Origin of the sequence: Novosphingobium percolationis (assembly GCF_020179425.1) — a bacterium.
Lineage (GTDB): Bacteria > Pseudomonadota > Alphaproteobacteria > Sphingomonadales > Sphingomonadaceae > Novosphingobium > Novosphingobium percolationis.
The window spans coordinates 115,344-171,212 of sequence record NZ_JAILYM010000005.1; the positions used below are offsets into that span (position 1 = coordinate 115,344).

At 67.5% G+C, this 55,869-nt stretch carries 57 protein-coding genes (2 of these 57 running past the window's edge); 18 read left to right on the plus strand and 39 right to left on the minus strand.

Annotation, left to right across the window (positions count from 1 at the left end; genetic code table 11):
* Positions 1-387, plus strand: partial view of an ATP-binding protein gene (locus tag K3A84_RS13985; RefSeq protein WP_225009969.1) — the end only. The gene continues 1,287 nt to the left of window position 1, outside the view; the window shows 387 of its 1,674 coding nt (coding positions 1,288-1,674); its start codon lies beyond the left edge, outside the window; its stop codon occupies positions 385-387.
* A gap of 19 nt (positions 388-406) precedes the next feature.
* Here K3A84_RS13985 and K3A84_RS13990 read toward each other — a convergent pair whose 3' ends face one another.
* From K3A84_RS13990 to K3A84_RS14020, 7 genes are all read right to left on the minus strand, one after another.
* On the minus strand, positions 407-931 hold the full coding sequence (locus K3A84_RS13990; RefSeq protein ID WP_225009970.1) for a GNAT family N-acetyltransferase: 525 nt from the start codon (positions 929-931) through the stop codon (positions 407-409).
* On the minus strand, positions 928-2,133 hold the full coding sequence (locus K3A84_RS13995; protein WP_225010173.1) for a DUF445 domain-containing protein: 1,206 nt from the start codon (positions 2,131-2,133) through the stop codon (positions 928-930). The genes K3A84_RS13990 and K3A84_RS13995 overlap by 4 nt, the downstream gene beginning before the upstream one ends.
* Before the next feature lie 77 nt (positions 2,134-2,210).
* Positions 2,211-5,411 (minus strand): efflux RND transporter permease subunit, encoded by a 3,201-nt coding sequence (locus K3A84_RS14000; protein ID WP_225009971.1) that lies wholly within the window; start codon positions 5,409-5,411, stop codon positions 2,211-2,213.
* A 17-nt stretch (positions 5,412-5,428) separates the two neighbouring features.
* Positions 5,429-6,616 carry an efflux RND transporter periplasmic adaptor subunit gene (locus K3A84_RS14005; RefSeq protein ID WP_225010174.1) on the minus strand — a complete coding sequence of 396 codons (1,188 nt, stop codon included), beginning with the start codon at positions 6,614-6,616 and terminating at the stop codon, positions 5,429-5,431.
* Between the two features lie 66 nt (positions 6,617-6,682).
* Positions 6,683-6,910 (minus strand): hypothetical protein, encoded by a 228-nt coding sequence (locus K3A84_RS14010; RefSeq protein WP_225009972.1) that lies wholly within the window; start codon positions 6,908-6,910, stop codon positions 6,683-6,685.
* 30 nt (positions 6,911-6,940) lie between these two features.
* Positions 6,941-7,240, minus strand: coding sequence for a CtrA inhibitor SciP (gene sciP, locus K3A84_RS14015; protein WP_225009973.1), 300 nt, complete (start codon positions 7,238-7,240; stop codon positions 6,941-6,943).
* The gene (locus K3A84_RS14020; protein WP_225009974.1) at positions 7,237-7,596 is read right to left on the minus strand and encodes a hypothetical protein; all 360 of its coding nucleotides are present in this window, start codon (positions 7,594-7,596) and stop codon (positions 7,237-7,239) included. The genes sciP and K3A84_RS14020 overlap by 4 nt, the downstream gene beginning before the upstream one ends.
* Positions 7,597-7,762: 166 nt before the next feature.
* Here K3A84_RS14020 and mnmA point away from each other — a divergent pair, with 166 nt between their 5' ends.
* Complete coding sequence (gene mnmA / locus K3A84_RS14025) at positions 7,763-8,911, plus strand: tRNA 2-thiouridine(34) synthase MnmA (protein ID WP_225009975.1); 1,149 nt, start codon at positions 7,763-7,765, stop codon at positions 8,909-8,911.
* A gap of 1 nt (position 8,912) precedes the next feature.
* Here the strand turns inward: mnmA and K3A84_RS14030 are convergent, their stop codons facing one another.
* Positions 8,913-9,305, minus strand: coding sequence for a hypothetical protein (locus tag K3A84_RS14030; protein ID WP_225009976.1), 393 nt, complete (start codon positions 9,303-9,305; stop codon positions 8,913-8,915).
* A gap of 38 nt (positions 9,306-9,343) precedes the next feature.
* Between K3A84_RS14030 and K3A84_RS14035 the strand changes: the two genes are divergently transcribed.
* Positions 9,344-10,468, plus strand: a complete 1,125-nt coding sequence (locus K3A84_RS14035; RefSeq protein ID WP_225009977.1) for a serine hydrolase domain-containing protein — start codon at positions 9,344-9,346, stop codon at positions 10,466-10,468.
* Positions 10,469-10,517: 49 nt separating this feature from the next.
* On the opposite strand, the gene K3A84_RS14040 is transcribed toward K3A84_RS14035, so the two are convergent.
* Both K3A84_RS14040 and pdxH read right to left on the minus strand, forming a co-directional pair.
* Positions 10,518-11,498, minus strand: coding sequence for a cation diffusion facilitator family transporter (locus tag K3A84_RS14040; RefSeq protein ID WP_225009978.1), 981 nt, complete (start codon positions 11,496-11,498; stop codon positions 10,518-10,520).
* An 11-nt stretch (positions 11,499-11,509) separates the two neighbouring features.
* Positions 11,510-12,127 carry a pyridoxamine 5'-phosphate oxidase gene (pdxH, locus tag K3A84_RS14045; protein WP_404823170.1) on the minus strand — a complete coding sequence of 206 codons (618 nt, stop codon included), beginning with the start codon at positions 12,125-12,127 and terminating at the stop codon, positions 11,510-11,512.
* 181 nt (positions 12,128-12,308) lie between these two features.
* On the opposite strand from pdxH, the gene K3A84_RS14050 reads away from it, so the two are divergent.
* Genes K3A84_RS14050 through fabI form a run of 3 tightly spaced genes read left to right on the plus strand, consistent with a single transcriptional unit; the run spans position 12,309 to position 15,184 of the window.
* Complete coding sequence (locus K3A84_RS14050) at positions 12,309-13,277, plus strand: DnaJ C-terminal domain-containing protein (RefSeq protein WP_225009980.1); 969 nt, start codon at positions 12,309-12,311, stop codon at positions 13,275-13,277.
* An 18-nt stretch (positions 13,278-13,295) separates the two neighbouring features.
* Positions 13,296-14,384 (plus strand): YihY/virulence factor BrkB family protein, encoded by a 1,089-nt coding sequence (locus K3A84_RS14055; RefSeq protein WP_404823165.1) that lies wholly within the window; start codon positions 13,296-13,298, stop codon positions 14,382-14,384.
* On the plus strand, positions 14,381-15,184 hold the full coding sequence (gene fabI, locus K3A84_RS14060) for an enoyl-ACP reductase FabI (RefSeq protein WP_225009981.1): 804 nt from the start codon (positions 14,381-14,383) through the stop codon (positions 15,182-15,184). Before K3A84_RS14055 ends, fabI begins: the two co-directional genes overlap by 4 nt.
* A 108-nt stretch (positions 15,185-15,292) precedes the next feature.
* Here the strand turns inward: fabI and K3A84_RS14065 are convergent, their stop codons facing one another.
* The 3 genes from K3A84_RS14065 to K3A84_RS14075 form a co-directional block, all read right to left on the minus strand.
* Positions 15,293-16,000, minus strand: coding sequence for a DUF1013 domain-containing protein (locus K3A84_RS14065; RefSeq protein ID WP_225009982.1), 708 nt, complete (start codon positions 15,998-16,000; stop codon positions 15,293-15,295).
* 141 nt (positions 16,001-16,141) lie between these two features.
* Positions 16,142-17,524 carry a polysaccharide pyruvyl transferase family protein gene (locus K3A84_RS14070; RefSeq protein WP_225009983.1) on the minus strand — a complete coding sequence of 461 codons (1,383 nt, stop codon included), beginning with the start codon at positions 17,522-17,524 and terminating at the stop codon, positions 16,142-16,144.
* 285 nt (positions 17,525-17,809) lie between these two features.
* A complete protein-coding gene (locus K3A84_RS14075) occupies positions 17,810-18,787 on the minus strand; it encodes an NAD(P)H-quinone oxidoreductase (protein ID WP_225009984.1) in 978 nt (325 codons plus the stop codon).
* 125 nt (positions 18,788-18,912) lie between these two features.
* Here K3A84_RS14075 and K3A84_RS14080 point away from each other — a divergent pair, with 125 nt between their 5' ends.
* From K3A84_RS14080 to K3A84_RS14105, 6 genes are all read left to right on the plus strand, one after another.
* Positions 18,913-19,128, plus strand: a complete 216-nt coding sequence (locus K3A84_RS14080) for a DUF1192 family protein (protein WP_225009985.1) — start codon at positions 18,913-18,915, stop codon at positions 19,126-19,128.
* A 213-nt stretch (positions 19,129-19,341) separates the two neighbouring features.
* A complete protein-coding gene (clpA, locus tag K3A84_RS14085; protein WP_225009986.1) occupies positions 19,342-21,705 on the plus strand; it encodes an ATP-dependent Clp protease ATP-binding subunit ClpA in 2,364 nt (787 codons plus the stop codon).
* Between the two features lie 164 nt (positions 21,706-21,869).
* On the plus strand, positions 21,870-22,874 hold the full coding sequence (locus tag K3A84_RS14090; protein WP_225009987.1) for a ligase-associated DNA damage response exonuclease: 1,005 nt from the start codon (positions 21,870-21,872) through the stop codon (positions 22,872-22,874).
* Positions 22,874-24,496 carry a cisplatin damage response ATP-dependent DNA ligase gene (locus K3A84_RS14095; RefSeq protein WP_225009988.1) on the plus strand — a complete coding sequence of 541 codons (1,623 nt, stop codon included), beginning with the start codon at positions 22,874-22,876 and terminating at the stop codon, positions 24,494-24,496. Before K3A84_RS14090 ends, K3A84_RS14095 begins: the two co-directional genes overlap by 1 nt.
* A gap of 69 nt (positions 24,497-24,565) precedes the next feature.
* Positions 24,566-24,988, plus strand: a complete 423-nt coding sequence (locus K3A84_RS14100; RefSeq protein ID WP_225009989.1) for a group II truncated hemoglobin — start codon at positions 24,566-24,568, stop codon at positions 24,986-24,988.
* A gap of 51 nt (positions 24,989-25,039) precedes the next feature.
* Complete coding sequence (locus K3A84_RS14105; protein ID WP_225009990.1) at positions 25,040-25,681, plus strand: YoaK family protein; 642 nt, start codon at positions 25,040-25,042, stop codon at positions 25,679-25,681.
* A gap of 262 nt (positions 25,682-25,943) precedes the next feature.
* Here K3A84_RS14105 and K3A84_RS14110 read toward each other — a convergent pair whose 3' ends face one another.
* From K3A84_RS14110 to K3A84_RS14135, 6 genes are all read right to left on the minus strand, one after another.
* On the minus strand, positions 25,944-26,693 hold the full coding sequence (locus K3A84_RS14110; RefSeq protein ID WP_225009991.1) for an SDR family oxidoreductase: 750 nt from the start codon (positions 26,691-26,693) through the stop codon (positions 25,944-25,946).
* Positions 26,694-26,754: 61 nt separating this feature from the next.
* A complete protein-coding gene (locus K3A84_RS14115) occupies positions 26,755-27,045 on the minus strand; it encodes a DUF167 domain-containing protein (protein WP_225009992.1) in 291 nt (96 codons plus the stop codon).
* Complete coding sequence (locus K3A84_RS14120; protein ID WP_225009993.1) at positions 27,026-27,568, minus strand: GNAT family N-acetyltransferase; 543 nt, start codon at positions 27,566-27,568, stop codon at positions 27,026-27,028. Before K3A84_RS14120 ends, K3A84_RS14115 begins: the two co-directional genes overlap by 20 nt.
* Entirely contained in the window at positions 27,565-28,560 is a 996-nt protein-coding gene (gene hemB, locus K3A84_RS14125) for a porphobilinogen synthase (protein WP_225009994.1), read from the minus strand. The genes K3A84_RS14120 and hemB overlap by 4 nt, the downstream gene beginning before the upstream one ends.
* Positions 28,561-28,649: 89 nt before the next feature.
* The gene (locus K3A84_RS20545) at positions 28,650-30,206 is read right to left on the minus strand and encodes a M23 family metallopeptidase (protein ID WP_225009995.1); all 1,557 of its coding nucleotides are present in this window, start codon (positions 30,204-30,206) and stop codon (positions 28,650-28,652) included.
* A gap of 80 nt (positions 30,207-30,286) precedes the next feature.
* Positions 30,287-30,694: a hypothetical protein gene (locus K3A84_RS14135; RefSeq protein WP_225009996.1), complete on the minus strand. Its 408-nt coding sequence runs from the start codon at positions 30,692-30,694 to the stop codon at positions 30,287-30,289.
* 86 nt (positions 30,695-30,780) lie between these two features.
* On the opposite strand from K3A84_RS14135, the gene K3A84_RS14140 reads away from it, so the two are divergent.
* Positions 30,781-31,812, plus strand: coding sequence for a DUF3667 domain-containing protein (locus K3A84_RS14140; RefSeq protein ID WP_225009997.1), 1,032 nt, complete (start codon positions 30,781-30,783; stop codon positions 31,810-31,812).
* Between the two features lie 63 nt (positions 31,813-31,875).
* Here the strand turns inward: K3A84_RS14140 and K3A84_RS14145 are convergent, their stop codons facing one another.
* Together K3A84_RS14145 and ftsH are read right to left on the minus strand one after the other, a co-directional pair.
* Positions 31,876-32,886, minus strand: a complete 1,011-nt coding sequence (locus tag K3A84_RS14145) for a quinone oxidoreductase family protein (RefSeq protein WP_225009998.1) — start codon at positions 32,884-32,886, stop codon at positions 31,876-31,878.
* A complete protein-coding gene (gene ftsH, locus K3A84_RS14150) occupies positions 32,879-34,822 on the minus strand; it encodes an ATP-dependent zinc metalloprotease FtsH (protein ID WP_225009999.1) in 1,944 nt (647 codons plus the stop codon). Before ftsH ends, K3A84_RS14145 begins: the two co-directional genes overlap by 8 nt.
* 201 nt (positions 34,823-35,023) lie before the next feature.
* Between ftsH and K3A84_RS14155 the strand changes: the two genes are divergently transcribed.
* A complete protein-coding gene (locus K3A84_RS14155) occupies positions 35,024-36,610 on the plus strand; it encodes an alpha-N-arabinofuranosidase (protein WP_225010000.1) in 1,587 nt (528 codons plus the stop codon).
* A gap of 7 nt (positions 36,611-36,617) precedes the next feature.
* Here K3A84_RS14155 and K3A84_RS14160 read toward each other — a convergent pair whose 3' ends face one another.
* From K3A84_RS14160 to K3A84_RS14185, 6 genes are all read right to left on the minus strand, one after another.
* Positions 36,618-37,577 carry a CsgG/HfaB family protein gene (locus K3A84_RS14160; RefSeq protein ID WP_225010001.1) on the minus strand — a complete coding sequence of 320 codons (960 nt, stop codon included), beginning with the start codon at positions 37,575-37,577 and terminating at the stop codon, positions 36,618-36,620.
* Positions 37,578-37,689: 112 nt separating this feature from the next.
* Positions 37,690-38,736, minus strand: a complete 1,047-nt coding sequence (tilS, locus tag K3A84_RS14165) for a tRNA lysidine(34) synthetase TilS (protein WP_404823166.1) — start codon at positions 38,734-38,736, stop codon at positions 37,690-37,692.
* Positions 38,645-39,646: a tetratricopeptide repeat protein gene (locus K3A84_RS14170; protein ID WP_225010002.1), complete on the minus strand. Its 1,002-nt coding sequence runs from the start codon at positions 39,644-39,646 to the stop codon at positions 38,645-38,647. Before K3A84_RS14170 ends, tilS begins: the two co-directional genes overlap by 92 nt.
* Before the next feature lie 99 nt (positions 39,647-39,745).
* Complete coding sequence (locus K3A84_RS14175; protein ID WP_225010003.1) at positions 39,746-40,660, minus strand: helix-turn-helix domain-containing protein; 915 nt, start codon at positions 40,658-40,660, stop codon at positions 39,746-39,748.
* Positions 40,661-40,814: 154 nt separating this feature from the next.
* Positions 40,815-43,094 (minus strand): phosphoenolpyruvate--protein phosphotransferase, encoded by a 2,280-nt coding sequence (ptsP, locus tag K3A84_RS14180; RefSeq protein ID WP_404823167.1) that lies wholly within the window; start codon positions 43,092-43,094, stop codon positions 40,815-40,817.
* A 181-nt stretch (positions 43,095-43,275) separates the two neighbouring features.
* Positions 43,276-43,434 carry a YdcH family protein gene (locus tag K3A84_RS14185; RefSeq protein ID WP_225010004.1) on the minus strand — a complete coding sequence of 53 codons (159 nt, stop codon included), beginning with the start codon at positions 43,432-43,434 and terminating at the stop codon, positions 43,276-43,278.
* 272 nt (positions 43,435-43,706) lie between these two features.
* Here K3A84_RS14185 and K3A84_RS14190 point away from each other — a divergent pair, with 272 nt between their 5' ends.
* The 3 genes from K3A84_RS14190 to K3A84_RS14200 all read left to right on the plus strand — a co-directional run bounded on the left by K3A84_RS14190 (position 43,707) and on the right by K3A84_RS14200 (position 46,035).
* Positions 43,707-43,904 (plus strand): YdcH family protein, encoded by a 198-nt coding sequence (locus tag K3A84_RS14190; protein ID WP_225010005.1) that lies wholly within the window; start codon positions 43,707-43,709, stop codon positions 43,902-43,904.
* 127 nt (positions 43,905-44,031) lie between these two features.
* Positions 44,032-44,523 (plus strand): DUF1465 family protein, encoded by a 492-nt coding sequence (locus K3A84_RS14195; protein WP_225010006.1) that lies wholly within the window; start codon positions 44,032-44,034, stop codon positions 44,521-44,523.
* 93 nt (positions 44,524-44,616) lie between these two features.
* Positions 44,617-46,035 carry a hypothetical protein gene (locus K3A84_RS14200; RefSeq protein ID WP_225010007.1) on the plus strand — a complete coding sequence of 473 codons (1,419 nt, stop codon included), beginning with the start codon at positions 44,617-44,619 and terminating at the stop codon, positions 46,033-46,035.
* 46 nt (positions 46,036-46,081) lie between these two features.
* On the opposite strand, the gene K3A84_RS14205 is transcribed toward K3A84_RS14200, so the two are convergent.
* The 10 genes from K3A84_RS14205 to K3A84_RS14250 all read right to left on the minus strand — a co-directional run bounded on the left by K3A84_RS14205 (position 46,082) and on the right by K3A84_RS14250 (position 52,677).
* The gene (locus K3A84_RS14205) at positions 46,082-46,759 is read right to left on the minus strand and encodes a cell wall hydrolase (RefSeq protein ID WP_225010008.1); all 678 of its coding nucleotides are present in this window, start codon (positions 46,757-46,759) and stop codon (positions 46,082-46,084) included.
* 222 nt (positions 46,760-46,981) lie between these two features.
* Entirely contained in the window at positions 46,982-47,317 is a 336-nt protein-coding gene (locus K3A84_RS14210) for a DUF1491 family protein (protein ID WP_225010009.1), read from the minus strand.
* Positions 47,318-47,328: 11 nt separating this feature from the next.
* Positions 47,329-47,826 (minus strand): PaaI family thioesterase, encoded by a 498-nt coding sequence (locus K3A84_RS14215; RefSeq protein ID WP_225010010.1) that lies wholly within the window; start codon positions 47,824-47,826, stop codon positions 47,329-47,331.
* Entirely contained in the window at positions 47,801-48,262 is a 462-nt protein-coding gene (locus K3A84_RS14220; protein ID WP_225010011.1) for a PTS sugar transporter subunit IIA, read from the minus strand. The genes K3A84_RS14215 and K3A84_RS14220 overlap by 26 nt, the downstream gene beginning before the upstream one ends.
* 153 nt (positions 48,263-48,415) lie before the next feature.
* Positions 48,416-49,000: a ribosome hibernation-promoting factor, HPF/YfiA family gene (hpf, locus tag K3A84_RS14225; RefSeq protein WP_225010012.1), complete on the minus strand. Its 585-nt coding sequence runs from the start codon at positions 48,998-49,000 to the stop codon at positions 48,416-48,418.
* A 41-nt stretch (positions 49,001-49,041) separates the two neighbouring features.
* Positions 49,042-49,743 (minus strand): DNA polymerase III subunit epsilon, encoded by a 702-nt coding sequence (gene dnaQ, locus K3A84_RS14230; RefSeq protein WP_225010013.1) that lies wholly within the window; start codon positions 49,741-49,743, stop codon positions 49,042-49,044.
* Between the two features lie 48 nt (positions 49,744-49,791).
* A complete protein-coding gene (coaE, locus tag K3A84_RS14235; protein ID WP_225010014.1) occupies positions 49,792-50,397 on the minus strand; it encodes a dephospho-CoA kinase in 606 nt (201 codons plus the stop codon).
* Positions 50,394-51,251: a shikimate dehydrogenase family protein gene (locus tag K3A84_RS14240; protein ID WP_225010015.1), complete on the minus strand. Its 858-nt coding sequence runs from the start codon at positions 51,249-51,251 to the stop codon at positions 50,394-50,396. The genes coaE and K3A84_RS14240 overlap by 4 nt, the downstream gene beginning before the upstream one ends.
* On the minus strand, positions 51,248-51,835 hold the full coding sequence (locus K3A84_RS14245; RefSeq protein ID WP_225010016.1) for a Maf family protein: 588 nt from the start codon (positions 51,833-51,835) through the stop codon (positions 51,248-51,250). The genes K3A84_RS14240 and K3A84_RS14245 overlap by 4 nt, the downstream gene beginning before the upstream one ends.
* Positions 51,832-52,677 carry a pyruvate, water dikinase regulatory protein gene (locus tag K3A84_RS14250; protein ID WP_225010017.1) on the minus strand — a complete coding sequence of 282 codons (846 nt, stop codon included), beginning with the start codon at positions 52,675-52,677 and terminating at the stop codon, positions 51,832-51,834. Before K3A84_RS14250 ends, K3A84_RS14245 begins: the two co-directional genes overlap by 4 nt.
* 333 nt (positions 52,678-53,010) lie before the next feature.
* Between K3A84_RS14250 and hemE the strand changes: the two genes are divergently transcribed.
* Positions 53,011-54,039 carry a uroporphyrinogen decarboxylase gene (gene hemE, locus K3A84_RS14255; protein ID WP_225010018.1) on the plus strand — a complete coding sequence of 343 codons (1,029 nt, stop codon included), beginning with the start codon at positions 53,011-53,013 and terminating at the stop codon, positions 54,037-54,039.
* A 4-nt stretch (positions 54,040-54,043) separates the two neighbouring features.
* Here hemE and K3A84_RS14260 read toward each other — a convergent pair whose 3' ends face one another.
* Complete coding sequence (locus tag K3A84_RS14260; RefSeq protein WP_225010019.1) at positions 54,044-55,783, minus strand: chloride channel protein; 1,740 nt, start codon at positions 55,781-55,783, stop codon at positions 54,044-54,046.
* A 59-nt stretch (positions 55,784-55,842) separates the two neighbouring features.
* A protein-coding gene (locus tag K3A84_RS14265; protein WP_225010020.1) for a 2-hydroxyacid dehydrogenase crosses the window boundary here: on the minus strand, positions 55,843-55,869 show its final stretch. The gene runs 936 nt beyond the window's last position; only the last 27 of its 963 coding nucleotides appear in the window; its start codon lies off the right edge, out of view — the gene reads right to left on this strand; the stop codon is at positions 55,843-55,845.

The following is a 55,869-nucleotide window of genomic DNA, read 5'->3' on the forward strand; positions in this document are numbered from 1 at the left end:
GCGCCGCCTTCGCCCACCATGCAGGGCACGGTGCTGGTGGTGGACGACGAGCCGACCGTGCGCCTGTTGCTGGTTGAGGCGCTCGAAGCGCTGGGCTACGCCTGCCTCGAAGCCGCCGATGGTCCCGAAGCGCTGGCCGTGCTGGAGACCGCCCCCACGCTCGACCTGCTGGTGACCGACGTCGGGCTGCCGGGCGGGCTCAACGGCCGCCAGGTGGCCGACGCCGCGCGGCGCACCCGGCCGGGGCTCAAGGTGTTGTTCGTCACCGGCTATGCCGAGGGCAACGTGGTCGATGGCGCCGTGATCGAGGAGGGGATGGACGTGCTGACCAAGCCCTTCACCGTCGATGACCTCACCCGCCGCGTGGCCGCGCTGACCACGCCCTGAGTCCGGCACTCGCGGCCCGTCAGCCGCCGCGTTCGAGCAGGATCAGTCGCGCGTCGCCATCGTCGTCGTGCTCGCCATAGCGGACGAAGCCCAGGCGCACGGCCACGGCCATCGAGGCAAGGTTGGTGTCGTTGATCATGCAGGCCACGCGGCGCGGGCCATGCGCTGCGTCGAACCATGCCAGCACCGCGCGCGCGGCTTCGGTGGCCAGCCCCTTGCCCCATGCGCGTTCGGCGAAGATCCAGCCCACTTCGGGTGTGTCATCGAGCCCCGTGCCGAAGCCGCGCCACGAATGGAACACGCCGCAGATGCCGATCACCTCGTCCTCGCCCTTGAGGCGGCAGGTCAGGATGCCGTAGCCATAGAGCGCCCAGCTGCCGGCATTGCGCAGCAGGCGGTTGAACTCTTCCGCGGCGCTGGTCGGGCGCGCGCCGAGATGTTGGCGCACGGCCTCGGGTGCCAGCAGCGCAACCAGCCCGGCATGATCGCGGACGTGCGGCTGCCATAGTTCCAGCCGCTCGGTGACAAGAAAGGGCGCACTCACAGCAGGGTATCCACCGCATGGATTCCCACGCCCACCAGACCGCCCACCAGCGTGCCGTTGATGCGGATGAACTGCAGGTCGCGGCCCACCGCGCCTTCGATGCGGTCGGTCACGGTGCGCGCATCCCAGCGGCGCACCGTCTCGGACACCAGCCGCACGATCTGCCCGCCATAGCGCGTGGCCACGCCCACCAGCGTACGCCGGGCAAAGCGGTTGACGAGCAATTGCAGGCGCGCATCGCGTTGCAGCGCGCGGCCCAGTTCGCCCACGCTTTCGCTCAGGCTTCCGGCCATCGCGCCGCCCGGTTCGCGCACAGCTTTGAGCAGGCGCGCGCGCGTGCGTTCCCAGAAGGCATCGAGCCAGGCGGTGAAGGCCGGGTTGGCCAGCACTTCTTCCTTCATCCGCTCGACCCGCGCGCGCATCTCGGGATCGTGCACCAGATCGTGGGCGAGCTGCTGCAGCCCTTCCTCGATCTTCACCCGCAAGGGATGATCGGGGATCACCACCGTCTCGGCGAGCAGCTTGTAGAGGCCATCGAGAATGGTGTTGGCCAGCCGCTCGTCGAGCCGGGCGAAGCGCACCAGCGCATTGGCGCGATCGTGGATCATCGCGCGGATCATGTCCTCGTTGGCTTCAAGGACGTGCGCCGCCTTGCGGATGCCGCTTTCGATCAACGGCATGTGCCGCCCGTCCGCAATCATCGCGCCAAGCAACTGGCCCAGCAATGGCGCCAGGTCGAGCCGCGCGATCTGCGTCCGCAGGGCGCCTTTCGCCAGACCGCCCAGCTTTTCCTGGTCGAGCGATTCGAGCACGTCGGCCAGCAGGCTGGTCGCCCCGTCGCGCAACCGGCTTTCCGGCCCACGGGGATTGGCGAGGAACTGCCCGGCAAGCCCCGCCGCATCCAGCCCCTGCATCCGCCGCGCGACAACCTGCGACGTGAGGAAATTGTCGCGCAGGAAGGTCGCCATCGTATCGGCGATGCGGTCCTTGTTCTCGGGGATGATCGCGGTGTGCGGGATCGGCAAGCCCAGCGGATGGCGGAACAGCGCGGTCACGGCGAACCAGTCGGCCAGACCGCCGACCATCGCCGCTTCGGAAAAGGCGCGCAGGTAGCCCCAGCCCGGATGCAGCGGCACCAGCTGGCGCGAAAGCAGGAACAGACCCGCCATCGCCACCAGCAACCCCGTCGCGATCAGCCGCATCCGCGCTGCAGGATCGGCAACGAAAACCCGCACCGGAATGCGCCGGGCCTTGGGAGCTGAAACGGAAGCGCGCTGGTTCACTCCGCCGGGAATGCCTCGCCGTGCGCCGGGTTCCCGGCGGCCGGATTCCCTGCGGCATGGTTGCGCGGATCGTTGGGGTCGTAGCTCAGCACCTTGCGGCCCAGCCAGGGCCCGACGCGCTTTTCAAAGCCGTCGGCCAGGCTGAAGCCTGCCGGCACGATCAGTAGCGTCAGCAACGTCGACATCGTCAACCCGCCGATCACCGTCGTGCCCATCGGCGCGCGCCAGCCCGCGTCACCGCCCAGCGAAATGGCGGTGGGCACCATCCCTGCGACCATCGCCACGGTGGTCATCACGATCGGCTGCGCGCGCTTGTGCCCGGCCTCGATGATCGCCTCCAGCTTGGTCTTGCCGGTCGCCATCTCCTCGATCGCGAAGTCGATCAGCAGGATCGAGTTCTTCGCGACGATGCCGAACAGCATCAGGATGCCGATGAACACCGGCATCGACAGCGGCTGCCCGACAAGGCCCAGCAGCAGCATCCCGCCCAGCGGCGCGAGGAACAGCGAGCCCATGTTGACCAGCGGCGACACGAAGCGGTGGTAGAGCAGCACCAGCACCGAAAACACCAGCAGCACGCCCGCGCAGACCGCGACGATGAAGTTGGTGATCATCTCTTCCTGCCAGCGGTCCTCGCCCGCAGGGGCATTGGACACGCCTTGCGGCAGATCCTTCATAACCGGCAGTCGGGCGATTTCCGCCATCGCGGTGCCCTTGGCAACGCCGGCGGGCAGGTCCGCGCCAACGAAGACGCGGCGGTTCTGGTTGTAGCGCTGGATCGTCGTGGGGCCGGAGCCGAACCCGATCGAGGCCACGCGCGACAGCGGCACCGTGGTGCCCGCCGTGGTCGGCACCGGCAGGTTCTCGATCGTCGACAGATCGCGCCGCGACGACGGCGGCAGCTTGACGCGGATCGGCACCTGGCGGTCGGACAGCGAGAACTTGGCGCTGTTCTGGTCGATCTCGCCCTGCGTCGCGATGCGGATGACCTGGCTCAACGCCTGGGTGGTGACGCCGAGGTTGGCGGCAAGGTCGAGGTGCGGGGTGATGACGATTTCAGGGCGGCGCATGTCGGCGCTGACGCGCGGGGCGACCACGGTCTTAAGGCCGTTCATCTGTTCGACCAGCGTCTGCGCGGTGCGCTGCAACAGGTCGGGATCGGAACCCGACAGCATGATGCTGATCGGTCGGCCCGAACCGCCGCCGGGGCCGCCGCCGTTCATGCTCATGAACGAGACGCGCGCATCGGCGATGGTCTGCAGGCGCGGGGTCAGCGCGCGCTCGAACTCGACGCTGGAGCGCAGGCCCGAGCCCTTCTTGAGCACGAGGAACACGCGCCCCTTGCCCTCCTCGATGCGTTCGAGGCCGGCGGCGACTTCGGGCTCCTGCCGCACCAGCGCATAGATCTCGTCGATCTTGGCCTGAGTCTGCTCGATCGTGGTGCCGGGCACCATCTCGACGACGATGCGGCTGAAATCCTCGTCGGTGTCGGGGAAGAACTGGCTCGGCACGATGAAGAACAGCGCGCAGGTCAGCAGCAGCGCGCCCAGGCCCACGCCCATCATCCACAGGCGATGATCGCGCAGCCGCGCGCGGAAGTGGCGCCTGGGATGCAGGACGCGATAGGCCTGCGCCTTGGTCGTATCGAGCGACCAGCGCAGCACCTTCATGTAGCGGTCCATCCACGGCCCGCCGCCATGTTCGGCATGGCCGTGCGCTTTCAGGAAATAGGCCGCGACCATCGGCGTGATCATGCGCGCGACGAGCAGCGAGAACAGCACCGCGACCACCACGGTCAGGCCGAAGTTCTTGAAGAACTGGCCCGAAACGCCTGGCATCAGGCCCACCGGGAAGAACACGGCAACGATCGAGAATGTCGTGGCGACCACCGCCAGCCCGATCTCGTCCGCCGCGTCGATCGAGGCCTGGTAGGGCGACTTGCCCATGCGCATGTGGCGCACGATGTTCTCGATCTCGACGATGGCGTCGTCGACCAGCACCCCCGCGACGAGGCCCAGCGCCAGCAGCGACATCTGGTTGAGCGTAAACCCCATCAGGTTCATCACCCAGAACGTCGGGATCGCCGAGAGCGGGATAGCGATGGCCGAGACGATCGTCGCGCGCCAGTCGCGCAGGAAGAAGAACACCACGATCACCGCCAGCACCGCGCCTTCGACCATCGAGGACATCGAGCTGCGGTACTGGTCCTTGGTGTACTGCACCGAATTGAACAGCTGGCGGAACTTCACCCGCCCGCCCTGCTCGGCGCTGATCTTGTCCATCTCCTTCACCGCCGCGTCGAACACGCTGACGTCGGATTCGCCGCGCGCGCGGGCGATCGAGAAGGTGACCACCGGCTTGCCGTTGAACTTGGCGATCGAGGTGATCTCGCTGTAGCTGTCGCGCACGTCGGCGACGTCGGACAGGCGGATCGTGCGGCCGTTGGCGAGCGAGACCTGCGTCTGCGACAGGTCGAACGCGCTCTGCGCATTGCCCAGCACGCGCACGGCCTGGCGCGATCCGGCGACTTCGGCACGCCCACCCGCGGCATTGAGGTTGACCTGGCGCAGCGCGGCGTTGACCTGCACCGCGGTCACCCCTTGCGCCTTCATCCGCATGGGATCGAGCGTCACCGCGATCTCGCGGTCGACGCCGCCCGAGCGCACCACTTCGGCCATGCCGGGCACGCTCAACAGGCGCTTGGCGATGGTGTCGTCGATGAACCACGACAGCTGTTCGAGCGTCATGTCGTCGGCTTCGACCGCGAAGTAGGCGATCGGGTCGGACGAGGTCTGGGCCTTGATCACCTGCGGTTCGAGAATGCCGTCGGGCAGGTTGCCGCGCGTCTGGTCGATCGCGTTCTTGACCTCGTTCACCGCCGAATTGATGTCGGTGCCGATCTTGAACTGGATCATCGTCTGGCTGTTGCCTTCCGACGCGGTCGAACTCATCGAATCGATGCCCTGGATCGTGCGCACGGCGGATTCGACGCGCTGCGTGATCTGGTTCTCGATCTCCACCGGAGCGGCGCCCGGCTGGGTGATGGTGACGATCACCATCGGGAATTCGATGTCGGGCTGCTCCTGGACCTTCATGCCCATGAACGAGACCAGCCCCGCGAGCGTCAGCCCGAGGAACAGGACGATCGGCACCACCGGGTTGCGGATCGACCAGGCCGAGATGTTCTTGAAGTTCATGGGATCGCCTGCAAGCCTTACTTGCCGCCGGCCCGGGCGAGCACCGGATGGACGGCATCACCCGGGTTAAGGAAGCCGCCCGCGCGCAGCACTACGCGCTCGTTGCCCGAAAGGCCGGTGCGCACGACGATGCCCTGCGGCGTCACGTCGCCCGTGGTCACCGCCCTACGCTCCACCTTGTTGTTGCCGCCCACGACATAGACATAGGGTCCGCGCTGGTCCGAAAGGATCGCGGATTCGGGCAGGACCGGCGCGGTCACCGTGCCGCTGCGGATCTGCGCGCTGGCAAAGCCGCCGGGGCGCAGCGCAACGTCATAGGGCAGCGCAATACGCGCCACGCCTTCGCGCGTGGTGGTGTCGATGGTGGGCGAGATCTGCCAGACCCGCCCCGCGAAGCTGCGCGCGGTGCCGACCGGCGTCACGTCCGCGGCGATGCCCACCGACAGGCGGGCAAGGTCGTTTTCGGCAAGGCGCGCCTGCATTTCGAGTTCGCCATCCTTGGCGATGCGGAACAACGTGCCCGAGGCAGGACCGACGATCTGGCCCGGCTCCACGGCGCGCGTCAGCACCAGCCCGGATTCGGGCGCGACCACGTTCAGCCGCGCGGTGCTCGCCTGCAGCTGTCCGAGCGAGGCGCGCGCCACGCTCACTTGCGCAACGGCCGCATCGCGCGTGGCGGTCAGGCGGTCGATATCTGCCTTCGAGATGAAGCCCTTGGCCACGAGCTTGAGCGCGCGATCGAGGTTGGCCTGCGCCAGCCGCGCGTTGGCGACCTGCACCGCGATGTTCGCCGACTGGCCCGCGATCTGCTGCGATTGCACCGAACGATCGACCACCGCCAGCACCTGGCCCTTGCGCACCCAGGCGCCCGCATCGACGGCCACGCTGACCACCCGCCCGCCTTCGCCCGCGATGCCCACCGGCATGTCGCGGCGCGCCGCGATCGTGCCGCTGGCGTTGATCAGGCCTTCGACGGTAGTGCGGCCGGGGGCGACGACAGTGACGGTCTGCGCCTGCGCGGCAGACTTGTCCGCATCGGCGGGGGCGCCACGATGCATCAGCCACCAGGCAAGTCCCAGCACCACTGCGATCAGCAGACCCGCGATCAGGTTGCGCCGACCGTTGCCGCGCGCCACCTCGTCGTCCCCTTCGAGGGGCGCGAGCGGCTCCGCCTCGGCGGACTTGATGCTGGTCTCGTAATTCATGTCGTTCACGTGCCTTCGCCCCACGCGGGCCACCTTGCGATCTGGACCCGGCGCATCGGGACGCCATCATGCGTCGATTTGTCGGGGTTTCGGTCGCAAGCGCCGCAGCGCCTCTTCCTTGGCGCAATTGGCAGAAGCAATAGACTTCGATCCGACCAGTTGCAATTCCGCCTCGACGAAGGACTTGCACCGTCTTGGCAAGTGTTGCCCGGTTGCATCTGAAATTTGTGAAACAAGTGCCCGAAACGGAAAACGGCCGCTGCCCCAAGGGGAAGCGGCCGTCGAAATATCCATCGCGCGGGTGCCAGCCCCGCGCCCGAGCGCTCAATACTTGAGCTGACGCTCGTAGAGGTCGCGGTAGTGCTGGATGCGCGTCACGCGCAGGCCCTGCATCCCCGAGCGATCGACCGCGCGCTGCCACGAGGCAAACTCCTCAAGCGTAAGGCCATAGCGCTCGCAGACCTCGTCGATGGTCAGCAGGCCGCCGTTAACCGCCGCGACGACCTCGGCCTTGCGACGTACGACCCAGCGGGTGGTGGTGGGCGGCGGCAGACTATCGAGCGTCAGCGGCTCCCCGAGCGGACCGATAACCTGCGCTGGCCTGATTTTCTGGTTTTCGATCATGGCTTTTCTCGTCGGGTCGGGCAATCGGAGGGGATCATGCGGTGGGGTTCTCTGACGGGCTCTGGTTTGCCTGAATCGGCTTTGCCAATCTCTGAACTGAAATAGTTAACATGGCGTTCACTTCTCGCCTCGACCGCCACCGGCGCGACATCCAGAAGCATCTGTGCGGCAGACCGATGAAAGCTCGCGATGCCCGTGCCCGGTCCCGGCAGCGGGGCGGCCCCCTGCGTGCGCACGGCCCGGCGCAAGTCCTGCGCGGCGGCGAGTCGCGCGCACAGCTCGCCCCAGCCGAGCGGGCGCAAACCGCGCCTCTCCTCGGTCTCGCCACCCCAAACATCGGTAAATCCAAGGTCCATGCCCAGCCGCATAGCGCCAAGAGGGATAAGACCGGGTAAATCCGGCTTTTACCGACGATTAGGATTTTCACATCGCGTTCATTTACCGAGCAGCGGCGCGCGCGTGGCAACAGCCGCACCACGAATCCCCTGCCGCTCGGCCACAAATGCGCCTATGAGCCGGGCCATGTCCGCGCTCTCCGGTCTTTCCGATCCCGCCGCCCTGTTCGATCTGCCCAAGCCTGCATCGGCCAGCCGCATCGTCGTCGCCATGTCGGGCGGCGTCGACAGCTCCGTCGTGGCAGGGCTTGCCGCCGCCAGCGGGGCCGAAGTGATCGGCGTGACGCTGCAACTCTACGATTATGGCGCGGCCACCGGGCGCAAGGGCGCGTGCTGCGCGGGCGACGACATCCGCGATGCGCGCGCCGTGGCCGACCGCCTCGGCATCGCGCACTACGTATTCGACCACGAATCGAGCTTCCGCGAAGAGGTGGTCGAACGCTTCGCCGACGATTACCTCGCCGGGCGCACCCCCATTCCCTGCATCCGCTGCAACATGGGGCCAAAGTTCACCGACCTCTTGGCGATGGCGCGCGATCTCGGCGCCGATTGCCTCGCGACCGGCCACTACGTGCGCCGCGTGATGGGGCCTGCGGGGCCGGAACTGCACCGCGCGTTCGATCCCGCGCGCGACCAGTCCTACTTCCTTTACGGCACCACCGACGAACAGCTGGCCTTCCTGCGCTATCCGCTGGGCGGCCTGCCCAAGCCCGAAGTGCGCCGCCTCGCCGCCGACCTCGGGCTTGCCGTCGCCGCCAAGCCCGACAGCCAGGACATCTGCTTCGTGCCCGATGGCGATTATGCCAAGATCGTGGCCAAAGTCCGGCCCGAAGGCATCGACGGGGGCGAGATCGTTCACGCCGCGACCGGCGAGGTGCTGGGCCGCCACGCGGGCGTGATCCACTACACGGTCGGGCAGCGCCGGGGTCTGGAGATCGGCGGCCAGCCCGAACCGCTTTACGTCATCGCGCTCGATGCGCCCGCGCGCCGCGTTCTGGTCGGCCCGCGCGCCATGCTGGCGGTGGGTCGCGCCACCGTCATCGAAACCAACCGCATCGGACCGTTGCCGCAGGGCCCGCTGACCGCCAAGGTGCGCTCGCTCGCCAAGCCCGTGCCGGTGGAACTGGAAGGCCCCTTCGGCGAAGGCGCGACGACCACCTTGCGCTTCCTCCAGCCCGAATACGGCGTCGCGCCCGGGCAGGCCGCCGTGCTCTATGCGGGCGAGCGCGTGGTCGGCGGTGGCTGGATCGATTCGACCGCGCCGTGGCAGCAATAGGCTACTTCCACGGCTCCAGCACGCAGCCCCATCCTTCGCGATAGGCCGCGGTCTGCCTTGCCAGCAGGGGCACGCGCGCGGTCACGCTCTTGGCCGCCGCATCCTCCGACAGGGTGACAAGGCCCATGCCCGGCTCGAAATCCCGTGTGCAATCGCCGATCGGCCGTCCCCCCACGAAGCGGCACGAACAGGCGACGCGCGCGCCATAGGCCGCGGCCGTGATGGCGGTACCGTGGACCGGCCTCCAGAACAGCGCCAGCGGCGCGGCGATCAGCGCCACCACCAGCAGCGCTAGCCGCCAGCGCCAGCGGCGGGCAGGCGGCGGGGCATAAGGGCCGCCCGGCTGGTCGGGTGCACCAATCGGCGCAGTTGTGGGTGAAGCGGTTTCGACCATTGCCTTGGGCTTGCGGACGGGGAAGAAGGGCGGCGCTCATGCCCCGCCTGCCGCTCTCCCTTATCGCCCCGCTTGCGCTGGTGCCAGCCCTTGCCGCCTGCTCGGCTGCGGACAAAGGGCCGGCTCCGCTCGCGCCCGAGGCGCTGGCGGCCGTGGCCGAGAACCCCGACGCCCCGCGCGAAAAGCTGGCGCGCGCGGTGGATGCGCTGTTTTCGGACGAGGCTGCGGGCGAAACGCGGGCGGTGATCGTGATGCACGAAGGCCGCATCGTCGCCGAACGCTATGCGCCCGGCTATCACGAGAACACCCGCTTCGTGTCGTGGTCGATGGCCAAGACCGTGACCGGCGTGATGATCGGGATGCTCGTGTCCGACGGGCGGCTGCGCCTCAACGAATCCGCGCCCGTGCCGCAATGGCAGCGCCCCGGCGATCCGCGTGGCGAGATCACGCTCAAGCAGTTGCTCCAGATGCGTTCGGGCCTGCGCCATGTCGAAGCGGGCGATCCGCCTTACGAATCCGACGAAGTACGGATGCTGTTTCTCGACGGGCGCGATGATATGGCGCGCTACGCCGAAGACCAGCCGCTGGCGCATGAACCGGGCTCCACCTTCCAGTATTCGACCGCGACCAGCGTGATTCTCGCCGATCTGGCCGCGCGCGTGCTGTCCCCGCAGCAGGACCCGGAAGGCCGCCGTCATGCGGTGGCGGACTATTTGCGCACCCGCCTGTTCGAGCCGGTGGGGCTGCGCTCGATGCTGCCCGAATTCGATGCCGCGGGCACGCTCGTCGGCGGCAGCCTGATCCACGCAACCGCGCGGGACTGGGCGACGTTTGGCGAATTCCTGCGCAACAAGGGCGCGGTCAGGGGGGCGCAGATCATTCCGCGCCAGTGGATCGAGTTCATGGCGCGGCCTTCCCCGCGCGAGGCCGAATATGGCGCGCAGTTGTGGCTCAACCGCACGCCGACGCAGGGCAGGCCTTCGCTGTTCCCGACACGCGGCCCGCGCGACCTGTTCGCGGCGGAAGGCCACCTCGGGCAGTACGTGCTGGTCAGCCCCAGCCGCCGCCTGGTGGTGGTAAGGCTCGGAAAAACCGAAGATTCGAAGCTACGCCCGGTGGTCGACCGGCTCGCCGACGTGGTCGCGCTCTACGGCGCGCGCTGAACGGCACCCAAAGCGACCTGAACGACACCTAGACCGGTCTGCAGGCCCCTCAGGCCACGCCGGGCGAGCCTTGCGCCAGCGTGGCCGGGCTTTCGCCGTTGGGACCGGGCGCGAGCAGGTCCTGCGCGCCCATCGGCTGTTCGTCGACCAGCCCTTCCGGATCGGGATGGATCAGCACCTCGACGCCGGGAAACTCGCGCATCAGCTTGTCCTCGATCTCGTCCATCACGCGGTGCGCCTCGGTCACGGTCATGCGGCCATCGACCCAGACGTGGAACTGCACGAAATCGCGGTTGCCGCTGGTGCGCGTGCGCAAGTCGTGCAGGCCCTTCAATTCCGGATGCTGCGCGACCACCGCGAGGAAGCGCTCGCGCATTTCGAGCGGCCATTCGTGGTCCATCAGCTGCTCGATCGCCTGCTGCGAGGCGCCCCACGCGCCCCACGCCAGCCACAGCGCGATGGCGAAGGCGAAAGCCGCGTCGGCCCCGGGAATGCCGAAGGTCTTGTCGAGCAGCAGCGCGGCGATGACCGCAAGGTTGAGGAACAGGTCCGACTTGTAATGGACGTTGTCGGTGCTGATCGCGAGGCTGCCGGTCTGGCGAATGACGTGGCGCTGATACAGCAGCAGCGCCACCGTCGCCGCCATGGCAATGGCCGAGACGATCACGCCGCTTTCCGCTTCGGCCACACGCTCCCCGGCGATGAACTGGTTGACCGCCCGGAACGCGAGGCCGATCGCCGAGATCGAGATCAGCACCACCTGGAACATCGCCGCCAGCGCCTCGGCCTTGCCATGTCCGAAGCGGTGGTTGTGATCGTCGGGCTGCGAGGCGACCCACACGCCGAGCAGCGTGGCGAGACTGGCGACGAGATCGAGGCCGGTATCGGCAAGGCTGCCCAGCATGGCCGACGAACCGGTCGAGACCACCGCCCAGACCTTCATCCCCGCCAGCAGCGCCGCGACCGTGATCGAGGCAAGCGCTGCCTTGCGGTTGAGGTCGCCGTGGGTGTCGCTGCGGGTCATGTCCATGGGATGCATCCTTACGGGTAAAGCAGGCTCGACGTCCAGCCGCCCGCGCCGTCGGTGACGAAGCGGCGACGTTCGTGCAGGCGGAAATCGCGGTCCTGCCAGAACTCGATGGCGGCAGGCGTCACGCGATAGCCCGACCAGTGCGCCGGGCGCGGCACGTCTCCATCGGGGTATTGCGCACGGATCGCCTCGACCCGGTCGAGATAGGCCTGCCGGTCGGGCAGAGGACGCGACTGGTCCGAGGCCGCCGAGCCAAGCCGCGATTCGGGATGCCGGCTGGCGAAATAGGCGTCGGCCTCTGCCGGGGTGACTTCGCGAATCGGGCCTTCGATGCGGATCTGGCGGCGCAGCGACTTCCAGTGGAACAGCAGCGCCACGTGCGGGTTGGCGGCCAGTTCCCCGCCCTTGCGGCTGTGGAAGTTGGTGTAGAACACGAAACCGTCCGGACCGTGCCCTTTCAGCAGCACCATGCGGACCGAGGGATGCCCATCGGGCGTGGCGGTAGCCAGCGCCATGGCGTTCGGATCGTTGGGCTCGCTCTGCCTGGCCTGGGCGAACCAGTCTTCGAAGATCGCGAAGGGATCGGCGTGCGGGATGGCGTCTGCGGCGGGTTCGGTCACGGTTGGGATATCCTGCGATTCTGGCGGCCTGAAAGCCTTGGGATGGCCAAGGCGTTCCCGCCATGACCTCGATCAATGGCAGGCTCTGCCCGTCTAGGCCACAAGGCCGCAGGTGCAAACCGCACGCCGTCGTGCGGGCAACCGCAGGGAAGCCTTGCGGGGTTCCCGCTGCAATCCTAGCTAGGTGCCCATGGCAGACCCTTATTCCATCCTTGGCGTGGCGCGCAGCGCAACCGAAAAGGACATCAAGTCCGCGTACCGCAAGCTCGCCAAGGAGCTTCACCCCGATCGCAACCAGGACAACCCCAAAGCGTCCGAACGCTTCGCCGAGGTGACGAACGCCTATGACCTGCTGTCCGACAAGGACAAGCGCGCCCGGTTCGACCGCGGCGAGATCGATGCCGAGGGCAATCCCACCGCGCCGTTCGGCTTCGGCGGCGCAGGCGGCGGCGGCGGCGGCGGTTTCGGCGGACGCGGTTTCGGCCAGCAGGGCGGCTTCCGCCACGATGGCGGGTTCGAGGGCGCAGGCCCCGAAGGCATCGACCTGGGCGACATCTTCGAAGGCCTGTTCGGCGGCGGGCGCGGTGGCAGTCCGGGCGGCGGCGGCGGCTTTGCCGGGGGGCGGCGCGGGCCAGCACCCAAGGGCGCGAACGTCACCTATCGCCTGCAAGTGCCATTCGTGGATGCCGCCACGCGCGCGCCGCAGCGAATCACGCTGTCGGGCGGCAAGACCATCGACCTCAAGCTACCCGCGGGTGTCGAGGACGGCCAGCAGGTGCGGCTGGGCGGCAAGGGCGAACAGGGGCCGGGCGGCTTCGGCGATGCGATCATCACCATCGAGATCCAGCGCCACGCCTTCTTCGAGCGCGACGGTGACAACATCCGCATCGACCTGCCGATCACGCTCGACGAAGCGGTGAACGGCGCCAAGGTGCGCGTGCCCACGGTGGACGGCGCGGTGATGCTTACCGTGGCGCCGGGCAGTTCGAGCGGGAAGACGCTGCGCCTGAAAGGCAAGGGCTTCACCCGCAAGGACGGCGAGCGCGGCGACCAGCTCGTCACGCTGCAGATCGACATTCCCGCAGACGATACGGATCTGAAAGCCCGTCTCGCGGGTTGGACCGACACGCGCAATCCGCGCGGCAAACTGGGGATGTGACTTTTGCGTGAGGCTCCCGTGATCGAACCGGGGGCCATCCCTCCACCCGAAGCGGCCGATGACCTTCCCCCCGGCGCGCATCCGCTGGTCGACCTGCCTGACCGCTCGCCCGAGGCACGGCGCCGCGAGGCCTTGCAGTGGAAGCGCGGATTGGGTGAAGCGCGGCAGCGGCTGGGGCCGGGCAGCCGCGCGTTCGAGGTGGTCAAGCGCGTTTCGGCGGGCGTCATCAACGACGGGTTCATCCATGCCGGCAACTTCGCCTACATGGTGCTGATCTCGCTGTTTCCGTTCTTCATCACAGGCGCTGCGCTGTTTTCGCTGCTGGGCGAGGCGAGCCAGCGCGCCGCCGCGATCAACACCGTGCTGATCGCGCTGCCCCCGGTGGTCGCCAACGTGCTCGATCCGGTCGCCCGCAGCGTGGTCGATGCGCGCACCGGCGGGTTGTTGTGGATCGGCGGGCTGGTCGGCCTGTGGACCGTGGGTAGCCTGATGGAAACGGTCCGCGACATCCTGCGCCGCGCCTATGGCACGCGTTGGACCCACGCCTTCTGGCGCTACCGCCTGATGTCCACGGGCCTGATCATCGCCTCGGTCGTGCTGATCCTGGTGTCGATCACTGCGCAAGTGCTGATCGGCGCCGCGCAGGAAGCGATCGCGGTGTGGCTGCCGCAGTTCGGCAGCATGGTGGACAGCCTCGCGCTGTCGCGCTTCGCCCCGGCGGTCGTTCTCTACGGCGCGCTGTGGCTGCTGTTCATCTCGCTGACGCCGGGGGCCTATCGCGGGCGGCTCTATCCCAAGTGGCCGGGTGCGCTGTTCGTGACGACATGGTGGCTGGCGGTGACGACCATGCTGCCCAAGCTGCTGCGCCACCTGTTCACCTACGATCTCACCTACGGAAGCCTTGCGGGCGTGATGATCGCGCTTTTCTTTTTCTGGCTTGTCGGCTTAGGGATGGTGGTAGGTGCCGAACTCAATGCCGCTCTTGCCGAAACACCGGAAGAGCAGGATATGCTGGGCCAGGCCGATGACCGCTTGAGAGCTGCACGCGTGCTAGGGGACCGGGCGCATGCAGAAGATACTGAACAAGGAGCGCAAGAGAGCGCATGACCGGATTGATGCAAGGGAAGCGCGGCCTGATCATGGGGCTCGCCAACGACAAGTCGCTGGCCTGGGGGATCGCCAAGCAACTGCACGAGCATGGCGCTGAACTCGCCTTCTCCTATCAGGGTGAAGCGCTGGAAAAGCGCGTACGCCCGCTGGCGGCAAGCCTGGGCAGCGATTTCCTGATCGATTGCGACGTGTCCGACATGGCCGCGCTCGACTTGGCGTTCGATACGCTGAAGGCACGCTGGCCGACGATCGACTTCGTCGTCCACGCGATCGGCTATTCGGACAAGAACCAGCTGCGCGGGCGCTTCTACGACACCACGCTCGACAACTTCCTGATGACGATGAACATCAGCGCTTATTCGCTGGTGGCCGTCACGCAGCGCGCGATGCCGATGATGAGCGCGGGCGGATCGATCCTGACGCTGACTTATTACGGCGCGGAAAAGGTCGTGCCGCACTACAACGTCATGGGCGTGGCCAAGGCGGCGCTGGAAACCAGCGTCAAATACCTCGCCAACGACTGCGGGCCGCAAGGTATTCGCGTCAACGCGATCTCGGCCGGACCGATCAAGACGCTGGCCGCCAGCGGCATCGGCGATTTCCGCTACATCCTGAAGTGGAACGAGCTGAACAGCCCGCTGCGCCGCAACGTGACCATCGAGGACGTCGGAGGCGCGGGTCTGTACTTCCTGTCGGACCTGTCCTCGGGCGTGACCGGCGAGGTCCACCATGTCGACGCGGGCTACCACACCGTCGGCATGAAGCAGGAAGACGCGCCCGACATCGCGCTGGGGTAATTCTGCGCAAGGGAGGCTGGCGCCAGGGCGCGGCCTCTCCCGCTGCCGCCAACAAAAAAGGCCGCCCCGAAAGGCGGCCTTTTTCGTATCCGGCAAAGCCGACGGCGATCAGCTGTCCGACAGGCCTTCGGCGCGGCGGGCTTCGAGCCAGGCCTGCGCTTCGGCTTCCTGCGCGGCTTCCGAGGCGGCGCGGGTCTGGGCCTGGCGCTCGGCGCGCAGTTCCTCGATCAGCGCGTCGCGGTCGGTGCCGAGGCGCAGGTCGGCAACGCCTTCGTCTTCCTCGATCCCGGCGCGCTTGGCGGCCTTGGCCACCAGCCCGTCAAGCTCGCGCTGCGAGCACAGGCCCAGCGTCACCGGGTCCTTCGGGTTGATGTTGCCGATGTTCCAGTGGCTGCGATCGCGGATCGCGGCAATGGTGTTGCGGGTGGTGCCGATCAGCTTGCCGATCTGCGCGTCCGAGATCTCGGGGTGGTTGCGCAGGATCCAGGCGATGCCGTCGGGCTTGTCCTGGCGCTTGGACACCGGGGTATAGCGCGGGCCCTTGGTGCGGCTGACCGACAGCGGCGCCTTCTGCATGCGCAGGCGGTAGTTCGGATTCGCCTGACCGCGATCGATCTCGGCCTGGGTCAGTTCGCCCGAGTGGACGGGATCGCGTCCGGTGTACTTCTGGCCGGCCAGATCATCGGCCATGGCCTGCACTTCAAGGATGTGCAGGCCGCAGAATTCCGCGATCTGTTCGAAGGTCAGCGCGGTATTGTCAACAAGCCAGGACGCCGTTGCGTGCGGCATCAGCGGATAGGTGGGCTGGGTGCTCACGGGGCATTCTCCGGAAAGCAGAAACAATAAGGGCCGCCCCTTGCGGAGCGGCCGTCACCGCGACGATGTAGGCGAGCCGGGGCCCGACGGCAAGGCAAAAGCGGGGCAAAAGCAGGCCAAATGCAGGAACGCCGCCCCGGATCAGTTGGCCTGCAGCGCCATCGTGACGGTTTCGGCTTCGTCTTCGGGAATGAGGTTGGCCCGCGACAGATCGAGAATCGCGGGAAGGCGCGTCGCGATCTGCGCCCGCGCTTCGTCCGTCGCCGCCAGGCCCCGGCGCACGCGATCGACGAGGGCGGACGATGACAGGAACTCCTCGACGCTGATGCGGGTCTCCGCCGGGAGCCGGAAATGGTCGAGCAGCCCCGACAGCTTGGCGTCACTGCCAATGACCAGCGCGGGCGTACACGCGCCCAGCGTCGCGATCGCCAGATGCATTCGCGCCGTGACCACGAGATCGAGCTGCCCGACGATCTCCTTGACCTCGGTAGGGTCGAGTTCGGCGGTGATATGGCCGACGTGCGACCTTGCCGCATCGGACAGCCCGGCCATGACAGGCTCCAGCACGAGCTGGTCCGAACACAGCGCGCGAAAATCGTGCGGCAGCAGCAGCACCGCCACGTCGCCATCGCGGACAAGCTGTTCGGCCAGTTGGCGGGTGCGCGGAATCAGGGAATCGCGCACCTCGGCAGGCGTCAGATCGGCGTTGAGCGGGCTGAGGTTGAGACCGACCACCTTGCGCCCCTGCTGGCGGTGCTGCGCCATCCAGGCCGCGGCGTTACGCGTCCGGACGGTCGGCGCAGGCTGCACCAGAAAGGCGAGATCGGCCACGAGGCGCGGCGCTTCGCCCATCAGTTCCGATAGGCGGTCGTGCGAAACGGGATCGCGCACGCACAGGCAATCGGCGCCATTGAGCGACCGGAAGACCTCGGCGAGGCCCGGATAGGCGTTGCGCGCAAGACTGAAGCCGGTCACCCGGGTCTTCACGCCCGCACGGCGCAGAAGATCGGCGGTCATCAGCAGGAAGGCCGAAAACACCGGGTCAAGAACCCCGTCGAGAACGTCTGCCCCGACGAGATAGACGTATTCCGGTCGCAGATGGAGCAGGCGCTCGACGGTGTCACCCAACGTGGCGCCGGGGGTGATCGTGCTCCAGTTGCGTGCGGCGGCGCGGGCCGCACCGCGCGGGCTGTTCGACATGATGGTCATGTCCGCCGATGCGCCATCGCGGAAATGATGATCCCGGATCGCGAGGAACATGCCAAGATCGCCCAGCGAGGCGATGACTTCGCGCGGGTCGGGCGGCAGGATCAGCACGCGGCCTGGCACGGGTTGGTATCCCGCAGGATCGGCGAACTCGGCCACGTCGTGCCAGGCATTGGCCATCCGGGCAAAGCGGATGTCCTGCGTACGGCGCTTCAGCCCGGAATGGACCCAGAGCGAACGGGCAAGAGGCCAGTGCCGAACGCTCGACAGCAAGCCGCGGTGCAACCAGCCCGCACCCGAAGAAGGGAGCGCAGCCATATTGCTGTCGGCAGTCGTCTCAACATTCTCCAACTTACCGGGCACGCCAGCGTCGTCCTCACTTTTGGGTCTGCCCGAAGATAGGTCCGAAACGCCGTATATAGAACGTTCTCGGCTTATCCAAGCCGCATAGCGCACAACTATGCTAGCAGAAGCTGGAAGTACACCAAACTAATGTTAGAATGACACCCAACTATGGTAAATGATATTCTCGATCATTACTAGCGAGGGCAGAAAAACCAGTCGATGCACCATACGTCGATTTACGAAGATTCACCACAAGTGTCAGATTTTCAACACGATCTTACCGACATGCTCGCCCGCTTCCATACGCGCGTGGGCGGCGGAGGCTTCCGCAAGGGGGAATGCGCGGTCCATCACCGGGCGTAGCGCGCCTTCGGCGACCAGCGGCCAGGCGTGTTCGAGAATTTCCTGCGCGAGCAGTGCCTTGAACGCGTTCGAGCGCGGGCGCAGGGTCGATCCGGTGAGCATCAGGCGGCGGCGCATGACTTCGGCCATGTTGATCTCCGCCTTGACCCCGCCCTGCACCGCGATGGTCACGTGGCGGCCATCGTCAGACAGGCACTTGAGGTTGCGCATCACGTACGCCCCCGCGACCATGTCGAGCACGAGGTCGACGCCCTTGCCCCCCGTGATCCGCGCCACTTCCTCGACGAAGTCGGTCGCCTTGTAGTCGATCGCGTAGGCGGCGCCGATCTCCAGCGCCTTGGCGCACTTGTCCGCACCGCCGCAAGTGACGATCACGGTCAGCCCGAACAGCCTGCCCAGCAGACACGCCATCGAGCCGATGCCGCTGGTGCCGCCGTGGACGAGAAGCGTCTCGCCCTCTCGGGCAAAGCCCCGTTCGAACACGTTGTGCCACACCGTGAACAGCGTTTCGGGCAGCGCGGCGGCCTGGTCCAGCGGCAGGCCATCGGGCACGGGCAGGCACTGCGCGGCTTCGGCAAGGCAGTATTCGGCATAGCCGCCGCCCGCCACCAGCGCGCAGACAGCCTGCCCCGGCAGCACTTCGACCACGCCTTCGCCAAGGGCCACGACCTGCCCCGAAACTTCCAGCCCCGGCAGCGGCGATGCGCCCGGCGGCGGGGGATAGAAGCCCTGGCGCTGGATCACGTCGGGTCGGTTCACGCCCGCGAAGGCCACCCGGATAAGCACCTGGCCGGGGCCGGGGCGCGGGGTGGGCACGGTCTCGGGCCGCAGCACTTCAGGGCCGCCGGGCGCGTCGAAGCCGATCGCGGTCATCGTAGCCGGAACAGAAAGCATTCTTCGCCAAGCCCCCATTGCGTGACAGCCGACCCGCCCCTTTCTTTTCCCTACCCACGCGCCCGGTTGACAGCAAGCCGCGAGCGGCCACATTGTCAGCCGGAATGGACCTTGAAGAGCGCCCGCGCCCCCGGGGGGACCTGGCCAGCCAGCTGGCCACCGAATCGCTCGACTCGCTGAGTCACGATGAACTGAACGCGCGCATCGGCCTGCTGGAACTGGAAATCATGCGCACCGTCGCCCATCGCGACAAAGCCAGCGCCCACCGCGCCGCAGCCGAGGCCCTGTTCCGATCGCCGCCCGACAGGTCCGCCTCATGATTGCCGCCGCCCTTCACCTTCGCGGGCGGCATCCCCATATCGCAATCGCAGACGCCCCTGCCTGTCCGGCCCGCGCCCATCCAGCCTGCGCCCGCCCGGCATTGGTTGCCGCCCGTGCATTCGGTTTAGCCGCGGTTAAGCAGAAGCATGTTCATCTCCCGCAAGGGGTCACCCCGGCGACCGGATCGTCCGGCAGCCCGAGAAAGTAGGTCTATGCCAAGTTTCGCCCAGAGCCTTGAGAAGACGCTTCACGCCGCGCTCAGCAACGCTTCCGAGCGCAGCCACGAATACGCGACTCTCGAGCATCTCCTCCTTGCGCTGATCGACGATCCCGATGCGGCGCAGGTCATGCAGGCCTGCGGCGTGGATCTGGGCGACCTGGGCGACGTGGTGCGCCAGTACCTCGACCAGGAATACCAGTCGCTCAAGACGCAGGACAAGGCCGACCCCCAGCCCACCGCCGGGTTCCAGCGCGTGATCCAGCGCGCAATCCTGCACGTCCAGTCGAGCGGCAAGGGCACCGTCACCGGCGCCAACGTGCTGGTCGCGCTGTTCTCCGAGCGCGATTCCTACGCGGTCTATTTCCTTCAGCAGCAGGACATGAGCCGCCTGGACGCGGTCAGCTACATCAGCCACGGCATCGGCAAGGGCGGCCGCCAGGTCGAAAACCGCAATCCCAAGGGTGCGGAAGAAGAAACCCCCAAGCCCGAGGAAAAGGCCGAGGCCAAGGGTGCGAAGAAGGATTCCGCGCTCGACCAGTTCACCGTCAACCTCAACGAGAAGGCGCTGGCCGGAAAGGTCGATCCGCTGATCGGGCGCGGGCCGGAAGTGGATCGTACGATCCAGATCCTGTGCCGCCGCAGCAAGAACAACCCGCTCTATGTGGGCGATCCGGGCGTGGGCAAGACCGCCATCGCCGAAGGGCTTGCGCGCAAGATCGTCGAAGGCGACGTGCCCGAGGTGCTGAGCGAAGCGGTGATCTATTCGCTCGACATGGGCGCGCTGCTGGCTGGCACCCGCTATCGCGGCGATTTCGAGGAACGGCTGAAGCAGGTCGTTTCCGAGCTGGAAAAGATGCCGCACGCGATCCTGTTCATCGACGAGATCCACACCGTGATCGGCGCCGGCGCGACCAGCGGCGGCGCGATGGACGCCTCCAACCTGCTCAAGCCTGCGCTGAGCGGCGGCACCATCCGCTGCATCGGCTCGACCACCTACAAGGAGTTCCGCAACCACTTCGAAAAGGACCGCGCGCTGCTGCGGCGCTTCCAGAAGATCGACGTGAACGAACCCACGGTCGAGGACACGATCAAGATCCTGAAGGGTCTGCGCACCGCGTTCGAGGAACACCACAAGGTCAAGTACACGCCCGAGGCGATCAAGACCGCGGTGGAACTGTCGGCGCGCTACATCAACGACCGCAAGCTGCCCGACAAGGCGATCGACGTGATCGACGAAGTCGGCGCGATGCAGATGCTGGTGCCACCTTCGAAGCGCAAGAAGACCATCACCGCGCGCGAGATCGAACAGGTCATCGCGACCATGGCGCGCATCCCGCCCAAGTCGGTGTCGAGCGACGACAAGAAGGTGCTCGAACACCTCGAACGCGACCTCAAGCGGCTCGTGTTCGGGCAGGACAAGGCGATCGAGGTTCTGTCGAGCGCCATGAAGCTCAGCCGCGCGGGCCTGCGCGATCCGGACAAGCCGATCGGCTCGTTCCTGTTCTCGGGCCCCACCGGCGTCGGCAAGACCGAAGTCGCGCGCAGTCTTGCCCAGATCATGGGCATCCCGCTGCAGCGCTTCGACATGTCGGAATACATGGAGCGCCACTCGGTCAGCCGCCTGATCGGTGCGCCTCCGGGCTATGTCGGGTTCGACCAGGGCGGTCTGCTCACCGATGCCATCGACCAGCAGCCGCATTGCGTCCTGCTTCTCGACGAAATCGAAAAGGCGCACCCCGATCTGTTCAACATCCTGTTGCAGGTGATGGACAATGGCCGCCTCACCGACCACCACGGCAAAACGGTCGATTTCCGCAACGTGGTGCTCGTGATGACCACCAATGCGGGCGCGTCGGACATGGCGCGGCAGGGCATCGGCTTTGGCGACGTGTCCAAGGCGGATGCGGGCGACGAGGCGGTGAAGAAGATGTTCACCCCCGAATTCCGCAACCGTCTCGATGCGATCGTGCCGTTCGGCTACCTGCCGCCCGAAGTCGTCAGCCGGGTGGTGGACAAGTTCATCCTCCAGCTCGAACTCCAGCTGGCCGAACAGAACGTCCACATCCAGTTCGACAGCGACGCGCGCAGCTGGCTGGCCAAGCGCGGCTATGACAAGCTCTATGGCGCGCGCCCGATGGCGCGGCTGATCCAGGAGAAGGTCAAGAAACCGCTGGCCGAGGAGCTGCTGTTCGGGAAGCTCGCCAACGGTGGCGAAGTCCACGTCAGCCTCAAGGGCGAGGACGAAGGCCTGTCCTTCGAACTGACCCCGGCGGCGCCCAAGCTGGTCAAGAAGAAGGCCCGCAAGGGCAAGGCGGGCGACGCCGCCGCCGAGGAGCCCAACGCCGACGAGGCGTGAGCTTTCAGATGTGAATACCCCCGAAAGGGCGGCGGGAAACCGCCGCCCTTTTTCGTTGGGGCACGTGATTCCTCCCCCTCCCCGTGCCGGGAGGAGCCGCATCATCATCTCCCTTCCCGAAATCCCGTCTGGAACCGCCGCCCCCATTGCGCCATTCCTGTTGCATGGCAGGCGACTTCGCGTGGATCAGGCCCGAACCGCACGGCATCCACGTGGTGCCCGCCGATGCGTGGATCGATCCGGCGCGACCTGTCGAACGCGCGCTCGTCACCCACGGCCACGCCGACCATGCGCGCGGCGGGCACGGCCATGTCTTCGCGACGCCCGAAACGCTGGCGATCATGGGCCTGCGCTATGGCGGGGCGGCGCGTGAAACGCCCGTCGCCTATGGCGAGCGCATCGCGCTGCAAGGCGGGGTGTTCGCCACGTTCGTGCCTGCGGGCCACGTGCTGGGGTCCGCGCAGATCCTGCTCGAACATGGCGGTGAGCGGGTTGTCGTCACGGGCGACTACAAGCGCCTTTCCGATCCGACCTGCGCGCCGTTCCAGCCGGTGGCGTGCGATATCTTCATCACCGAGGCCACCTTCGGCCTGCCGGTGTTCCGCCATCCGCCCATCGCGGAGGAAATCGCCAGGTTGACCGGCGCGCTCGCCGCCAATCCGACGCGCTGCGTGGCGGTCGGCGCCTATGCGCTGGGCAAGGCGCAGCGGCTGATCGCCGAATTGCGCGCCGCCGGATACACCGCGCCCATCTTCCTGCACGGCGCGATGGAGAGGATGTGTCGGCTCTATGCCGACTACGGCATCGATCTGGGCGATCTGCGGCTGGTGGCCGATGCCCCCAAGGGAGCGCTCGAAGGGCAGATCGTGATCGCCCCGCCCTCGGCGCTCAACGATCGCTGGAGCCGCCGCCTGCCAGAGCCCATCACCGCCATGGCGTCAGGGTGGATGCGCGTGCGCCAGCGCGCCCGCCAGCGCAACGTCGAGCTGCCGCTGGTGATCTCCGACCATGCCGACTGGGACGAGCTGACCGCCACCATCGCGGAGGTGAACCCGCACGAAACCTGGATCACCCATGGCCGCGAGGAAGCGCTGCTGCGCTGGTGCCAGCTGAACCAGCGGCGGGCCCGCGCGCTGGCGCTGGTGGGCTACGAGGATGAGGACGACTGATGGAGCGCTTCGCCGCCCTGATCGACGCGCTCGTCTATACCCGCAGCCGCAACGGCAAGCTGGCGCTGATCGCGCAGTACTTGCGCGAGACGCCCGATCCCGATCGGGGCTGGGCGCTGGCGGCGCTGACCGACGGGCTGGACTTCCCGGCGGTCAAGGCGGGCACGGTGCGCGCGCTGATGGAGACCCGCGTGGACGAAGTGCTGTGGACGCTCAGCCGCGATTACGTGGGCGACACCGCCGAAACCGCCAGCCTGCTCTGGCCCGAGCCGCCGAACGAACAGGCCCCGCCGCCCTCGGTATCCGAAGTGGTCGCGCTGCTCCACCACGCCACGCGGGCAACCGCGCCCACGCTGCTGGCAGGGCTGCTCGACCGGCTCGACGCCAATGGCCGCTACGCGCTGCTCAAGCTGGCGACGGGGGCCATGCGCATCGGCATTTCCGCGCGGCTGGCCAAGGTCGCGTTTGCGCAGGCCTTTGACGTCAGCGTGGATGAAGTAGAGGAATACTGGCACGGACAGGCCGCGCCCTATCTGCCACTGTTCGACTGGGCGGCCGGCAAGGCCGAGCCGCCGCGCACCGACCTGCTGCCGCTGTTCCGCCCCTTCATGCTGGCGCACCCGCTGGAAGACGGCGCTGACGTCAGTCTGGCCGACTATGCTGCCGAATGGAAATGGGACGGCATCCGCGTCCAGCTCGTCCATGTGAATGGCGAGAGCCGCGTCTATTCGCGCAGCGGCGACGACATTTCGGGCAGCTTTCCCGAGATCGCCGCCGCCTTGCAGATCCCCGCCGTGCTCGATGGCGAACTGCTGGTGCGTGGGGATCACCAGGGCGGCGCGGAAGGCGGCGCGGCGAGCTTCAACGCGCTGCAGCAGCGGCTGGGGCGCAAGGCCCCTTCGGCGCGGATGCTCGCCGATTACCCCGCCTTCGTCCGGCTCTACGACGTGCTGATCGACGGGGGCGAGGACGTGCGCGACCAAGCGTGGGAGCAGCGCCGCGCGCGACTGGAAGCGTTGGTGCCCCGGCTCGATCCGCTGCGCTTCGACCTGTCGCAGGTGATCGACGCCGCCGACATGGACGCGCTGGCGCAGATCCGCAGCCTTGCGCGCGATGCCGCGATCGAAGGCGTGATGCTCAAGCGGCGCACATCGCCTTATGTCGCCGGGCGGCGCACCGGGCTGTGGTACAAGTGGAAGCGCGATCCGCTGCTGGTCGATTGCGTGCTGATGTATGCGCAGCGTGGCAGCGGCAAGCGATCGTCGTTCCATTCGGACTTCACCTTCGGCTGCTGGGACGGCGATCCCGATGCCGGGGCGGAGCTGCTGCCGGTGGGCAAGGCCTATTTCGGCTTCACCGATACCGAGCTGAAATGGCTCGATTCCTGGGTGCGCCAGCACACCATCGCGCGCTTCGGCCCGGTGCGCGAAACCGACAAGTCGCTGGTGTTCGAGGTCGCCTTCGATTCGGTCCACGCCAGCCGCCGCCACAAGTCCGGGGTCGCCATGCGCTTTCCCCGCATCAGCCGCATCCGCGCCGACAAGCCCGCGCACGAGGCCGACCGGCTGGCCACGCTCAAGGCGATGATCGCCGATCCTGCCCCGGTCGGTGGCAAGACTTGATCGGGATCAATTTTGCAGAGAGGCAGCGAGCCTAGACTGCTGGTTTGATCCCAGCTTCGGAGAATCCCCTTGGCCACCCAAGCCGACAATGCCACCGCCGACCCCGCTGCCGCCCCGCGCAGCCCGTTCGAGCGCATCGGCGGCCACGAGGCGATGCACCGCATCACCGAACGCTTCTACGACCTGATGGAAAACGCGCCGGAATATGCCGAGCTGCGCGCGATGCACGCGCCCGATCTCGCGCCGATGCGCGCCTCGCTGCCGTCGTTCCTCGCGGGATGGGCCGGTGGCCCGCGCGACTGGTTCAATGCCAATCCCGGCAAGTGCATGGTCTCGATGCATTCCCCCTTCGCGATCGACCGCAACACCGCGGGCCAGTGGGCCGAGGCGATGCAGCGCGCGATCCGGGAAAGCGAGGTCGCCGACCGCGAGATCGCCGATGCCATGGCCGACGTGCTCGCCAACATGGCGCGGGGCATGGCCAAGGGCTGAGGGCCAAGGCCTGATGGTGACGCGGGCGGCGTGGCGCGCTAGCCTGCCACGATGATCACCCACGATCGCGCCCGCCGCCGCTTCGCCATCGCGCTCGCCGCGCTGGCGGGCTTCGTCGATGCCGTGGGCTTCCTGTCGGCGGGCGGCTACTTCGTCTCGTTCATGTCCGGCAACACCACGCGGCTGGCCGTGCTGCTGGCGACCGATCCCCTGCGCGCGGTAACGCCCTTGCTGCTGATCGCCGGATTCGTCGCGGGCGTCATCCTGGGCTCGCTGGTCGCGCACCACGCGGACCGCTGGCGCAAGGCGGCCTTGCTTGGGGTCGTCGCGGGGCTTCTGCTGGCGGCGGCCATCGCCAGGACGATAGGCCTGCCAGTCGCCATGCTGGCGGCGATGGTGTTGGCGATGGGCGCGATCAACGCCATGTTCCAGCGCGATGGCGAAGTCTCGATCGGGCTGACGTACATGACCGGCGCGCTGGTCAAGCTGGGGCAAGGACTCGCCGCGCGCCTGTTGGGCCAACCGCGCAAGGGCTGGCCCGCCTGGGGCCTCTTATGGACCGGCCTGCTCGGCGGGGCCGTTTTGGGCGCGCTGATGCAGGATCGTGCGCCGCTGGCCTGCTTGTGGCTCGCCACCGGCTGGGCACTTGCGCTGCTGCCAATCGCGGTGCGCCTGCCGGCGGACAACGACTAGGCCGTAAACTCATAACCGGCGCCATCGAGGTTTGAGGCAGAAGGGCCAGGTGCAAGGAAGGAAAGTGCAGGAATATGTTGATATTTCAAGCTTTCCTGACGCGGCAGATGGCCCTTCTGGTCAAATCCCTGCGGGACGCCAAAATGGCTTCCATCTCGAACCAAGCCGCCCTTGGAAGGGCAACCAGCCCTCCCTGCGGGCGCCTTGGCCCGAGCTGTTTGCCATTTTGGCGCCTCGATGGTGCCGGTTATGAGTTTACGGCCTAGAGGTGCATGCCGCCCGAGGCTTCGATCACCTGCCCCGTCACCCAGCCCGCATCCGGCCCGGCCAGCATGGCAACCACACGCGCCACATCCTCCGGCTGGCCCACGCGGCGCAGCGCGGCAAGGCCCGCCAGCGCTTCGACCATGGCCGGATCGTTGAACAGGTCGGGCGCGAAGTCGGTGATCGTCGCGCCGGGGGCGACCGCGTTGACGGTGATCCCGCGCGCGCCCAGTTCCCCCGCCAGCGACACGCTGAAGTGATTCACCGCCGCCTTGCTCATCGCGTAGGCTAGGCACGAGGCATAGCCGACCTGCGCCACCATCGAGGAAATGTTCACGACGCGCCCGCCATCGCGCAGCCGCGACAGCGCGACGCGGGTGACGAAGAACGGACCCTTGGCATTGACCTGCATCTGGCGGTCGAAGCTGGCCTCGTCCGTCTCCGCCAGCGTCGCCATCGACCCGATCCCGGCGTTGTTGATCAGGATATCGAGCCCATCGGCCTGCGCATCGAAGGCGGCAAACATCGCGTCGATCGCGGCAAGGTCGCTGACGTCGGCGCAGAGCGCGAAGGCCGTGCCGCCCGCGCCGGCGATGTCGGCCACCACGGCATCGGCGGCGGCCTTGTCGCTGCGATAGTTCACCGCCACGTGCGCGCCATCGGCGGCAAGGCGCAGCGCCACGGCGCGGCCGATCCCGCGCGAACCTCCGGTCACGAGCGCGGTCTTTCCGGTGAGGGGCTTCTGCATGGGCATCCTTTCCAAGAGGTCTGCCCGAACGCTAGGCTGCCCGCCCCCGCGCGTAACCTCATCAAACTGCGGAGGGCGGCACCCGCAGCAGTTTCTCGCGCGAAGTTGCGCCGCGCAACAACTCGACTTTCGATGGCGCGACTTCCAGCGCCGCCGCGACCAGCGCCAGCACGGCGGTGGTGGCCTTGCCGTCCTCGGGCTTGGCGCGGACCTTCACCGATACGCGGCCTTGTTCGATGGAGATGCCCTCCACCTTGGCGCCGGGCGTCACGCGGACCGCAAGGCGGCCTTCGCCATCGACCAGCGCGCGCAAGGCCTCGGGCGCAGGCAGGTCAGCCTTGGGCCGCGCCATTGCGGTCCAGCCGATAGGCCACATGGCGCAGCAGCGGATCGTCCGCCGCCAGCCTGGGATGATCGAAATCGAGCGCGGGCTGATAGGCCATGCCCAGCCGTTCCATCACCGCGCGGCTGCGCGTGTTGTGAACATGGGTGATCGCCCAGACCGCATCGTCGGGCAGCTCGGCGAAGGCCCAGTCCACCGTCGCGCGCGCCGCTTCGCTGGCATAGCCATGGCCCCAGCAGTCCGAGGCGAGACGCCAGCCGATCTCGGCCTTGCCCTCGACCGGCCCCGCCGTGCCGCGAATGACGCCGCACCAGCCGATCAGCCGTGCATCCTCGCGCCGTTCCAGCGCCCAGAAGCAATGCCCGTCGCGCGCCTGCATCGCGATGCAGCGTTCGACCAGCGCTTGCGTCTCGGCCAGCGTCATCACCGGCCCCAGCGTCGCCATGACCACCGGGTCTGAACAGATCGCGTGGAACGCCGTGACGTCAGCTTCGCGCCAGGGTCGCAGGCGCAGCCGTGCGGTCTCGATCACGCGCCCATCAGGCGCGCCGCGTGGAGCGCGTGGTAGGTCAGCACACCCGAACAACCCGCGCGCTTGAACGCCAGCAGCGTTTCCAGCACCATCGCGTCACGGTCGGCCGCGCCCGCCGCCACCGCTGCCTCGATCATCGCGTATTCGCCGCTCACCTGGTAGGCGAAGACCGGAACGCCGAAGGCCTGCTTCACGCGAACCGCGATGTCGAGATAGGGCAGCCCCGGCTTGACCATCACGCTGTCAGCGCCTTCGGCCAGATCGAGTTCGACCTCGCGCAGCGCTTCCTCGGCATTGCCGGGGTCCATCTGATAGGTCTTCTTGTTGCCCTTGAGCAGCCCGCGCGAGCCGACCGCATCGCGGAACGGGCCATAGAACGCCGAGGCATACTTGGCAGCATAGGACATGATCTGGACGTTGACGTGGCCCTCGCCTTCCAGCGCCTCCCGGATCGCGGCGATGCGGCCGTCCATCATGTCCGACGGGGCGATGACGTCCGCCCCGGCATTGGCCTGATTCAGGCTCTGCCCGACGAGCACTTCGACGGTGGCGTCGTTCAGCACATAGCCCGCCTCGTCGATCAGCCCGTCCTGCCCGTGGCTGGTATAGGGATCGAGCGCGACATCGGTCAGCACGCCGATGTCATCGCCGCAGGCATCCTTGATCGCACGGATCGCACGGCACATCAGGTTGTCGGGATTGAGCGCCTCCCGCCCGTCCTCGCTGCGGCGCTCGGGCTGGGTATTGGGGAACAGCGCAAGGCAGGGGATGCCCGCCGCCACCGCTTCCTTCGCCCGCGCCACGATGCCGTCGACCGACCAGCGCGACACGCCCGGCAGCGAGGCGATGGGGTCTTCCACCCCTGTGCCTTCGGTGACGAACAGCGGCCAGATCAGGTCGGCGGGCGTCACCATCACTTCGCGGTGCAGGGCGCGGCTCCACGCGGTTGCACGGGTGCGGCGCAGGCGGATCATCGGATAGGAACTGGTCATGGCGCGTGTGTTAGGCCCGCCGGCAACGCGCCGCAACCATGCGCGGGCTTGCGAACTACGCACAGCACTTGCGCCCTGCGCAACCGGCGTCAGCGCAGCGCGGCGGTGGGCTTCAGCGCGACCATCTGCGACAGCCTGGCCTTGAACGCGGCGATCTGGCCGGGGTCCGCCGCCTGCCTGCGCGCCAGGAACCGCACCGAGGCCGGATCGACCACCTGCCCGCCGCGATAGAGTTCATAATGCAGGTGCGGCCCGGTGGAGAGGCCGGTCGAGCCGACATAGCCGATCACCTGCCCGCGCCGCACCGCCATGCCGGGCCCGACGGCGATGCGGCTCATGTGGCCATAGCCGGTGCCGATGCCGCCGCCATGGTCGAGCCGGACGTAGTTGCCGTGCCCGCCGTGCCATCCGGCGAAGCTGACACGCCCGTCGGTGGCAGCATAGACCGGCGATCCCCACGGCGCAGCAAAGTCGATCCCCGCATGCATCCGAACGAAGCCGAGGATGGGGTGTCGACGCAGGCCGAAGCCCGAGGTGACGTGGCCGGCCACCGGGGTCAGCAACGCGCCATCGCTGCCGGCGCCTTGCGCGCCGGTCAGCGCATCGAGCGATTCGAACGCACCTTCATTGCCCCAGCGCAGCAGTTGCAGACGCGGGCGGCCATCGCGCAGGATCGCCGCATATTGCAGGTCGCCCGCCTGCCCCTCGCCATCGGCGGCGCGCTTGTACGACACCACGAGGTCAAACTCGTCGGTCGGCAGGATTTCCTCGAACGGCAGAACCTCGTCCACCGTGCGCAAGTAGTCCTGCACCGTGCCCGGCGGCGCCCCGGCGGCACGCGCCGAGCGGTAGAGGCTTGCGCCCACCACCCCGCGCAGCCGCAAGGGCTGCGTATCGACCGGAATCGCGGTGCGCGACAGGCCCAGCCCGCCGCCACTGCGCGCGATGTTCAGCGCGAGGTCGAAGCGCGGGCGCACCTTGATCGCCTGCAAGGGGCGCGGGTCCGCAGGGCTTGTGCGCGCGCCCAGCGTGATGTCGAAGCGCGTGCCTGGCTGGATCTCGGTCAGCGCCACGGCGGATCCCAGCAGCGCGCTCGCCTGTCCGGCATCGCCCAGCCCCACGCCCGCGCGCTGCAGCATCCGCTGCACCGTATCGTTCTCACCCAGTGTCGCGGCGAGCTGGATCTCGGGCCGTTCAGGCGCGTATTCAAGCCGCATCACCAGGTCCGGACTGGCCGCGAAGTGCCGCCCGCTGGTCGCTCCCTGCACGAAGGGTCGCAAGCTGTGTGCCGCGAACTCTTTCTGCGCGGCATCATCGATCGGCATCAGCGGCGCGGCTTGGAGCGGGGCGAAATCGGGCCAGCAAGCCGCAGCGGCAAGCGCCAGGCCCAGCAGCGTGCCCAGCCCCCGGAACCAGCGCGCGCTGCCCACGTCCTCGGCCAGATCGGGGGTCAGGTCAGCACGATGCGCCCAGCCTTCTATACGCCGGCACAGTCCGTCCCAGCGGCGCGCCAGCGGGTGGTCGCTTCGGCGCGGCGCACGCAGGGGCGGTGCCTCGACGGCCGGAGGCGGAACGAGAGGACGCGCCCGCGCTCGACCGAACGTCGCCACGGCAACAGCGCCCGATTGCTCCACCGGCCCGAACACGGCTTGGCGCCTTCCTTTCCTTCGCGAATTGCCGCTCTTCCCTGCCGCGACAAGGTTAATTCGGCGTGAAGAAAGCCTTATTACCGCGCGCCGCAGGGATAGCGCGCATGGAACAGGTCGGCCACGGCCGTGGCGACGCTGGTCTGTCCGCGCGCCGCCACCGGATAGGACCGCATCTGCGCCATGACGTCATGGCTGTTGAACGGCGCGCGCGGCGGCGGGCACGAACTGGGGCGGCCAGCCGCCTGTTCCCCCTTCAGCCGCGCGCGATAGGCCTGCGCCGCGCCGGTCACTTCGGCCTTGAGCAGCTTGTAGTCTCCGCTCATCAGCGCGAACGGCCCCTTGGCGCGCAGCGCATCGGCCTTGGCGAGGAACGTCGCGATGGACATCGCGCCAACGCCGCCTGTCACTTGCGCATCCGCGGTCACTGGCGTCACCATGATGCCCAGCAGCGCTGCCATCTGCAGCGCATGTCGTTTCACCTGCATCCTTTTAATCTCCCATCCGTCGCCCGGTGGTAGTCGCGCGCGGCGTCCTTGGCTATGCCGCAGGCAAGGACCGTGGGGGAATGGACATGAGCGACGCACAGGCGATCGGCGACATGGTGGAAAGCACGCTGCAAGCGCGCGTGATCGAGCCGACCGCCGGCGAAGATTCGGGCCACACGCACGAAAGCGCATGCCTCAACTGCGGCACCCCGCTGGTCGGCAGCCACTGCCACCGATGCGGGCAGGCGGCGCACGTCCACCGCACGCTCGGCGCCTTTTTCCACGATCTTCTCCACGGCGTTTTCCACTTCGAGGGCAAGATCTGGCGTACCCTGCCCATGCTCGTCACACGGCCCGGAGAGCTGACCCGCCGCTATGTCGCGGGCCAGCGCGCCAGCTTCGTATCGCCGCTGGCGTTGTTCCTGTTCAGCGTGTTCCTCGCCTTCGCGGTCTATCACCGCACCGCGTCGGAGGCGGACCTGGAAAGTGGCGGCATCGTGCAGCAGAGCGATCCGGCGAAGGCGGAAAAGGCGATTGCCGCCAAGATCGCCACGCTCGAAGCCCGGCGCGCCACAGCCTTGCGCCAAGGGAAGGACACCGGCGCGATCGATGGCGAATTGCAGGGCCAGCTGACCGCGCTGGAAGTCGTGCGTCAGGTCGGGTCCGCGCCGGACCGCCACGAGAAGGTCAGCGACATCGCCGCGATCGACCACGCGGTGCAGAAGTTCAAGGCGAACCCCGCGCTCACCGCCTACAAGGCGCAGAACTATGCCTACAAGTACAGCTGGGCGCTGATCCCGATCTCGGTGCCCTTCCTGTGGCTGCTGTTCCCGTTCAGCCGCCGCTTCCACCTCTACGACCACACCGTGTTCGTGACCTATTCGCTCAGCTTCATGACGCTGCTGAGCGTGGCGGTGATGCTGGCGGGCGCGGCCAATCTCGATTGGCTGGCGGGGGTGCTGATGCTGGCCCCGCCGCTGCACATGTACCGCCAGTTGCGCGGGGCCTATGGCACCTCGCGGATCGGTGGGCTGCTCAGGACGTTCGCGCTATCGGTCTTCGCCGTGGTGGCGCTCGGGCTGTTCGTGATCCTGATCGTCGCCGAAACCGGCGCTTAGTGCGATTTCAAGCCGGATGATCTCATCCGGCGGCTCGGAAATCGCTGCGAATCCAGCTTCGATTCAGCAGTCGAGAACGAACGGGCCCGCCGCGCGGGCTTCCAGCGCGGCGTGGGCGGAAGCAGCCTCGGCCAGCGGGAAACGCCCGCCCAGCGACAGCGGCAATTGCCCTTGCGCCATCATGCCGAACAGGCTGGCCGAGGCGGAGAGCAGCTTTTCGCGCGGCTGGATGTAAGGCCACAGGAACGGGCGAGACACCTTCGCCGACTTCGCGCCGAGCCGCGACAGGTCGAACGGCGGGATTGGCCCGGAAGCCTGCCCGTAATGCACGAGATGGCCCAGCGCGCCCAGGCTGGCGAGCGAGCCTTCGAAGCTGTCCTTGCCCACCGCATCGAACGCCACGTGGACACCAGCGCCGCCGGTCAGTTCGGCCACGCGCGCGGCGACGTCTTCCTCGCGGTAGAGAATCACATGATCGCAACCGGCGGCCCTGGCCACCGCGACCTTTTCGGGCGAGCCGACCGTGCCGATGACGGTCGCGCCGCGCAACTTCGCCATGCGCGCCACCAGCTGGCCCACGCCACCCGCGGCCGCCTGCGCCAGCACGGTCATACCTTCACGCACCGGCTCGACCTCGTCGACCAGCGCCTGCGCGGTCAGCCCTTTCAGGAACCACGCCGAGGCCACGCCATCGTCGATTCCATCGGGCACGGGCGCGGCAAGCGCGGCATTGAGCACGCGCGCGCGGGCATAGGCGCCATAGGCCTTGTCGATATAGGCCACGCGCTGGCCGACGGTCAGGTCGGTCACGCCTTCGCCCACCGCCTCCACCACACCGACCGCTTCCAGCCCCGGCGTGCCCGGCAGCGCCAGCGTCTTGTAGGCGCCCGACCGCACGTAGACATCGTGGAAATTGACCGAGACCGCGCGCTGGCGCAGCAGCACCTGCCCCGGCCCGGGTTCGGGCAGGGCGACGGTTTCCAGCTGCAACACTTCCGGCCCGCCATAGACGCGGATCACGATTGCTTCGGTCGTTCCGGCCACGTTGCCCCCGGTTGCAGAAGGATCAGGCACCGAGCGGCTGGGTGCCGCCGGTCGAACCCGCAAAGCGGCGCCCCGCACGCGGCACGGCGGACCCTTGCGCCGACACCGGACGCGCCGGGCCGGTGGGAGCGCCGGGGCGGTCGATCGTGCCATCTTCCAGCAGCGTCTTGATCTCGTCGCCGGTCAGCGTCTCGTATTCGAGCAGGGCCTGCGCCAGCAGGTGCAGCTTTTCCTCGTGGGTCTTGAGGATGTCCGTGGCGCGCGCGTGCGCGCCCTCGACCAGACCGCGGATCTCGCTGTCGATCAGCTTGTTGGTCTCGCTCGACATCATCGTGCGCTGCGTGCTGCCCATGCCGAGGTAGCCGTCCTGGCTTTCCTCGTACATCAGCGGCCCCAGCTTGTCCGACATGCCCCACTTGGTGACCATGCTGCGCGCAAGGCTCGTGGCGTACTGGATGTCCGACGAAGCGCCCGACGAAACCTTGTCATGCCCGAAGATGATCTCCTCGGCCACGCGCCCGCCCATCGAGACCGACAGGTTCGCGTGCATCTTGTCGCGGTGGTAGGAATAGCTGTCGCGCTCGGGCAGGCGCATGACCATGCCCAGCGCCCGGCCGCGCGGAATGATCGTGGCCTTGTGGATCGGATCGCTCGCCGGTTCGTGCACCGAAACGAGCGCATGGCCCGCCTCGTGATAAGCGGTCATCTTCTTTTCGTCGTCGGTCATCACCATGCTGCGGCGTTCCGCGCCCATCATGACCTTGTCCTTGGCGTCCTCGAATTCCTGCATCGCGACCAGCCGCTTGTTCCGGCGCGCGGCCAGCAGCGCTGCTTCGTTGACGAGGTTGGCAAGGTCCGCGCCCGAAAAGCCCGGCGTGCCGCGCGCGATCGTGCGCGGGTTGACGTCAGGCGCCAGCGGCACCTTCTTCATGTGGACCGACAGGATCTTCTCGCGACCTTCGATATCGGGGATCGGCACCACGACCTGGCGGTCGAAGCGACCCGGGCGCAGCAGCGCCGGGTCGAGCACGTCGGGGCGGTTGGTCGCCGCGATGATGATGATGCCTTCGTTCGCCTCGAACCCGTCCATCTCGACCAGCAGCTGGTTGAGCGTCTGTTCACGTTCGTCGTTCGAATTGCCGAGGCCGTGGCCGCGATGGCGGCCGACCGCGTCGATTTCGTCGATGAAGACGATGCACGGCGCGTTCTTCTTGGCCTGTTCGAACATGTCGCGCACGCGGCTGGCGCCGACGCCGACGAACATTTCCACGAAGTCCGAGCCGGAAATGGTGAAGAACGGTACGCCCGCCTCACCCGCGATGGCTCGGGCGAGCAGCGTCTTGCCGGTGCCGGGGCTGCCGACCAGCAGCGCGCCCTTGGGGATCTGGCCGCCGAGCTTGGAGAACCGCGAAGGATCGCGCAGGAACTCGACGATTTCCTCCAGTTCCTCGCGCGCTTCGTCGATGCCCGCCACGTCGTCGAAGGTGACGCGGCCCGAACGTTCGGTCAGCAGCTTGGCCTTGGACTTGCCGAAGCCCATCGCGCCCGAACCGCCACCCTTCTGCACCTGGCGCAGCGCGAAGAACGCCACGCCCAGGATCAGCAGGAACGGCAGCGACTGCGCCAGGATATAAAGCAGCAGGTTCGGCTCCTCGGTCGCCTTGCCCGAATACTGCACGCCATTGTCCTGCAGCAGCTTGGGCAGGTCGGCATCGCCCTGCACGGGGACGGTGGAGAACTGCTGGTCGTTCTTGAGCGTGCCGGTAATGCGATCGGGCGCGATCTGCACTTCCTTCACCGCGCCTTCGGCCACGCGCGTGCGGAAGTCGGAGTAGCGGATCATCGTGCCGGTCGCGTCGGTCTTGGCGCCGAACATCGAGACCACCAGCAGCAGGGCGAGGAAAATGCCCCCCCACACAAGGAGGCTCTTGATCCAGGGATTACCCTGCGGCTGGTCGTCGTTCATGCCAATGCTCTTTCCGGGAGGCGGACTCGCCGCACGCGTTTGATCCCAATGTAGGATCGGCTGAGTGAATGGCAATATAACCCTATGTGCGAAAACCTTGCGCGGGACGGCAGGTTCGCGCGGCCCGGACTACTCCGACAAATATTGACAACGCTGTCCTGTCAAGCGATGCCGCGCACACGACACCCGGAGAGAGCACCGATGAAAAAAGGCCCCGCCCGTATCGTCGCGCCGTTGCTGGCGCTGGTCGCCACGCTGGCTGCCCCCGCGGCCATGGCCGGCCCTGCGCCCGACGTGACCGCCACGTTCCATGCCGACAAGACCGGGCCGGTGCTGTCGCGCTATCTGCAAGGCCAGTTCGCCGAGCATCTGGGCGCGGACATCTATGGCGGGATCTGGGTAGGCCCCGACAGCCCGATTCCCAATGTGCGCGGCGTGCGCAGCGACGTGGCGCAGGCGCTGAAGGCGCTGCATGTGCCGGTGGTGCGCTGGCCGGGCGGCTGCTTTGCCGACATCTACCACTGGCGCGACGGCATCGGCGCGCCCGCAAAGCGCCCGGTGCGCAAGAACGACTGGTGGGGCGGCCTCGAAAGCAACGCTTTCGGTACCCACGAATATTTCGATTTCCTGAGCCAGATCGGCGCCGATTCCTACGTCGCGATCAACATGGCCACCAGCACCCCGTCCGAAATGCGCGAATGGATGGACTACATGACCTCCAGCGCGGCCGATACCATCGCCAACGAACGCCGCGCCAACGGGCAGCAGGAGCCATGGAAGCTCGGCTTCGTCGGCATCGGCAACGAAGCCTGGGGCTGTGGCGGCGCGCAGACGCCCGAAGCCTTCGCCGACGACTATCGCCGCTTCGCCACGTTCATGCACAGGAACGGCTCGACCTTCCACATGCACAACGACAACGCCGCGCTGCGCGTGGCGTCGGGTCCGAACAACGATGACACCCGGTGGATGGACGTGGTGCTGGCCAAGGCCGGACCGATGATGGATGCCATCTCGCTGCACTACTACACCGTGTTCGACGGCAAGTGGGAGCGCCGCGACATGGCCAGCGCCACCGGCTTTCCGCCCGAGCAGTGGAACCACATCCTCTACCAGGCCTGGCGCATGGACGAAGTGCTGCGCGCGCACGAAGCGGTGATGGACAAGCACGATCCCGACAAGCGCATCGGCCTCTACGTCGATGAATGGGGCACCTGGTACGCGCCTGAAAAGGGCACCGAGCCGGGCTACCTCTACCAGCAGAACAGCTTGCGCGATGCGCTGGTCGCCGCCGAAACGCTCAACATCTTCCACGCCCACGCCGCCCGCGTGCGCATGGCCAACATCGCGCAGGCGGTGAACGTCTTGCAGGCGATGCTGCTGACCGACGGCGCAAAACTGGCGAAGACGCCCACCTACTACGCCTTCCAGCTTTTCGTGCCGTTCCAGGATGCCACCGCGCTGGCGCTCGACCTGCCCTCGCCGCAACTGGCCTCGGGCGAAAGCCGCTTCCCCGCGATCACCGCCACGGCCGCGCGGGGCAAGGACGGCAAGGTCTGGATCGCGCTCGCCAATGCCGATGCCACGCGCGGCTACAAGGTGGCGCTGGGCGGCGTGAAGGCACGCACTGTGGCAGGGCAAGTGCTCACCGCCGACAGGATGGACGCGCACAACATGCCGGGCGAGGCCGAGCAGGTCGCGCCCCGCCCCTTCCACGGCGCGAAGATCGCGGGCGAGACGCTGACCCTCGATCTTCCGGCCAAGGCGCTGGTCGTCGTCTCACTCGACTGATCGCGGATTACTTCGCGGGCTGGAGCTTGGTGTTGAGCACCCAGCCCACGTTGTCATTCTCGTCGGCCACTTCCCACCACAGCCCGTTCTTGTTGCCGGTGGGATAGACGATCGATCCGGGCGCCAGCGTGCGGATAACGCCGCCGGTCGGCGCGGGCGCCTTGCGCAGGATCACGGGCGCGATCGCGGAAAAGCTCTTGGTCGGGCTGGCTTCGGCCGTGCCCGCATCGCCCGCCTGCACGCCGCCCAGTTCGGTGACGAGCTTGGAATAGGCGTCGATGAAGGCCAGCGTCACGATGCGGCCGATATCGGTGTTGTCATAGCCGCCGCCGACCGCGCCCACGCCGATCCCGCCGAAGAAGCCCCCACCCGCGCCAAAGCTGATGTCGTTCTTGGCGGCATAGCCTTCGACCGTGGCGATGGTCTCGGTGGTGCGCACGTTGGTCACCGAAAGCACGGTGTTGGCTTCCAGCTTCTTGCTGCGGATCCCGCCGAGCAGGCCACCGAACGGCCCGCCGATGATCCCGCCGATGGCCCCTGCGGCACCCGACCCCTGCGCATTGCCGTTCGCCGCCTGCACTTCGGCCACCAGCACGTAATCGGCCGCCTTGATCTGGTTCTGCCCGACGTTCGAGCCGCGCTGCAGCCCCATGCTGCCACCGATGTTGCGCTCCAGCTTCGCTGCATCGAGGCCCGAGCCGCGATCGACCAGGTTGAAGCAGCCCGAACGCTGGACGATGACCTTGAGCAGCTTCTGCGGCGGCGCGAGGCTGAACTGCGTCCAGCCGCTGGGATCGTCGCCATCGATGATCGAGATCGTGCCCAGCTTGCGCACGCAATGCGGCACGTCGGCCTGCGCCTTGCGCTGAAGCTGTTCCGCGTTCGAGGCCTTGGCCTGCCTCGGTTCGGCAAAGGCGGGCGTCGCCAGCAGCGAAAGAATGGCGACGGAAGAAATCAGCTTCGACATGACAGGCCCCCCTTGGCCAAGGAATCGGTTGCGATTGCTGTCCTTGCCGAAGATTTAGACACGAAGATGTGACGAAGACAACTTTCCCGCAGAAAACGCCGGTCGCCGTGACTTAGACGCGATGCGCCGCCGCGACGCTGAAACGCCATGCATCGCCGCGCGCATCGCCCCGCACACCCGCCAACGTGGCGATGCCGCCGGCTTGCAGCGCATCGTGCCAACGCGCCACGTCCCGCCCGCGCGGCACCGATCGCCCCAGCCGCGCCACCACGCTTTCCAGAACGCGCAGGGCCACAGCGCGCGGCGCATCGGGGCGCCACAACAGCGCGTCACCCTCGTCGCGCACCTGGGCCAGCGCCAGCGCCGCCGCCCAGTCGAGCGCCGCGTCCGCCTCGGCCAGATGGGCGGCGCTGGCGGCAAGGCGCTCGGCCTTCAGCCAATCCGACGCCGCCAGCCCCTGCCGCACGCGCACGCGTTCGAACCGGGCATCGCGGTTCGAAGGATCGTCCGCCGCCTCGATGCCCGCCTGCGCGATAACGTCGGCCAGTTCCGCCCTTCGCCAGCCCAGCAGCGGGCGCAGCAGCGGCAGATGGGGGTGTCCCGGCGTCATCGTGCGGGGCCGCATTCCGGCAAGCCCGCGCACCCCGGCGCCCCGGTTGAGACGCATCGCCAGCGTCTCCGCCTGATCGTCGGCATGATGGGCGACGACCAGCGCCGCCAACCCTTCGCGCCCGGCCCAGTCGCCCAGCGCCGCATACCGCGCCGCCCGCGCGCGTTCCTGAACGCCCGTGCCAGGGGCGAGCGCCAGCGTCAGCGTGGTATGCGGGATCGCGCGCGCGGCGCACAACGCAGCCACAGCGCCCGCCTCGTGCGCGCTTTCCGGTCGCAGGCCGTGGTCAACGGTCGCCACGGCAAAGTCGTGCGGCGCGACTTCGTGCATCAGCAACAGCAGCGCCACGCTGTCCGGCCCGCCCGAAACGGCAAGTCCCAGCCGCGCGCGCCCTTCCGGCCGAAGCGCCGCAAGATCACGCGCGAAGCGGGTCGTCAGTGTATCAATTGCCCCGTCCTCAATTGCACGTGACGGCCTTGCTCGCGGCGTCGAGCTGGCTCTTGAGCCGCCCTGCCGCTTCGGCCGGATAGACGTTGCGGAACTCGGCAAAGGCCACGCAGGCGCGGCGCGTTTCCTTGAGCTTTGCCATCGCCACGCCAAGGTACAGCAGGCTGTCGGCCGCACGCTCGCCCTGCTTGTCGGACTGGTAGTTCTGCAGGAACCACTGCGCTGCCGTGCCGGGCTTGTTATCGTCGAGATAGGCGCGGCCCAGCAGGTTGCGCACATAGCTGATGCGCTTGTGCTTGGGATATTGCTCGGCGGTGCGCGTCAGCTGCTGCTGCGCCTCGGGGAAGAACTTGGCTTCCCACAGGCGATAGCCATAGCTGTATTCGTCCTCGCCCGCATCGCCGGTCGAGGGCTTGGCGATCGCCTCGACCGCCGCGACGCGGTCTGCCGGCGCGCCGACCGGCTTGGGAGCCAGCGGCGGGGCGGGCCGTGTCGTCGGCGCAGGCGCCGGCTTTGCCACGCCTGTCGACGCAGGCTTCGTCGCCATCGGCGCGGCGGCGGCGGGCACGGGCGACAGGGCTGGCGCACTTTCAGCCGCAGCGGGCGCCGTTGCAGCAGGCGGCGGCGGCTCGAGCGCGGCGATCCGCGCCTCAAGCTTGGTCATGCGATTCTGCCCTTCCTCGCTGGCGGCGGTCAGGCGCTGCAACTGCGCCTCGACCGCGTCCATCCGCGCGAGCAGGTCGGCCACGGGGGTGGAGGCAGGCGCGCCGACAGGCGCTGCAGGCGCAACTTGCGGCGCAGTGATCTCGGGCCCGAAGGTCTTGCCCGCGCCATCGGGAAACACCTTGCGCTGCACCGCGCGCAATTCGGCCTCGATCTTGCGCAGGCGCGCCTCGGCCGGGTCCTGCGCCTGCGCCATGGCAGGCGTCGGCAAGGCCATCGGCGTGGCGGTGGCCATCAGGCCCAGAGCCAGCGCCGCGCGAGCGGCGCGGCCGCGGAAAATCGTCGTCATCGTAACTCCCGTCTGTCCACCGGCACGAGACGGGCGCCCCTCCCGCGCATGGCCGGTCCGCCTGATGTGCCGCAGGCCGCGCCGCTTGTCGAGCCGCGCTTAGCGCGTGGCGGTGGATGCCGGAGCCGGAGTCGCGGCCTGAGTCGCAGGCGCAGGGCCAGACACTGCGGCAGGCACGGCGGCGGATGGCGCTGGCCGCGCCAGCAGCGCAGGTCCATCAACGGGCACGTTCTTCATGATTCCCTCGCGCTCGGCCAGCCGCGGCACGGCGCGCCCGCCCACGGTGATCGCCAGCGCATCGGGTCGCCCGGTCCACAGCACCGGCCCCTGCACATCGGTGGGCAGGGTGAAGCTTTCGCCCTTCGCCATCTGCTTCTGCATGAGCTGCTTGCCCGCGCCGTCGCTGAACTTGACCCACACGCCGTCTTCGAGCGATGTGAACACCACCGGACTGGTCGCGGCCACGGCAACCGGCGTAGCCACCTTCGCCACCGGCCGGGCCGCCGGGACGGCGGATGCGGACGGGCCGACCAGCGGGGGCAGCTCGGCCGAGGGCCAGTAATAGCTGCGCCACAGGCCCACGCCCAGCACGACGATCCCCACCGCCAGCGCCAGCGCCAGCCAGGTCAGCAGGCGCGAGGGCGTCTTGGCCGGATCGTCGACGTCAAACTGGTTGATCTTGCGCGGTTCGGGCGCAGGCGCGCTGGCATCCAGCTCGCGCCGGATCGCGCTGGCGATCTCGGCCTGATCGAGCCCGACCTCGCGCGCGATGCTGCGGGTAAAGCCCAGCACATAGGGCCGCCCCGGCAGCGTGGCGTGATCGCCCGCTTCCAGCGCCTCGATATGGCGCGTGGTGATGCGCGTGCGCACCGACAGGTCCTTGATCGAAAGGCCCATGCCCTCGCGCGCGGCGCGCAGGCGACTGCCCACCGAAGCGAACGGTCCCGGCACGACGACTCCCGAAGCAGCCGCAGGCTCGTCCGGCACGTTCTCGATACCGTCGGCTCCGGCCACGGCGCGACTCCCGTTCTTCATTGTCTTCTTGGCAACCCTGGTTCTAAGCGCCCCACCGGCAAACGATCCCGCTTGCCGCGACAATGTCAACGCCTGATGACGTCACGATGGCGGGACCGGCGACGAAATGCGCGGTTAACCCCACGAACGGTCGTCAGTCGCACTCTATTCCGCGGAAGAACGCCCATTCGGCGATGGCCGAGCGCAAGTCGGGCGGCGGTGCGGCCAGCCAGCCGTCCATCGCCGCGCGAATCTCGCGCACGTCGATCTTGCGCACCAGTTCCTTGACCGGGCCGACCGCGGCCGGGGTGATCGACAGGCGCGTGATGCCAAGGCCCAGGAGCGCCAGCGCCTCCAACCGCCGTCCGCCCATCTCGCCGCAGACGGTCACGTCGGTGCCGAAGGGCGCAACCGTCACCACCGCGCGCCGCAGGAAGCGCAGGATCGCGGGGCTGATCCAGTCATACCGCTCTGCCAGCTTCGGATTGGCGCGATCGGCGGCGAACAGGAACTGCGTCAGGTCGTTGGTGCCCACCGAGAGGAACGACAGCCGCGGCGCGAGGATATCGAGGCACTCGGCAAGCGCGGGCACTTCCAGCATCGCGCCATAGCGGATCGCTTCGGGCAGCAGCTTCTTCTGCCTCTTCAGGAACGCCAGCTGGCTGTCGAACACCGCCTTGGCCGCGTCGAACTCCCACGGCTCGGTCACCATCGGGAACATGACGTTGAGCGTGCGCCCGCCCGCCGCTTCGAGCAACGCGCGCGCCTGCACCTTCAACAGCCCGTCGCGTTCGAGCGCGACGCGCAGCGCGCGCCAGCCCATCGCCGGGTTCTCCTCGGTCTCGCCGTCGTTGTGGCGCAGATAGGGCAGCACCTTGTCGCCGCCGATATCGACGGTGCGGAACACCACCGGCTTGTCGCCGGCAGCCTCGAGCACGTCGCGATAGAGCCGGGTCTGGCGTTCGCGCGCAGGCAGCGTGGCGGAAACGAGGAACTGGAACTCGGTGCGGAACAGGCCGATCCCGTCCGCGCCGGTCATCGCCAGCGCAGGCATGTCGTCGCGCAGCCCTGCGTTCATCATCACCGTCACGCGCGTGCCGTCGCGCGTCAGCGGCTCGACATCGCGCAGCGTGGCATAGTGCGCCTGCCGCTCGCGGTTCTTGGCAAAGCGGGTCTCGAAAGCCTCGACCAGCGCGGGCGCGGGCCGCACGTCGACCACGCCCTGGTCGCCATCGAGCAGCAACTGGTCGCCATCGCGCACCTTGCCGCGCAAGCTCTTGACCCGACCGACCACGGGAATGCCCATGGCCCGCGCCACGATCACCACGTGCGCCGTCAGCGAGCCTTCTTCCAGAATCACGCCCTTGAGCCGCCGCCGGTCGTATTCGAGCAGTTCGGCCGGCCCCAGGTTGCGCGCGATCAGGATCGCGTCGCCCTTCAACCCCATGCTGGCGGCGGTGCCGAGCTGGCCCGACACGATCCGCAGCAGGCGGTTCGACAGGTCCTCCAGATCGTGCATCCGGTCAGCGAGCAGCGCGTCGTCGATCTGGCGCATCCGCATCCGCGTGCGCTGCTGCACGCGCTCGATCGCGGCTTCCGCGGTCAGCCCTGAATCGATCGCTTCGTTGATCCGGCGGGTCCAGCCTTCGTCATAGGCGAACATGCGATAGGTCTCGAGCACCTCCTCGTGCTCGCCGCCCACGCCGAATTCGGCCTGGCTGGCCATGCGGTCGATCTGTTCGCGCATCTTGTCGAAGGCGTGGATCACGCGCTGGCGCTCGGCCTCGGTATCCTCGGCGACGACGTGCTCGATCGTGACGCGCGGCTGGTGGAACACCGCAACGCCGCTGGCGAGGCCCTTGACCAGCGTCAGCCCCTTCAGCCGCTCCGGCCCGGTGAGGTGCGCGGGCACGCCCAGCACTTCCTCTTCATCGATCAGCTCGGCATTGGCGATCAGCTCGGACAGCACCATCGCCACGGTCTGCAGCGCCTCGATCTCCACCTCTTCGTAGCGGCGCGGCTCGACATGCTGCACAGCGACCACGCCGACGGCGCGCTCGCGCCGCACGATCGGCACGCCCGCGAAGGAATGGAAGCGCTCTTCCCCGGTTTCCGGGCGGAACGCGAAGTCGGGGTGCGCCGCCGCCTCGGCAAGGTTCAGTGTCTCGATATTGGCGGCGATCGTGCCGACCAGGCCCTCGCCCACCGCCAGCCGGGTGACGTGGACCGCCGCCTGGTTGAGCCCGCGCGTGGCGAAGAGTTCGAGCATCCCTTCGCGCAGCAGGTAGATCGAGCAGACCTCGCTATCGAGGTTTTCGCCGATCACCTCGACAATCTGGTTGAGCTTGGCCTGGGCGTTGCTGCGCGAGGCCATGACCTCGTGGAGCGAGGTCAGGATGGCGCGGGCGGATGCGACGGCAGAGAGCATGGCCATGGCCTAGCCTAGCGGCGCGCGCTTGCAAACGGCAAGCACCGCCCAAAGCGATGCAATCGTCGTCACAGCGGTTCGAGAGGGAAAATTCGTATGCCCGAATGCCGGGGTAGCGAAGCGCGAGGTCATTCCAGACGCAAAGACCGGCCCGTGAAGGGCCGGCCACGTGCGCAATGCAGGCACATCAATGTCGCTGGGTAAGCTCTTCCTTGATGCGCAACTTGCGCTTCTTCAGTTCCATCACGAGGACATCGTCGGGGACAGGTCGCGCCATTTCTTCGGCAATGCGGCGTTCAAGGCCGGCGTGCTTGGTCTGCAAGGCGCTGACATGCGATGTTTCCATGCGGATACCTCCTGGTGGGTGTTTTCCCGTCCACTGTCCCCGCGCGCGAAACGCATCCCCCGCGCGGGGATCGCTTGGCGACCGCCCCGACTGTGAATTTCGTTGCGACTCGAGTGCCGTGGCGACTCGACTCGATCCGGTCCGGTGCGGGCGCGTTGTCATGCTCCCATATTCGCCGTATCTTGCAAGCCAAACCGCGTCGGGCTGCGGCGGCTCCGGGTTGGTCCGTATGTGGGGACGGGCCCTGTGCTTTGCCGTATGGGAGTATTGGTGTGACCGAAGACGAAATGCGCAAGCGACTCGAAACGCTGCGCCTTGAACACCGCGATCTCGACGCCGCGATCGATGCCCTGACCAACGCCGGCGTGCACGACCAGATCCAGATCGCCCGCCTGAAGAAGCGCAAGTTGCGCCTGAAGGACCAGATGTCGATGCTCGAGGATTACCTGATCCCGGACATTATCGCCTGATGTCAGCGCCTTGATCGAACCCCTGTGAATCCGCCCTTCGTGCCGTAACGAGACATGGCCGGGATGGCGGCATCATCGGCCCGCACAAGTGTTGAGCAGGGGCCGCCAACCGTCCTATCTGCCGCCCATGGAGCGGACGCCGAGCATCAATCCCCGCATCGTGGAAGGCCTCTATGCCGAGGCGCTGGTCCTCGCCGACGAAGTGCGCGCGCGCTTCGAACGGCTGCGCGCGCAGGACTTTGCCCGCATTGCCATCCTCGATTCGGGCCGCGATTGCCCGGCGGACGATGTCGCCCGCGTCCAGCTCAGCTGCGAGGCGCTGCGCACCACCACGCGGGTGATGCATTGCCTGGCCTGGCTGCTCAACCATCGCGCCCATTTCGCGGGCGAGCTGACCGAGCTGCAGTTGCGCCGCCACGGTCGGCTCGTCGCCAATTTTCCTGCCAGCGACGCCGCCGCGCTCGCGCTTCTGCCGGCCGAGGCCCGGATGCTGGTCCACGAAAGCGAACGGCTCTACGAACGCATCATGCGGCTCGAACGCGCCTGGCGTCGCCCTGCCCCCCCGCGCGAGGCGAGCGCGATCGACCGGCTGCGCCAACGGCTCGCCGCCGCATCCTGAAGGGCGTTTGCGCAGCCCGGCCTTTCGCCTATTCCCACGCGGACGCGACAGCACGACGGAGCGACGATGCAGGCCCATCGGGCAAGATCGGCCATGGCAGGACTGCTCGCCGCAGCGACCAGCGTCGCCATGCTGTTCGCGATCGCGCGGCGCAGCCCGTGGTACGATGAATACTACACGCTCTACGTCACCCGGCCGGGCCTGCCATTGCGCGAAGCCTGGCCGATGTGGCTGGCCGACAACCACCCGCCGCTGTTCTATGCGCTCGCATGGGCGAGCAACGCGCTCGGCATCGCGGCCGAACCGCGGCGCCTGCTGAATCTGGCGATAGCGCTCGCCGTCGCGCTCGCGCTGGCGGCGCTTGCCGCGCGCCGCCCGCGCTTGCGCACCACGCTGTTCGCCTACGCCACCGGGCTTGCCGCCAGCGCGCCCCTCATCGACCGCGTGGCCGAACTGCGCGGCAATTTCCTCGCGCTGGCGGCAGGTGCGATCGCGGTCGCCGCGCTGGTCGCGCTCGTGCAGCCGGGACGCCTGTCCCGCCGGGGTGCGCTGGCGCTTGGGGCGACGCTGGCGCTGGCGTGGTCGGTTCACCTCGCCGCGACGGTGATCGTGGGCGCGCTGGCGCTCGCCTTCGCGCTGCGCCTGTGGCTGGCGGGCGACCGCACGGCGGCCCTGCGCTTCCTCGCGATCTGCGCGCTGGCTGGGGTCCCCTTCGTCGCGAGCATGGGCCTGCAGGCCTCGACCATCGCCACCAATACGCGCAGCTTCTGGATTCCTGGCGGGCTGTCCGCCGCGCGCTGGGTGATCGAAGGCCAGCTCCTGGCGGCGCTTTCGGCCAACCCGGCGCTGACCCTGGCAGGATCGGCAGGTCTTGTCCGGCTCGCCCTGCAGGACTTGCGCGCGCGGCGATTATCGCCGGACAGCGCGACGGTGGCGGCCCTCGCTGGCGGCCTTGCACTGGCGCTCGCGCTGCTGGTCGCCATCCACCTCGTGCGGCCCTTCGTGATCGACCGCTACTTCGTCACGATCCACCCGATCATCGCCATGATCCTGGCGCTGGGAACGGCGCGGCTGGCACGCGAAATGACGCGCGGGCGACTGCTTCTCGACCTCTGCCTTGTCGCAGTGGCACTGCTGGCGCTCGCCCACAACGTGACGCGCACGCTCGCCCGCCCCGGTTGGGACGGGACGGCGGCGCGAATCGCGCGGATCGTCGCCCGCTGCCCGCAGACACAGGTAATCGCCGACTTGCGCTGGAATGCCGATGTGATGGCGCTGCCGCCGGTGGAAAACCGCGCGGTTGTGCCTTGGGCCTATGCCCAGGTCGCCGCGCGCCACCATTTCGCGCTTACGGATTCAGCGCGTCGCGAAGGGCCCTGCCCGACGATCTACTGGGCCGAACACGTCGCCGCGCGCCGTGCTTCGCCCGCGCAGGTTGCGGCGGCGATCGGGGTGCGGGGCGGACGACTGGAACGGATCGGCGACGGCTGGATCTTCATCACGCAGCCATAGCGCCGCTGCGGGAGGCTCGCTGCTCGCGAACCTCCCGCCCTATCGATCAACGATAGAAGATATGGTTGTCGATGCGCGCCATGCGCACCTTGCCCCAGCTGGGGGAAACCCGCGCGGCATGAAAGAACATCGCGCCTTCGACGGGGCTCTTCCAGCTGCCGTGGTCGGCGATCATGGCGATCTTGGTCGCCTTGATCCAGTCGCGGCTGGCCGGGTTCACGGCGGGGATCGAATGGCCCCGCACGAACGAGAACTGCGAGGGCTGGTAGACCACGCCGCAATAAGAGGCTGGAAAGCGGCCCGAACGCGCGCGCGCCACGATCACGCGGCCAACGGCAAGCTGGCCGGCCATGGTCTCGCTCTTGGCTTCGAAATAGATCGCGCCGGCAAGGCAGCGCAGCTCGTCCGACAGTTGCTCGGGGGCAGTCGTCGCATCGACGAGGTCGGCAAGCGAGGTGGCGACCGGCGGTGCGGTGTCATCCAGCGAAGCGGCGGTCGCTTCATCCTGGGGCAGCACGCGCTCGTCGACGGGAAAGGCCGCGTCGGCGGAATAGCTGATGATGGCGGAAGACCCTGGGGCTTCCTTGGCCGGGATCATGGCTTCGAGCCGGTGGCTCGGCACGGGATCCTGCGCGGCTGCACCGGAACTGGCGGTGCTGAACAGGGTTGTGATCAGGGTCGCTGCAATGCTGAGGGCACTGGCGATACGAAGTTGCTTGCTCATCCAACGTCATGACTGGGCGGTGGACGTCGGTACACGGAGCGGCGCGTGCGGTCGATCATGCGGGCAAGCCCGTATGGAACCGTTCGAACCGGAAGCCCATGTCTTCTGCCCCCCGTCTGCGTGCTAGCAAGCCCGGCGCTGATGCCGAACCTGCCGCCTGCGCGACTGCGGTGGAGTGCCTTTATTTTGCAATGCGGCAGAGTCAACCTGCGCGAGAGGCAGTCATCCGCCGTTCAGGATGAGTCGTTCGCCATCCGCGATGGTCAGTTCAACTATCCACACATCCGGATCCTGCGCTCCGCGCCGATCCAGATAGTCCCAAAATTCCATTTTATTATCAATATCTTGGACTTTCGTTCGGGCCCATTTCCGGCTGCCATCCAATTGCGGCATCCGTTCATGAAGCACGCCAAGTCCTTGATTATCAAGGATGACGACAAGGATCGTGCCGCCATCCGGTTCGCCCTTGCGCAACACGGCGGCAAAGCCACCCGCGGCCTGCGTGACGCGGATCAGGCCCGCCACTTCGATTCGTGCAGGGAGTCTGGATTCGTCCAAGCGAACGCCGTTCAGCCCGGAACGCCGACGGCGTAACCAGGCAGCGAGGACAGCGCGATGCGCGAACGCTGGAACGTGCCGGTGCCCCGCCCCACTTCCTCGCCCTCTTCGTCAAGCAGCCGCGCTTCGGCCACCAGCACCCGGCGGCGGCCCGACAGCCAGCGCCCTTCGGCGATGACCTTGCCGCCGTGGATGGGCCGCGTGAAGTGCAGGTTGAACGAGGTGGTCAGCAGGAAACGGTCGGTGACGAGCGTGTTGGCGGCATAGAAGGCCGCATCGTCGAGCATCTTGAAATAGATCGTGCCATGCGCCGCGCCCGCGGCATGGAACACTTGCGGGGTCACGTCGAACACGATCCGCGCGTGGCCTTCGCCAAGCACTTCCAGATGGCTTTCGAACAGCTGGTTGACCGGAGCCGACGCGTAGAGTCCTTCGAGCGCGCGCCAGTGGAACTGCGCACCGTCTCCACCGACGGAAGCCGGATCAGGCAGCGTCACGGTCGATGACATTGACCAGCAGCGCATAGAGCGCATCGGCATCGGTCGCGGCGACCAGCCGCTCGTGCATCCGCTCGTCGCGCATCAGCCGCGAGATCGCGGCGAGCGCCTGAAGATGCGTCGCGCCGGCCTGTTCGGGCGAAAGCAGCCCGAACACGACATCGACCGGCATGCCGTCAGCCGCTTCGAACGCCACGGGCTGTTCGAGCCGGAAGAAGGCCGCAACCGGGCGGGCGAGGCCAGCGATCCGGGCATGGGGAATGGCGACGCCGCGACCGAAGCCGGTGCTGCCCAGCTTCTCGCGCTCCTCGATCCGCTCGATCACCTCGGCGGGATCGAGCGCATAGACCGCCGCGAAACGCTCGGCCAGTTGACCGAGGATCTGCTGCTTGGTCTCGGCGTGCACGATGCGCACTGCCAGGGGATCGATCGAAAAGAGTGCGGTCATGGGAAATGCTGATGCCGATGGCGGCGCGCGAAAGCGGCGCTGCTCAAGTTGCGGGCGCCATGCGCCTGAATTCATGGCGGCGCAAGCACCTAATCGCGCGCCCGATGGCGATTCGCCACAGGGCGCGCGACAGGTTCCTGTTTCAGGTTGAGGTCAGGTGCGCGCCGGTTCCACCCAGCCGATCGAGCCGTCGCCGCGCCGGTAGACCATGTTGTGCGCGCCGGTTCCCGCGTTCTTGAACAGCAGCGCGTTGGTGTTGCGCAGATCCAGCATCATCACCGCGTCCGACACGGTCGCCTCGGGCACGTCGACCCGCGTCTCGGCAATCACCAGCGGCGCATCGGCCGGTTCTTCCTCGTGCTCGTCGACCGCGAACACGGTGTAGCTGGCGTTCAGGGTGAGTGCGGCTTCGTCGGCCTTGCGCGCGTGATCGGCGCCATCGGCGCGGGCCTTCACCCGCCGCTTGTAGCGACGCAGCTGCTTGTCGATCTTCTCCGCCGACTGGTCGAGCGCGATATGCGGCTCCTGCGCCTCGGCGCTGCCCTTCAGGATCAGCCCCTGCGTGACGTGGGTGACGATATCGCAGCGAAAGCCGCCGTGCGGCGCCTTGCCCAGCGTGACGTGGCTGGAAAGCGCGCGGGAGAAGTACTTGTCGACGATGGCCGACAGCCGATCGTTGGCGTGGGCCTCGAAGGCGGCGCCGGTATCGACCTGGTGGCCCGAAACGCGAATGTCCATACGTCAGTTCTCCTCCACGTAAGGGCGGGACAACCTGCCGCTCAACGCGACCAGATCGCCTCGCCGAAACCCGCCATGAATTCGGCATGGCGGGCAAGTTCCGCAGCGCTGGCCGCATGCGGCCGGGGCTCGCGGAAGGGTCGGGGCACGGCGAGCGTGGCGGCGGCGACCGTGACGGTCTCGACGCTGCTGCCCACCACGACGGCATCGGCGGCCAGTTCCAGGCCGATCTGCCGTCCTCCCATCAGTTCGACGTAGAGCTGCGCCAGCAGTTCCGCGTCGAGCAACGCGCCGTGCTTGGTACGGTGGCTGCGATCGATGCCATAGCGCGAGCACAGCGCATCGAGGCTGAGCTTGGCGCCGGGGTGCTTGCGCCGGGCGATGGCCACCGTATCGACCATGCGTGCACGGTCGACCTCGGCCATGCCGAGCATGGTCAATTCCGCATTGAGGAAGCCGAAGTCGAACCCGGCGTTATGCGCCACCAGCGGCGCATCACCGAGGAAATCGATCAGTTCGGCCGCCTTTTCGGCAAACTTCGGCTTGTCGGACAGGAACGCGATCGACAGGCCGTGAACGGCCTCGGCTTCGGCCGGCATGTCGCGCTCGGGGTTGAAATAGCAGTGGTAGACCGCGCCCGTGGGCACGCGGTTGACCATCTCGATGCAGCCGATTTCCACAAGCCGGTCGCCGCCCCGCGGGTCCAGTCCGGTCGTTTCTGTATCGAAAACGATCTCACGCATTGGAGGCAATCTGGACCCGCTCCGCAGGACTGGCAAGGGGAGTCGCGGTCATGAACGCGGGTTTTTTTGCCTTATCGTCCGGACCAATTCCTTAACTTCCGCCTCGGTTTCGGCGAGGCTCACGCCGGTATCGATCACATAGTCCGCCCGCGCGCGCTTTTCGGCATCGGGCACCTGCAACCCCAGGATCTGCGCGAATTTTTCCGGCGTCATGCCGGGCCGCGCCAGCACGCGCGCGCGCTGCATCTCGGCAGGCGCAGAAACCACGACCACCGCATCTAGCCCTTCCCCGTGGCCCTTTTCGTAAAGGAGCGGAATGTCGAACACCACGAGCGGCTGGCCCGCGTGCTCGATCATGAACGCCTCGCGCATCTTCGCCACCGCCGGATGGACGATGGCCTCGAGTCGCTTCAGCGCTTCGGGATGGCCGAAGACCTGCGCGCCCAGCTCTGCCCGCTTTACCCCTTCCGGCCCGGTCGTGCCGGGAAAGGCGGCCTCGATCGCGGGCAGCAACGGGCCGCCCGGCCCCTGCAACTGGTGCACCGCGGCATCGGCATCGAACACCGGCACGCCCTCCTCGCGCAGCATCAGCGCGACCGCCGACTTGCCCATGCCGATCGAGCCGGTCAGCCCGAGAATGAAGGGACGGCTCATTTCGTCAGTCTCTCCCGCAATTCGATGTCCGCGTCGCCGCGCGGTGGATTGGTGCCGAAAAAGCGCCGGAAGGCATGGTCCGCCTGGCCGATCAGCATCGACAGACCATCAACAGTGCGAAAACCCGCGGCGCGTGCCGCTTTCAGGAATTCGGTGTCGAGCGGGCTCGTCACGATGTCGTAGAACACCGATCCCGGCGGCGCATGGCTCATGTCGAAGCGCAGCGGCGGCTGCCCGGTCATGCCCAGCGCCGATGCATTGACCACCAGATCAAGGCAGCCTTCCCGGTCATCGAACGCGAAATCGGTCGCATCGGCAAAATGGTCGAGCGGCGCGACATGATGTTCGCCCGCCGGGTCCAGCTCCTCCAGCAAGGCACGCGCCTTGTCCGGATTGCGCCCGGCCAGCACCAGCACCAGCCCTTCACCCGCAAGGCCGACGATGATCGCCCGCGCCGCGCCGCCGGTGCCCAGCACCCGCGCCATGCGGAAATAGTGCGTTTCACCCAGCAGCGGCTGCAAGGGTTCGAGGAAGCCCGGAACGTCGGTGTTGTAGCCGACCAGTTCGCTCCCTTCGGGCACGATCGTGTTCACCGCGCCCACTTTGGCTGCCAGCGGATCGAGCCGGTCGATCAGCGGGATCACTGCCTGCTTGTGCGGCATGGTCACGTTGCACCCGCGCCAGTCGCCATCGCCGCGTCTGCTCGTGATGAAATCCGCGAGCCCGTCCGCCGTCACATGTGTCGCGCGATAATCCGCGTCGATTCCCAGTTTTTCCAGCCAGAACCCGTGGATCGCGGGCGATTTCGACTGCACGATCGGATCGCCGATCACTTCTGCGTAAGGCTGGGTCACGCTGCCAGTTCACCCTGTTCGCGCAAGGCGCCCAGCACGGCCAGCAACGGCATCCCCAGAATCGTGAAGTGGTTGCCCTCCACGCTGTCGAACAGCTGCACCCCCAGCGCCTCCATCCGGAACACCCCGACGCAGCCGGAAACCTGCGGCCATTCCCTGTCGAGATAGCTGTCGATAAACCCGGGAGAAAGCGTGCGAACCCGCAGTTTTGCAAGCTCACAGGTTTTCCACACTGTCACCCCATCGCGGATCAGCACGGCGGCGGAATGCAGGTGCATCTCCTTGCCCGAGAAGAACTCAAGATGCTCCACCGCCTGCTCGCGGCTATTCGGCTTGTCGAACTGGCGGCCACAGCATTCTACGAGCGAATCCCCGCCCAGCACCAATCGGCCCGGCTCGCCGATCGAGACACACAACGCCTTGGCTTCGGCAAGGATTCCGGCAATCTCGCAGCCCGGAACCCCGATCAGCTCGCGCTTGATCTCGCCTTCGTCGACATCGGCGCTGCGCGCCTCGAACGGCACGCCCGCCGCTTCCAGCATGGCCTTGCGCGATGCGCTCTGGCTGGCGAGGACAAGGGTCATATCGGCTTCACTCCGGGCGTGGTGTCGCCGCCTGCGGCGCGGCGTTCGTTGTAGAGGTTGATCACGGCCGCCGCGGTTTCCTCGATCGAGCGGCGCGAAACGTCGATCACCGGCCAGCCGTTGTCGGCGAACATGCGCCGCGCGAACTGCACTTCGCGGGTCACGTGGTCGTTATCGACATAGGCCGTCTCGGGCGCCTGGTTCAAGGACAGCAACCGGTTGCGCCGCACCTGGATCAGCCGTTCGGGGCTGGTGGTCAGTCCGACGATCATTGGCCGCCGCAGCGAAAACAGCATCGGCGGCGGCGGGCTTTCCACCACGATCGGGATGTTCGCCACCTTGTACCCGCGATTGGCGAGGTAGATCGAGGTCGGCGTCTTCGAACTGCGCGAAACCCCCGCCAGCACGATGTCGGCCTCCTCCCAGTTTTCCCAACCCACGCCGTCGTCGTGGGCGATGGTGAACTGGATCGCATCGACGCGCCGGAAATAGGCATCGTCCATGATGTGCTGGCGACCGGGGCGGCCCTTGGCTTCCATCCCCAGTTGCTGCTCCAGCGCATCGGTCACCGCATCGAGCGCCGCGACGCTCGGCAGGCCGAGCGTCGCGCAGCGCTGTTCCAGCCGGTCGCGGGTCTCGGCATTGACGAGCGTGTAGAGCACCAGCCCGGGATTGTTGGCGATTTCGCCCATGATCCGGTCGAGGTGCTGCATCGAGCGCACCATCGGCCAGAAATGCCGCACGATGTCGGTATCGTCGAACTGCGCGAGCGCCGCCTTGGCGATCATTTCGAGCGTTTCGCCGGTGGAATCCGACAGGAGATGCAGATGCAGCCGCTTCATGGACCCCCGATCGCGCCCACCATGGGACAGGGCTGTGGAAAGAGGGCCGATAAACCACGGGACAGCGCCGGGGACAAGTTCGAGCGCCGGATTCACACCCGTCACGAGTCCTTCGCAGGCCGCTTTGTGGACATGTCGAAAGCGTTACCCACAGCCTGTGGGAATCCGTGAGAACTTTTGCTTGCTCCTGATTCAACACAGAGTCGCAGCCCAAGTTTTTGTGGAGAGCCCGGCACAAATCGGGCAGAGGCGCGCCATCCCCGCTATCCACAGCCCAACAGAATCCATCAACCAGATTCAAAAGAATCTATTATTGAAGATTGGACAGATCGAATGCCCGGTCCGCTGCTCGAAACCCTGCGTGGCGCCAACCTTGCGCAGCGGCCGATCTGGCTCATGCGACAGGCGGGCCGCTACCTGCCGGAATACCGCGCACTGCGGGCGGAAAAGGGCGGATTCCTCGCGCTGGTCTATGATTCAGAGGCGGCCGCGGAAATCACCGTGCAGCCGCTGCGCCGCTTCGGATTCGACGGCGCGATCCTGTTTTCGGACATCCTGATCGTGCCTTACGCGATGGGGCAGGATCTCCAGTTCCTCGCCGGGGAAGGCCCGCACCTGTCACCGCGCCTGCTCGACAAGGCTCTGGAAAGCCTTGTCGCGGCGCCTGAGCGCCTGTCACCGATCTATGACACCGTGGCCCGCGTGAAGGGCCTGATCTCGCCCCAGACCACCCTGCTGGGCTTTGCAGGCAGTCCGTGGACGGTCGCCACCTACATGGTCGCAGGCGAGGGCAGCCGCGACCACCACGATACGCGGGCACTCGCCTATCGCGATCCTTCCGCGTTCCAGGCGATCATCGACGCAATCACCGACGTCACCATCGAATACCTTGCAGGCCAGGTCGAAGCGGGCGCCGAAGGCCTGCAACTGTTCGATTCCTGGGCCGGCAGCCTTGCCCCTGCGGAATTCGAACGCTGGGTCATCGCGCCCAACGCGAAGATCGCCGCCGAAATGCAGCGTCGCTACCCGCACGTTCCGGTGATCGGATTCCCCAAGGGCGCGGGCGAAAAGCTTGCCGCCTATGCGCGCGAGACCGGCGTGAACGCGGTCGGCGTGGACGAAACCATCGACCCTGTGTGGGCCGCGCGCGAACTGCCTGCCGGACTGCCCGTACAGGGCAATCTCGATCCGCTGCTGCTGCTGGCAGGCGGCGCGGATCTGGAAAAGCAGACCCACCGCGTGCTCAAAGCCTTCGCCGACCGACCGCACGTGTTCAACCTGGGCCATGGCATTGGCCAGCACACGCCGATCGAACACGTCGAGGAACTGCTGAAGATCGTGCGCGGCTGGTCGCGCGACTGAACCGCTAACGCTCGCCGAACAGTTCGCGCTGCGCCTTGTCGAGCTCTTCGGCATAGCGCCGCCGGACGTAGGTTTCGGTGACGAGGCCCAGCACTTCGCCGCCCGCGTCGATCACCGCCAGTTCGTCCGATCCGGTCTCGTCGAATCGGGTCATCACCTGCGCGATATCCTGTTCGGGCGACAGCGTGGCGTCAGCGGCATGGCAGATCGTGGCAACGGCTGAATCGGCGTTCGCGCCTTCCGCAAAGGCCACCGCCAGCGTCGCGATTCCGGTATAGCGCCCGGTGCCGTCGAGTACCACCACGCGACTGGTCGATCCCAGCGGAAAGCGTCGCCTCAATTCGCTGATCGTCGCATCGCCGGAGATCGTGGCGAAGCCCTTGCGCATCATCCGCCCGGCGGTCAGCGTCCGCACCCAGCCCACGTCGCGCGCGCTGGTGATCGTTTCGCCCCGCAAGTGCAGGCGCCAGGTCGAGAACGAATAACCGAACAGTTCGCGCACCAGGGTCGAGGACACCAGCGATGCTGCCAGCACCGCACCGGTCAGGCTGAAATTGCCCGTCGCTTCCAGCACCAGCATCGCCATCGTGAACGGCCCGCCGACCACGGCCACGGCCAGCGCCGCCATGCCCACCAGCGAGGCATTGCCGATGTTCAGGATCGGATGGCCGAAGGCGAGGCCGAGGATTCCGGCGTAGAGGTGGCCGACCAGCGTGCCGAGGAACAGCGAGGCGAAGAACAGGCCGCCGCGAAATCCGAAGCCCAGCGACACGATCGACGCTGTCGCCTTTGCCAGCAGGACCAGCGCAATGAAGCCCAAGGGTACTGCTTCGGTCATGTCGATGTGCAGCGCGCTATGCCCCGCCGAAAGGGCCTGCGGCGATAGCAGCGCCAGCGGGATCAGCAGGAATCCGCCCACGGCCGGGCGCAGGTTGCCCGAAAGCCAGCGGCGAGAGCCCGCTTCGACCAGGGCCACGCCGCGCATCAACGCGATGCCCAGCAGCGCGCAGGCAGCGCCGAGCGTGCCATAGGCGACGTAGCCCATGGTGTGAATCGCGGGCCCCGGTTGCGCGCTGACGACATAGGGCACGACGCCCAACCGCTGCGCGACTTGCGCCCCCGCGAGCGCAGCTGCCACCACCGGAGCGATAGCAGCGGGCGTATAGGCACCAATCACGATCTCGAAGGCATAGAATGCGCCTGCCAGCGGGGCGCCGAAAGCCGCCGCAATGGCACTGCCTGCCCCTGCCCCCACCAGCGTGCGTGCGTCCGCACGGCGCAGGTTCATCACACGCGCTCCGAGCGAACCGAACAGGCCGCCCAGTTGCGCATAGGCAGCTTCGAGTCCCACCGAAGCACCGAAACCGTTCGAAATCACCGTCTGGGCTGCGACGATCGCGCTGTCGGGTCCGGACATGCGTCCGCCATGGAGGGCATTGGCCTCCACCGCGTCGACCAGCGCTCGCTTGCGTGTCTGCACGATCCAGTTGAACGCGACCAGCACGGCGCCGCCCGCCGGAAGGGCCAGCAGGACTGGGAAGGACAGGCTTGCCGCCCCGCTCAGCCGCAATTCTGGCGGAAGACCGAACAGCAGGTGTTGCACCATGCGCGATGCCGCGCCGACCAGCACAGTGAACAGGCCGCCGACCATCCCCACCAGAATGGCCAGCCCCAGGAACAGCAATTCGCTTGCGCGTACCTGACGGCGCAGCCAGCGCAGAAGAGTGGGAAGCCTTTTCAGCACCTGGGCAGTCCTAGAGCGGATCGGTCCCCGATCGAATCGCGCGCTTGTCGCGAACAGGATCAGCCGAACGGTGTTTCCGCAACCGG

Bases quoted from the DNA above. Each gene is read 5' to 3' on its own strand.
- K3A84_RS13995 (WP_225010173.1), bottom strand. From the start codon at position 2,133: ATGCGGCTGATCGCGACGGGGTTGCTGGTGGCGATGGCGGGTCTGTTC.
- K3A84_RS14000 (WP_225009971.1), bottom strand. From the start codon at position 5,411: ATGAACTTCAAGAACATCTCGGCCTGGTCGATCCGCAACCCGGTGGTG.
- K3A84_RS14005 (WP_225010174.1), bottom strand. From the start codon at position 6,616: ATGAATTACGAGACCAGCATCAAGTCCGCCGAGGCGGAGCCGCTCGCG.
- K3A84_RS14010 (WP_225009972.1), bottom strand. From the start codon at position 6,910: ATGGATATTTCGACGGCCGCTTCCCCTTGGGGCAGCGGCCGTTTTCCG.
- sciP (WP_225009973.1), bottom strand. From the start codon at position 7,240: ATGATCGAAAACCAGAAAATCAGGCCAGCGCAGGTTATCGGTCCGCTC.
- K3A84_RS14020 (WP_225009974.1), bottom strand. From the start codon at position 7,596: ATGGACCTTGGATTTACCGATGTTTGGGGTGGCGAGACCGAGGAGAGG.
- mnmA (WP_225009975.1), top strand. From the start codon at position 7,763: ATGTCCGCGCTCTCCGGTCTTTCCGATCCCGCCGCCCTGTTCGATCTG.
- K3A84_RS14030 (WP_225009976.1), bottom strand. From the start codon at position 9,305: ATGGTCGAAACCGCTTCACCCACAACTGCGCCGATTGGTGCACCCGAC.
- K3A84_RS14035 (WP_225009977.1), top strand. From the start codon at position 9,344: ATGCCCCGCCTGCCGCTCTCCCTTATCGCCCCGCTTGCGCTGGTGCCA.
- K3A84_RS14040 (WP_225009978.1), bottom strand. From the start codon at position 11,498: ATGGACATGACCCGCAGCGACACCCACGGCGACCTCAACCGCAAGGCA.
- K3A84_RS14050 (WP_225009980.1), top strand. From the start codon at position 12,309: ATGGCAGACCCTTATTCCATCCTTGGCGTGGCGCGCAGCGCAACCGAA.
- fabI (WP_225009981.1), top strand. From the start codon at position 14,381: ATGACCGGATTGATGCAAGGGAAGCGCGGCCTGATCATGGGGCTCGCC.
- K3A84_RS14070 (WP_225009983.1), bottom strand. From the start codon at position 17,524: ATGGCTGCGCTCCCTTCTTCGGGTGCGGGCTGGTTGCACCGCGGCTTG.
- K3A84_RS14075 (WP_225009984.1), bottom strand. From the start codon at position 18,787: ATGACCGCGATCGGCTTCGACGCGCCCGGCGGCCCTGAAGTGCTGCGG.
- K3A84_RS14080 (WP_225009985.1), top strand. From the start codon at position 18,913: ATGGACCTTGAAGAGCGCCCGCGCCCCCGGGGGGACCTGGCCAGCCAG.
- clpA (WP_225009986.1), top strand. From the start codon at position 19,342: ATGCCAAGTTTCGCCCAGAGCCTTGAGAAGACGCTTCACGCCGCGCTC.
- K3A84_RS14090 (WP_225009987.1), top strand. From the start codon at position 21,870: ATGGCAGGCGACTTCGCGTGGATCAGGCCCGAACCGCACGGCATCCAC.
- K3A84_RS14095 (WP_225009988.1), top strand. From the start codon at position 22,874: ATGGAGCGCTTCGCCGCCCTGATCGACGCGCTCGTCTATACCCGCAGC.
- K3A84_RS14105 (WP_225009990.1), top strand. From the start codon at position 25,040: ATGATCACCCACGATCGCGCCCGCCGCCGCTTCGCCATCGCGCTCGCC.
- K3A84_RS14110 (WP_225009991.1), bottom strand. From the start codon at position 26,693: ATGCAGAAGCCCCTCACCGGAAAGACCGCGCTCGTGACCGGAGGTTCG.
- K3A84_RS14115 (WP_225009992.1), bottom strand. From the start codon at position 27,045: ATGGCGCGGCCCAAGGCTGACCTGCCTGCGCCCGAGGCCTTGCGCGCG.
- hemB (WP_225009994.1), bottom strand. From the start codon at position 28,560: ATGACCAGTTCCTATCCGATGATCCGCCTGCGCCGCACCCGTGCAACC.
- K3A84_RS14135 (WP_225009996.1), bottom strand. From the start codon at position 30,694: ATGCAGGTGAAACGACATGCGCTGCAGATGGCAGCGCTGCTGGGCATC.
- K3A84_RS14140 (WP_225009997.1), top strand. From the start codon at position 30,781: ATGAGCGACGCACAGGCGATCGGCGACATGGTGGAAAGCACGCTGCAA.
- ftsH (WP_225009999.1), bottom strand. From the start codon at position 34,822: ATGAACGACGACCAGCCGCAGGGTAATCCCTGGATCAAGAGCCTCCTT.
- K3A84_RS14155 (WP_225010000.1), top strand. From the start codon at position 35,024: ATGAAAAAAGGCCCCGCCCGTATCGTCGCGCCGTTGCTGGCGCTGGTC.
- K3A84_RS14160 (WP_225010001.1), bottom strand. From the start codon at position 37,577: ATGTCGAAGCTGATTTCTTCCGTCGCCATTCTTTCGCTGCTGGCGACG.
- K3A84_RS14170 (WP_225010002.1), bottom strand. From the start codon at position 39,646: ATGACGACGATTTTCCGCGGCCGCGCCGCTCGCGCGGCGCTGGCTCTG.
- ptsP (WP_404823167.1), bottom strand. From the start codon at position 43,094: ATGGCCATGCTCTCTGCCGTCGCATCCGCCCGCGCCATCCTGACCTCG.
- K3A84_RS14185 (WP_225010004.1), bottom strand. From the start codon at position 43,434: ATGGAAACATCGCATGTCAGCGCCTTGCAGACCAAGCACGCCGGCCTT.
- K3A84_RS14195 (WP_225010006.1), top strand. From the start codon at position 44,032: ATGGAGCGGACGCCGAGCATCAATCCCCGCATCGTGGAAGGCCTCTAT.
- K3A84_RS14200 (WP_225010007.1), top strand. From the start codon at position 44,617: ATGGCAGGACTGCTCGCCGCAGCGACCAGCGTCGCCATGCTGTTCGCG.
- K3A84_RS14205 (WP_225010008.1), bottom strand. From the start codon at position 46,759: ATGAGCAAGCAACTTCGTATCGCCAGTGCCCTCAGCATTGCAGCGACC.
- K3A84_RS14215 (WP_225010010.1), bottom strand. From the start codon at position 47,826: ATGTCATCGACCGTGACGCTGCCTGATCCGGCTTCCGTCGGTGGAGAC.
- K3A84_RS14220 (WP_225010011.1), bottom strand. From the start codon at position 48,262: ATGACCGCACTCTTTTCGATCGATCCCCTGGCAGTGCGCATCGTGCAC.
- hpf (WP_225010012.1), bottom strand. From the start codon at position 49,000: ATGGACATTCGCGTTTCGGGCCACCAGGTCGATACCGGCGCCGCCTTC.
- dnaQ (WP_225010013.1), bottom strand. From the start codon at position 49,743: ATGCGTGAGATCGTTTTCGATACAGAAACGACCGGACTGGACCCGCGG.
- coaE (WP_225010014.1), bottom strand. From the start codon at position 50,397: ATGAGCCGTCCCTTCATTCTCGGGCTGACCGGCTCGATCGGCATGGGC.
- K3A84_RS14245 (WP_225010016.1), bottom strand. From the start codon at position 51,835: ATGACCCTTGTCCTCGCCAGCCAGAGCGCATCGCGCAAGGCCATGCTG.
- K3A84_RS14250 (WP_225010017.1), bottom strand. From the start codon at position 52,677: ATGAAGCGGCTGCATCTGCATCTCCTGTCGGATTCCACCGGCGAAACG.
- hemE (WP_225010018.1), top strand. From the start codon at position 53,011: ATGCCCGGTCCGCTGCTCGAAACCCTGCGTGGCGCCAACCTTGCGCAG.